This is a genomic window from Aeromonas sp. FDAARGOS 1415 (assembly GCF_019048365.1).
GTDB lineage: Bacteria > Pseudomonadota > Gammaproteobacteria > Enterobacterales > Aeromonadaceae > Aeromonas > Aeromonas taiwanensis.
This window is the reverse complement of the sequence record NZ_CP077363.1, coordinates 1197501-1242500: the sequence shown is the minus strand read 5'-3', so window position 1 is coordinate 1242500 and position 45000 is coordinate 1197501. Positions and strand designations below refer to the sequence as shown.

Below are 45000 nucleotides of genomic sequence, written 5' to 3'. Positions count from 1 at the left end.
AGCGACTTACATTTTGTAGCGAGGTTAACCGTATAGGGGAGCCGTAGGGAAACCGAGTCTTAACTGGGCGTCTAGTTGCAAGGTGTAGACCCGAAACCGGGTGATCTAGCCATGGGCAGGTTGAAGGTTGAGTAACATCAACTGGAGGACCGAACCCACTAACGTTGCAAAGTTAGGGGATGACCTGTGGCTGGGGGTGAAAGGCCAATCAAACTCGGAGATAGCTGGTTCTCCCCGAAAGCTATTTAGGTAGCGCCTCGGACGAATACTACTGGGGGTAGAGCACTGTTTGGGCTAGGGGGTCATCCCGACTTACCAACCCCATGCAAACTCCGAATACCAGTAAGTAATATCCGGGAGACACACGGCGGGTGCTAACGTCCGTCGTGAAGAGGGAAACAACCCAGACCGCCGGCTAAGGTCCCAAAGTTCTGGTTAAGTGGGAAACGATGTGGGAAGGCTCAGACAGCTAGGATGTTGGCTTAGAAGCAGCCATCATTTAAAGAAAGCGTAATAGCTCACTAGTCGAGTCGGCCTGCGCGGAAGATGTAACGGGGCTCAAACCAGGCACCGAAGCCGCGGATTTGCACTCAGTGCAAGTGGTAGGGGAGCGTTCTGTAAGTCTGCGAAGGTGTGTCGAGAGGCATGCTGGAGATATCAGAAGTGCGAATGCTGACGTAAGTAACGATAAAGGGGGTGAAAAGCCTCCTCGCCGGAAGACCAAGGGTTCCTGTCCAACGTTAATCGGGGCAGGGTGAGTCGACCCCTAAGGTGAGGCCGAAAGGCGTAATCGATGGGAAGCAGGTTAATATTCCTGCACGACTTGTAATTGCGATGGGGGGACGGAGAAGGCTAGGTGGGCCAGGCGACGGTTGTCCTGGTGAAAGTGCGTAGGTGGTGTTTCTAGGCAAATCCGGAGACACAACACTGAGACACGAGACGAACGCACTACGGTGCGGAAGCCATTGATGCCCTGCTTCCAGGAAAAGCCTCTAAGCTTCAGATTACAAGTCATCGTACCCCAAACCGACACAGGTGGTCGGGTAGAGAATACCAAGGCGCTTGAGAGAACTCGGGTGAAGGAACTAGGCAAAATAGTACCGTAACTTCGGGAGAAGGTACGCTCTTGTTGGTGAAGTCCCTTGCGGATGGAGCTGACGGGAGTCGCAGTGACCAGATGGCTGGGACTGTTTATCAAAAACACAGCACTCTGCAAACACGAAAGTGGACGTATAGGGTGTGACACCTGCCCGGTGCCGGAAGGTTAATTGATGGGGTTAGCGCAAGCGAAGCTCTTGATCGAAGCCCCGGTAAACGGCGGCCGTAACTATAACGGTCCTAAGGTAGCGAAATTCCTTGTCGGGTAAGTTCCGACCTGCACGAATGGTGTAACCATGGCCATGCTGTCTCCACCCGAGACTCAGTGAAATCGAATTCGCCGTGAAGATGCGGTGTACCCGCGGCTAGACGGAAAGACCCCGTGAACCTTTACTACAGCTTGGCACTGAACATTGAACCTACATGTGTAGGATAGGTGGGAGGCTTTGAAGGCGTGACGCCAGTTGCGCTGGAGCCGTCCTTGAAATACCACCCTTGTATGTTTGATGTTCTAACGCAGGGCCCTGAATCGGGCTCGCGGACAGTGCCTGGTGGGTAGTTTGACTGGGGCGGTCTCCTCCCAAAGAGTAACGGAGGAGCACGAAGGTTGGCTAATCCTGGTCGGACATCAGGAGGTTAGTGCAATGGCATAAGCCAGCTTAACTGCGAGACGGACAGGTCGAGCAGGTACGAAAGTAGGTCATAGTGATCCGGTGGTTCTGAATGGAAGGGCCATCGCTCAACGGATAAAAGGTACTCCGGGGATAACAGGCTGATACCGCCCAAGAGTTCATATCGACGGCGGTGTTTGGCACCTCGATGTCGGCTCATCACATCCTGGGGCTGAAGTCGGTCCCAAGGGTATGGCTGTTCGCCATTTAAAGTGGTACGCGAGCTGGGTTCAGAACGTCGTGAGACAGTTCGGTCCCTATCTGCCGTGGGCGTTGGATGATTGAAGGGAGTTGCTCCTAGTACGAGAGGACCGGAGTGAACGAACCTCTGGTGTTCGGGTTGTCACGCCAGTGGCACTGCCCGGTAGCTAAGTTCGGAATCGATAACCGCTGAAAGCATCTAAGCGGGAAGCGAGCCCTGAGATGAGTCATCCCTGACCCCTTGAGGGTCCTAAAGGGCCGTTGGAGACCACAACGTTGATAGGTGGGGTGTGTAAGCGCGGCGACGTGTTGAGCTAACCCATACTAATTACCCGTGAGGCTTAACCATACAACACCCAAGAAGTGTTCAGAGACTTGTAGCAGATACCGAGAACGAATAACTAAATCAGCTTTTTCAGATTGAAGATTTTGCCTGGCGGCAATAGCGCAGTGGAACCACCTGACCCCATGCCGAACTCAGAAGTGAAACGCTGTAGCGCCGATGGTAGTGTGGCATTCGCCATGCGAGAGTAGGACACTGCCAGGCACCCAATTAAACAGTGATGTGCAAAATCACGTTACTGGCTGCGAGGATGACACCTCAGAAGAAGCGGCAAAAGATTTAGCGCAAGCTAACCGAATGCGGAGCGGTAGTTCAGTCGGTTAGAATACCGGCCTGTCACGCCGGGGGTCGCGGGTTCGAGTCCCGTCCGCTCCGCCACTACTTAAGAAGCCCAGTCGAAAGACTGGGCTTTTTTTTTGTCTCTGCGATCTCTTTATCTCATCTCAGTTAGCCTGATTTCGTTGCCCCATCCCGTTTCATATTTATCTGAAATTCGCCGCCGCCCATGGTTGTCGCTATAATGGCCGCCCTCAAGCAAGGTGGTGGTATGAAAGCAGAGTATCTACAGCGATTCGGGGGCATAGCCCGTCTTTATGGTCAGGGTGCACTTGGTTCCTTCAGCCAGGCGAGAGTCTGCGTGGTCGGGATCGGCGGCGTCGGCTCCTGGGCGGCAGAGGCGCTGGCCCGTGCCGGCATCAACCAGATCACCCTGATCGACATGGACGACATCTGCATCACCAACACCAACCGCCAGATCCACGCCATGCAGGGCACGGTCGGTCGCCTCAAGACGGAGGTGATGGCCGAGCGCATCCGTACCATCAACCCGGATTGCGAGGTGATCGAGGTGGATGACTTCGTTACCGCCGACAACCTGGCCGAACATATCAAGCGGGAGTTTGACTATGTGGTGGATGCCATCGACTCGGTCAAGGCCAAGGTGGCGCTGATTGCCTTCTGCAAGCGCAACAAGATCCCGGTGATTGTGGCGGGCGGCGCCGGTGGGCAGATGGACCCGACGCAGATCACCGTGGCCGATCTGGCCAAGACCATTCAGGATCCGCTGGCCGCCAAGGTGCGCTCCGACCTGCGCCGGCTGCACAACTTCAGCAAGAATCCGGCGCGCAAGTTCGGGGTGGAGTGTGTCTTCTCTACTGAGCAGTTGAGCTACCCGGACGGGAATGGCGGTACCTGTCAGGCCAAGGCGGCCAGCGATGGCAACATGAAGATGGATTGTGCCTCCGGCTTTGGTGCCGTGACGCCGGTGACGGCCACTTTTGGCTTGGTTGCAGCGTCCCGGGTATTGAAGAAGATTGCCGAACGGGGGGCCCGCGCCGAGAAAGAGGCCGGGAATGAAGGCGCAGGGTCGATTGGTGAGGCCTGATCGGCCACTGAACAAGGCGGGTTAGACGGCCTGCTCCCGGATTGCCAACACGATTGCCCTGAGCCCGTTGCCCCGCGACGGGCTCAGGTGTTTCTCGAGCCCGATCTCGCTGAAATAGGCATCCATATCAAAAGCCTGGATAGCATCGGCAGTCTGATGATTGAGCGCCGCCAGTACGATGACGATGAGGCCACGCACGATGCGGGCATCTGAATCACAGGCAAAGTGCCAGTTGCCGTCCTCACCCACCTCTCCCTTTAGCCAGGCCTGGCTTTCACATCCCTTGAGGCGGAATTCCTCCTGCTGCCATTCGCCGGGTAGCGCGGGCAACAGCTTGCCGAGCTGGATGATGAGCCGGTACTGGTTCTCCCAGCCATTTGCCGCAGCAAACTGTCGGCGGATGCTATCTGCGTCGGGATCAAGGCCGATCCGGGTATAGGTTGCGAGGCTGTTCATCGGGTTGTCTGCCTTAGAAAAAGTCACTGAGTTTGTGCAGGGCGGCCAGCAGGGCGTCCACATCGTCACGGTTGTTGTAACAGGCGAGTGAGGCTCGCATTGTGCCGCCAATGCCAAGGCTCTCCATCAACGGCATGGCGCAGTGATGACCGACTCGCAGCGCTATGCCCTGCATGTCGAGCAGGGTGGCGGCATCCTGCGGGTGGATATCGTCGAGCAGGAAGGAGACGGCGCCTGCGCGCTGACCGGGTTCGCCGATGAGACGCAGGCCGGGGACCTGTTGTAGTCCCGCCACCAGATAATCGGTGAGCTCTTCCTCATGACAAGCCAGTGACGCTCTGTCTTGCTGCTCGATAAAGTCGATGGCGGCAGCCAGGCCGATGGCGCCAGCGATATGGGGGGTGCCTGCCTCGAACTTGAAGGGCAGGCTATTGAAGGTGGTGCCGCTGAAGCTGACTCTGTCGATCATCTCGCCGCCGGCCTGCCAGGGCGGCATCCGCTCCAGCAGTGCGGTGCGGCCCCACAGTACGCCGATGCCGGTCGGGCCGTAGAGCTTGTGGCCGGAGAAGGCGTAGAAGTCGCAGCCGATGGCCTGCACATCTACCTCCAGGTGAGCCACTGCCTGGGCACCGTCGATCAGGGTCAGGGCACCGACCGCCTTGGCGGCCGCCACTATCTGCTCAACTGGATTGACGGTACCGAGGGCATTGGAGACGTGAGCCACGCTCACCAGTCGGGTACGTGGTCCCAGCATGGCCAGATAGGCGGCCATGTCGAGATCGCCCCGTTCATCGAGGGGGACGACCCGGATGACGGCGCCGGTGCGCTGGGCAACCAGCTGCCAGGGGACGATGTTGGCGTGGTGTTCCAGGGTGCTGAGCACGACTTCATCCCCCGCCCTCAGCTCGCTCATCCCCCAGCTCTGGGCCACCAGGTTGATCGCCTCCGTGGTACCGCGGGTCCAGATCACCTCGTGGCTGCGAGGGGCATTGATAAAGCGGGCCACCGTCTCGCGGGCGGCCTCGAAGGCTCGGGTGGCCCGGCCGCTCAGTGCGTGGGCGGCACGGTGCACGTTGGCGTTGTCGGCTCGATAGTAGTGATTGATCGCATCCAGCACCGCCTGCGGTTTCTGGGTGGTGGCGGCGTTGTCCAGATAGATCAGAGGGTGGCCGTTGACCTCCTGTGCCAAGGCCGGAAACTGGCCACGCAGCAGGGCGTGCTGTTGCTGATTCATGCTCCCCTCATCTCATCTGGAAAAGTCGGTCATGATCCGGAAAATGGCGGGCAAACACAAGACGAAGTGACGGGCTCCCGTGTCCGGTTTCGGCTGCCCGCGGGATCTCTGCTACAATGCTGCCCCTCATCATAAGCCAAGAGATCCGGCCCATGAAGCTCAACCCCAATCAGAACGAAGCGGTCAAGTATGTCTCCGGCCCTTGCCTGGTGCTGGCGGGAGCCGGATCGGGCAAGACCCGCGTCATCACCAACAAGATTGCCTACCTGGTGCAGCAGTGTGGCTACAACGCGCGCAACATAGCGGCGGTCACCTTTACCAACAAGGCGGCGCGGGAGATGAAAGAGCGGGTCGGCCAGACCCTGGGTCGCAAGGAGGCGCGGGGGTTGATGGTCTCCACCTTCCATACCCTGGGGCTCGAGATCATCCGTCGTGAGCACAAGAGCCTGAACCTCAAGGCGAACTTCTCCCTGTTCGACGATACCGACCAGCTGGCCCTGCTGAAAGAATTGACCGAGGCCGAGCTCGACAACGACAAGGACAAGCTCTCCGCCCTCATCAGCCAGATCTCCAACTGGAAGAACGACCTCATCCTGCCTGCCCGCGCCATGCGCATCGCCCGCGGGCCGGAAGAGGTGCTGATGGCTCAGCTCTACGAGCGCTATCACCGGCAAATGGTGGCCTACAATGCGCTGGATTTCGACGATCTCATCGTGATGCCGACCCTGCTGCTCAAGAGCAACCAGGAGGTGCGCGAGCGCTGGCAGAACAAGATCCGCTACCTGCTGGTCGACGAATACCAGGACACCAACACCAGCCAGTACGAGCTGGTGAAGCAGATAGTCGGCGAGCGTGCCCGCTTCACCGTGGTGGGGGACGACGACCAGTCCATCTACTCCTGGCGCGGGGCCAAACCGCAGAACCTGGTGCTGCTGAACGAGGATTTCCCCAATCTGCGGCTCATCAAGCTGGAGCAGAACTACCGCTCGAAGCGGCGCATTCTCAAGTGCGCCAACATCCTGATCGCCAACAACCCCCACGTCTACGACAAGGCGCTCTTCTCCGAGCTGGACGAGGGGGTCAAGCTCAAGGTGCTGTTTGCCAAGAACGAGGAGCACGAGGCGGAGCGCATCGCCGCCGAGCTGATGGGCCACAAGTTCATGAACCGCACCCGCTTCAAGGATTACGCCATTCTCTACCGGGGCAACCATCAGTCGCGCATCTTCGAGAAGGCGCTGATGACCAACCGTATTCCTTACCGCATTTCGGGGGGCACCTCCTTCTTCTCCCGCACCGAGATCAAGGACATCATGGCCTACCTCAAGCTGCTGGTGAATCCGGACGAGGACACCGCCTTCCTGCGGGTGGTGAACCTGCCACGGCGCGAGATCGGTCCCACCACGCTCGAGAAACTGGGCCAGTACGCCAACCAGCGCGGCAAGAGTCTGTTTGCCGCCAGCTTCGAGCTGGGGCTGGAGCAGCACCTCTCCGGACGTGGCCTCACCGCCCTGCAGGCTTTCACCAACTGGCTGGTACGGCTCGGTGATCAGGCCCTGCGCGGCAACCCGGTGGAAGCGGTGCGGGACATGATCAAGGAGATCCACTACGAGGAGTGGCTCTACGAGACGTCTCCCAGCCCCAAGGCGGCGGAGATGCGGATGCAGAACGTCTCCACTCTCTATCGCTGGATCAGCGAGATGCTGGAGGGAGATGAGCTCGAGGAGTCGATGACGCTCGCCCAGGTGGTCACACGCCTCACTCTGCGGGACATGATGGAACGCAACGAGGGGGAGGACGAGGCGGATCAGGTGCAGCTGATGACATTGCACGCCTCCAAGGGTCTGGAGTTTCCCTATGTCTACATGGTGGGCATGGAGGAGGGGTTGCTGCCCCACCAGACCAGCATCGACGAGGACAACGTGGAGGAGGAGCGTCGCCTCGCCTACGTGGGGATTACCCGGGCCCAGGCCGAGCTGACCTTCACCCTCTGCAAGGAGCGGCGCCAGTATGGCGAGTCGGTGCGGCCGGAGCCGAGTCGCTTCCTGCTGGAGTTACCCCAGGATGACCTGGAGTGGGAAAACCAGAAGCAGGTGAGCGCCGAGGAGCGCCAGCAGAAGGGGCAGATGGCGGTGGCCAACCTGCGCGCCATGTTCAAGAAGGATTGATGTCGGAAGGTATCATTTCCCGACCCGTCTGACTCAGCAGGGGCAGGATGTCCGCTCCCGGCAGCGGGGGGGAGATGTGGCGCCCCTGCCCGAGGGCACAGCCGAGTTCGATCAGCTTCATCAGCTGCTGCTGGTTTTCGATGCCCTCGACCACCAGAGTGAAATCGAGATCCTGACAGATGTCGCGCATGGCGCGGATCAGCGCGAGATCCCTGGGGGAGTTCATCATGCGGTGGGTGAAGCTGTCATCCACCTTGATGTAGTCCACCGGGAAGTGGAACAGGGCGTTGAGGGAGGAGAAGCCGGTGCCGAAGTCATCCAGGCTGATCTGGATCCCCTTGGCCCTGAGCTCATGCAGCGCGGTGAGCGAGTCGGCACTCTGCCTGGAGATCTCGCGCTCGTTGAACTCGAAGATGAAATAACCTGGAATGACTCCCTCCTCCTCCATGATGCCGACCAGTCGCATGATCTGATCGCGGCTGGCCAAATGCTTGCCGGAGAGATTGAGGGCTATCTTGAAGCGACTGTTCCCCGAAACCGGCAACCATAGCTTCAGCTGCTGGCAGGTGCGCCTCAGGATCTGGCGATCCAGATCCTGGATGAGGCCGCACTGCTCGGCCAGGGGAATGAAGTCGAAGGCATCCTTGAGTTCCCCCTCCTCGGTGATCCAGCGCGCCATCACCTCCAGGCCGACCAGACGGCTGTCGCACAGCCGGATCACCGGCTGGAAGTAGGGGACGACCCTGCCTTCCCGCAAGGCCCTGAACAGCCGCTCCTCCGGTGAGCCGGCATGCTCGGTGCAGGCCTCGGAATACATGACGATGCGGCTGCGGCCGTTGCGTTTGGCCTGATACATGGCGAGATCGGCCTGGTGCAGCAGTTCGCTGATGTCGGCGGTCTGCTCCGACACACTGGCCACCCCCAGGCTGATAGTAATGGTCAGCTCATTGCCCTGCAGCCGGAACGGGTGGGCAATGCGGGCAAGGATGCGGTTGAGCACGGGGCTGATGTCCGCTTCCCGCTGGCTGTTGTCGAGATAGATGACAAATTCGTCCCCCCCGAGCCGTGCCACCATGTCATTTTGCCTGATGCAGCTCTGCAGGCGGTTGCCCAGCTCCTGCAGCAGCTGATCCCCTGTGCTGTGTCCCAATGCGTCATTGACCTGCTTGAAGTGATCCACATCGGCGAAGATCAGGGTGAAACCGGCGCTCTGGTAACGGCGGTAGCGTGTCATGGCATGGTGAAGGTGATTCATCAGCAGGGCCCGGTTTGGCAGCTGGGTCAGGGGGTCGTGCAGGGCGTTGAACTGGAGCCGCCGCTCCAGCTCCTGGTAGTGCTTGAGTCGTTTCTGCAGCCTGAGGTTGGTTTGGCGAAGCTGCTGGAGCCGCTGGTTGATGGACTCTTCCGAGTTGAGAGCATCCAGTTGTTGCCGGACTCTTTTCAGCTCCAGCAGCAGGGTCAGCTGATGGCGCAGGAAGTCGAGAAACAGCCTGTCATCGGCTGCCAAAGGTTGGGCCGTGTTGATGATGAGGTGAGCAAAATACTGTTGTTGCTGGCGCAGGGGCAGACTGTACCAGTAGAGGCCGGCGTCGTGGCGCTCGATGCTGTTGGTGCTGTGGCACAGGGCCTGGAGAATATCGTCATCGTACGAGAGGTGCGTCGGGTAGAGCCGATCCAGGCGCTGGTTCTCCAGCCGGATCAACAACATGTCGCTGACGGCCAGCATCTGGCGCAGCACCGCCTCCAGCTGGGCAAACAGGGCATGCTGCGGCAGGTTGTGAGCGAGCCGCATGATGCGGCCGATCTTCTCTATTTTTTCCTGCCAGTGGGGATCCCGCTGCATGAGGGGGGAGGCCTGCCCAGCCAGCTGGGCGCCGGCCTGGGTCTCGTGCAGGCGCTTGGCCAGGCACTCCAGCAGCAGCCGCAGGCTGGGTGTCTGCTCCGGGGTCGTGCGGGCCAGCAGCCACTGTACCTCGAGGTGCTCCACGATCTGCACGCACCAGCCCTGGTGCTCATCGAGCCGGGTGAGCTGTTCCGTGAGGCGGGGTTCTTCCCGTCCCAGCTGCTGCTTGAATGCCTCGGGCAGCTGATGTTCGTGCAACCAGCGCAGGCCACCGTTGACCAGCCCCAGCATGGCAAAGTGTTGCAAGGGGCAGAGTCTGTCCAGCTGGGCAACGAGTCTGGCGTAATCTTGGGGGGCGGCGATGCCGGGAGCGGGAAAATCCATGATGGATGAGATGACCGCCAGCAAAGAGGAGGAGTCTGGCGGCGTGGTGGACTGGACTGACATGCAATGCTCCCGAATCAACTTACCTTCAAGCGTAGTCGGAAGTGCTTGGATTGAAAGGGCTGCAATGGGAGCCCTTTCAGATACTTAGAGCTTGTCGATCATGTAGTGAATGGCGTTCTCGATCTCTTCGTCACTACAGGCTGCGCAGGTGCCCCGTGGTGGCATCATGCCGGCCTTGCCGGTGAAGCCTTCGATGGCATGCTTGCGCAAGGTATCGAAGCCCTGGGCGATGCGCGGTTCCCAGGCCGCCTTGTCTCCCCGTTTCGGGGCGCCGGCGGCACCGGTGTCGTGGCAGGCAAAACAGGCTGCCTTGAACACGGTCTCGCCATCCCGTGGACCGGACGATGCGGCGGCAGGGGCTGCGGCGGCCGTCGCGATCCCCTCCAGATCCTTGGCGGTATAGACCTGGCCGACCGGGGCGATGCGCTCGGCGATGGCTTCCGGTGACATCTCATCGGCGGCAAACACGGTGCCGGACAGGGTGGCGGCCGCCATCCCGGCAGCCAGCAAATAGCTCAGTTTTTTCAACACGCTCATGTACTCCCAGCAGGCTCTTATTATCCCTAGAAAACGACGGGATTATAACCGAATAGTTACAGGCATTTAAACGCTTGTGTGTGAAGTGTTAAGCAATCTGCGAACAAAGTTTCGGCGACGGGAGAGAGGAAGATCTGGTGGCCCCAAAAAGAAACCCGGTATGCACCGAGTTTCATGAGTCAGTCAAGGCGGGGGCCTATGTGCCCGGAACTTGTCAGTCCCAGCTCAGGATCACCTTGCCGGACTGGCCGGAGCGCATGGCGTCGAAGCCCTGCTGGAAGTCGTCGACCTTGAAGCGGTGGGTGATGATGGGGGAGAGGTCCAGCCCGGACTGGATGAGGCTTGCCATCTTGTACCAGGTCTCGAACATCTCGCGGCCGTAGATCCCCTTGATGAACAGTCCCTTGAAGATCACCTTGCCCCAGTCGATGGCCATGGTGGAGGGGGGAATGCCGAGCATGGCAATTTTGCCGCCGTGGTTCATCTTGTCGATCATGTCCTGGAAGGCGCTGGGTACGCCGGACATCTCCAGCCCCACGTCGAAGCCCTCGGTCATGCCGAGCTCGGCCATGACGTCGGAGAGCTTCTCCTTGCTCACGTTGACGGCGCGGGTGGCACCCATCTTGCGGGCCAGCTCGAGACGGTACTCGTTAACGTCGGTGATCACCACGTGGCGGGCGCCCACATGACGGCAGACCGCGGCGGCCATGATGCCGATGGGGCCGGCGCCGGTGATGAGCACGTCCTCACCCACCAGATCGAAGGAGAGGGCGGTGTGCACGGCGTTGCCGAACGGATCGAAGATGGCGGCCAGCTCGTCGGGGATGTTGTCCGGCAGCTTGAAGGCGTTGAAGGCCGGGATCACCAGGTACTCGGCAAACGACCCCGGGCGGTTGACGCCCACGCCAATGGTGTTGCGGCACAGGTGGGTGCGGCCGGCGCGGCAGTTGCGGCAGTGGCCGCAGGTGATATGGCCTTCACCCGACACGCGATCCCCCACGGCGAAGCCGCGCACTTCCTGACCGACGGCTACCACTTCCCCCACATATTCGTGGCCGACGACCATGGGTACCGGGATGGTCTTCTGGGACCATTCGTCCCAGTTGTAGATGTGGATGTCGGTGCCGCAGATGGCGGTCTTGCGGATCTTGATCAGCAGATCGTTGTGGCCGAGCTCGGGAGCCGGCACGTCTGTCATCCAGATGCCGACTTCGGATTTGAGTTTGGAGAGTGCTTTCATGACAGAGTCCTCACGGCGCTGTGCCGGGTACAGAGGGTAATAAAAGGGGCCCAACCTTGGCCCCTGTTTCAATCAATCATCCGGGTTCAGATCACGCCCAGTTCGCGGCCGATGCGGATGAAGGCATCGATCGCCTTGTCCAGCTGCTCCCGGGTGTGGGCGGCGGACATCTGGGTGCGGATGCGTGCCTGGCCCTTGGGCACCACGGGGAAGGAGAAGCCCACCACGTAGATGCCGGCGTCCAGCATGCGGCTCGCCATCTCGGCGGCCAGCTTGGCATCCCCCAGCATGACCGGGATGATGGCGTGATCGGCACCGGCCAGGGTGAAGCCCGCAGCGCTCATCCGCTCGCGGAAATAGGCGCTGTTCTCTTTCAGGCGGGCGCGCAGGTCGTGGCCGTCGGCCAGCATGTCGATCACCTTGATGGTGGCCGCGACGATGGAGGGGGCCAGGGAGTTGGAGAAGAGGTAGGGACGGGAGCGCTGACGCAGCCAGTCGATCACCTCTTTCTTGCCGGAGGTGTAGCCGCCAGAGGCGCCGCCCAGGGCCTTGCCCAGGGTGCCGGTGATGATGTCGACCCGATCCATGACGCCACAGTATTCGTGGGTGCCTCGACCGTTCTCGCCGATGAAGCCGACGGCGTGGGAGTCATCCACCATGACCAGGGCGTCGTATTTGTCCGCCAGATCGCAGATGGATTTGAGGTCGGCGATGACGCCGTCCATGGAGAAGACGCCGTCGGTGGCGATCAGCTTGAAGCGGGCGCCATCGGCATCGGCCTGCTTGAGCTGGGCTTCCAGCTCGGCCATGTCGTTGTTGGCGTAGCGGTAGCGTTTGGCTTTGCACAACCGCACGCCATCGATGATGGAGGCGTGGTTGAGCGCGTCGGAGATGATGGCGTCTTCCGCACCGAACAGGGTCTCGAACAGACCGCCGTTGGCATCGAAGCAGGAAGAGTAGAGGATGCTGTCCTCGGTGCCGAGGAAGGCAGACAGCTTCTGCTCCAGCGCCTTGTGCTGATCCTGGGTGCCGCAGATGAAACGCACCGAGGCCATACCGAAGCCGTGGCTGTCGAGGCCCTGATGGGCGGCGGCAATGAGATCGGGGTGGTTGGCCAGCCCCAGATAGTTGTTGGCACAGAAGTTCAGTACCTGCTCGCCGCCCACCGCAATCTGGGCCTGCTGGGCCGAGGTGATGATGCGTTCCTGCTTGTATAGCCCTTCCGCCTTGACCTGTTCGAGCTGCTCGGTCAGGTGACGATAGAATCCGTTAGACATCCTCGGTCCTCATTGCTGTATCGACTGGGTAATCAGGATCTCGGGCCGTGCAACCGCACGGGCCGGCGTCGTCACGGTCGCGACGAAACGCCGACAGACCCTAGAATGGGCAACATTTTACTGTAATCCCTGCGCATAAATTCAAATTTTTATGCTGGTATTAAACAATTGTGAAACAGATCTCACCCGGCTGGTTGGGCCAGTTGGTGGTAATGCTGCTCCAGCTGGTGGATCTGCGTGGCCACCTGAGGCTGCACATAGGGGCGCAGCAGGAACAGCACCCGCAAGACTCCCTGATAAAGCAATGGCTTGGTGATGCGGGTGTGGGGAGCCTGGGCGATCTGGAAGGGGATCCAGCAGGTGACGACCATCTTGATGGTCTGGCCCAGATCCGGCAGGTCTTCGTCACTGACAGCGAGTATGCCCCCCTCGCGCAGGCTCCTGAGCAGCGCCTCCACGGTGGCACGCAGCTGCTCCTGGGCTTTGAGGTATTTCTGTTGCAACGGTTCGTCGCGACTCAAAATGTCCGGCAGATTCGCGTAAAAGAAGCGGAATTGCCACATCAGGTAGAAGATGGCATCCAGATAACCCATCAGGTCTTCCAGATTGATCTCCTGTCTGCGCGCGGGGGCAAAGCTCTCGCTCAGGTGGCGGGCATATTGATCGAAGATGGAGTGGATGATGTCTTCTTTGTTGCGAAAGTGATAGTAGAGGTTGCCCGGGCTGATGCCGAGGTGCGCGGCAATGTGGTTGGTGGTGATGTTGCGTTCACCCTGGTCGTTGAACAGCTCGATGGCGCTGTGGATGATCCTGTCTCTGGTCTTCATCGCTGATCCCTCTGCCGGGCCCCGGGGGGAAAGTCATCGAGGTCGAATCCCTCTGCGGCCCGTGATAAACTTTTCGGCAATTTCAAATTGGCCCACTATACACAGCTTTAACAGGCAGTCACACGGGGCCACAACGTACGCGAGGCAAACTCCATGATCGTAGTAACTGGCGGTGCTGGCTTTATCGGCAGCAATCTGGTCAAGCAGCTGAACGCTCAAGGACGGACCGATATCGTGGTCATCGATGACCTGACCGACGGCACCAAGTTCGTCAACCTGGTCGATCTCACCATCGCCGATTACATGGACAAGGATGAGTTCCAGGCGCGCATCGTCTCCGGTGACGAATTCGAGGAGTGGGATGGCGGTATCGAGGTTATCTTCCACGAGGGTGCCTGCTCCGCGACCACGGAGTGGAACGGCAAGTTCATCATGGAGGTCAACTACGAGTACTCCAAGGATCTGTTCCACTACTGCATCGAACGCGAGATCCCGTTCATCTACGCCTCCTCCGCCGCGACTTATGGCGGTCGCAACGACAACTTCATCGAAGATCCCAAGTTCGAGCAGCCCCTCAACGTCTACGGCTACTCCAAGCAGTTGTTCGATCAGTACGTGCGCCGCTGGATGCCGGAGATCAACTCCCAGGTCGTGGGCCTGAAGTATTTCAACGTCTACGGTCCGCGCGAGCAGCACAAGGGCTCCATGGCGTCCGTGGCCTTCCACCTCAACACCCAGGTGAAGCAGGGGGACAACCCCAAGCTGTTCGAGGGCTGTGACGGCTTCCCGGACGGCGGCCAGATGCGCGATTTCATCTATGTGGACGACGTCTGCAAGGTGAACCTCTGGTTCTGGCAGAACCCGCAGCACTCCGGCATCTTCAACTGCGGTACCGGCCGTGCCGAGCCGTTCCAGAACGTGGCGGAAGCCGTGATCAGGCATCACCAGAAAGGCGCCATCGAATACATCCCCTTCCCGGATCACCTCAAGGGCCGCTACCAGAGCTTCACCCAGGCTGACCTCACCAAGTTGCGCGGCGTCGGTTATGACGGCGAGTTCAAGACAGTGGCCGAAGGCGTGGCCGATTACATGGCTTGGTTGAATCGGGTCTGATCTGATTTCTTCAGTGACAAGGGCTACTCCAATATCGGGTAGCCCTTGTATTCTTTCTTACGCCTTAAATAATGTGATTTCTAGTATGAAGAAAAAAGTGCTGTTCTTAATGGAAACATTGGAGGGCGGGGGAGCCGAAAAAGTACTGGTCAACATACTCAATCATCTCGATGAAGCGAAATATGAAATAACATTATTGCTGCTGCGATATGAAGGGGTGTATCTATCGACATTGCCTCATTATATTCATGTGAAATATTTGTTAGGACCTGAGCCGACAGGTTTTCTGCGCCGCGGTATCATCTATTCTCTGAAAAAGAGATGGTATTCCCTGGTCTTGGCCAAGCCCTGGTTGGCGAATAGTCTGCTTGCCGATCATTACGATGTCGGCGTTGCTTTCCTGGAGGGCGATGCAAGCCTGTTGTTGTCCTATCTCAATGGCCCCCGGAAGAAAATAGCCTGGGTGCATATCGATCTCGAGCGACACCAGACCTTGCCCAGGGATATGGAGAAGGTGATGTATGGGAAGATAGATGCAGTTGTCTGCGTGTCGGAAGGTGTCAAACAATCTGTGTTGAATCTCCATCCTTCTCTCGAGAGTAAGGTCTCGGTTATTTACAATCCTGTTGATACAAAATACGTCGCCACCCAAGGGCATGAATGTATCAAAGTTGGCCATGGATTGAATGTACTGGCAATTGGCAGATTGCTGAACTCGCAGAAGGCGTTTGATCTTTTGCTGGCGGCTCATCACCAGAATATTACTTCCGGGATGAACTACCATCTGACCATCCTTGGCGAAGGTTCGGATCGTGCAGTATTGGAGAAATATATCCACGAACACCAACTGGGTGACTACACCAGTTTGTTGGGCTTTCAGGACAATCCTTACCCCTATATAGCGGGTTGCGATATATTCGTGATGTCTTCCCGTTATGAGGGATATCCGGTCGTACTGGTAGAGGCCATGACCCTTGGCAAGGCCATTGTCTCGACGGCTTGTACCGGCCCCAAAGAGGCACTGAATGACGGAGAGTTTGGCTGTCTGGTGCCCGTTGACGATGCTCCTGCGCTGGCGGAGGCAATCAAGACACTTCTGGAAGATGAGGAGTGCCGCGCACGCTATGCCAGCCTGTCCAAACATCGCGCCGACATTTTCCGCTTTGAACGCAGCATCATGGACATCGAGCATCTGCTGGATAGCTAAACCCCTGAGTTGCTCCATCCTGAGCAGGCACAGCTACCGGGGAAGGATATGGTACAGTGGCAGCGTGGATGAGCAACCTTGGTCGTGACTTGGATACCTATGAATATACTGATGGCTCTCTCCCAGCTCGAAGTGACGGGCGCTGAGGTCTATGCCACGACGGTTGGCAATGAGCTGACCCGACGTGGTCACAACGTCTTCTATGTCTCGGATACCCTGACCAAGCCCACCCAAGGGCCTGTGTTCAAGCTGCGTTTCAACAAGCGCAGCATCCTGCGCCGTTTCTGGCACGTGTTTTACCTCGTCTACCTGATCAAGAAGCATCATATCCAGTTGGTGCATGCCCACTCGCGTGCCTCCGGCTGGAGCAGCTATGTGGCCTGCAAGCTGACCGGCACCCCCATGATCACCACGGTGCACGGTCGTCAGCCGGTGCATGCCTCCCGCAAGGCATTTCATGCGCTGGGCTACCGGGCGGTGGCGGTGTGCGAGGACATTGCCAGCCAGATCATCGACAACCTGGGGGTGGATCCCGCCATCGTCCAGGTGCTGCGCAACGGCATCGAGACCGACAAGTTCCAGCCCGTGCCGGCCCCGGACAACGACAAGCCGGTGATTGCCATCATCGGTCGGCTGAGCGGCCCCAAGGGGGAGCTCTGCTACCGGTTGCTGGATGAGGTGCTGGATCTGGATGCCTGCCGGGTGCGGGTCGTCAGCGGTACCCGGGTGCCGGAGCGGTTCGCCCGGTTCCAGGACAAGGTCGACTTTGTGGGCTATGTGGACGATGTGCCCGCCCTGCTGGCAGGTTGCGATCTGGTTGTGGGCGCCGGTCGGGTGGCGATGGAGGCTCTGCTGTGTGGTCGTCCGGCGTTTGCCATCGGTGAGGCCAAGGCGATCGGGCTGGTGGACGAATCGAATCTGGATGAGGCGCTCGCCAGCAACTTCGGTGACATCGGCCCCTGGGATCTGGCCATCGATTTTGCCGAGCTGAAGGTGCAGATTCCTTCGGCACTGGCCAGCAAGGTGGTGCCAGACCCTGTGCGCCAGCGTGTTTTGCAGGAGTATGACCTGCAAGGTGTGGTCACCGGGCTGGAGTCCATCTATCAGGATGCCGTGGTCGAGACTCTGCGCCGGGAGATGCCGGTCATCATGTACCACCGCTTCATCGAGCATGACAGCGAGAAGGGGGTGCATGGCACCTGGTTGCCCATCACCATGTTCGAAAAGCACCTGCGCTTAATGAAGTGGCTCGGCTATGAGACGCTGACATTCGCAGATATAGCGGGCAAGGGGTTTATCCATCGGCTGCAATACGGCAAGAAGTACCTGATGATCACCGTGGACGACGGCTATCGGGACAACCTGACCCGCATGTTGCCGCTGCTGGAAAAATATGGTTACAAGGCGGTGGTCTACGTGGTGACCGGCGAGGATCACAACCGCTGGGACGTGGAGCATCCGACCCACCCTGACACACCGGTGACCCTGATGAAACCGGAGGAAATCAAGGCGATCGTGGCCTCCGGGCACGTGGAAATCGGGGGACATACCCTGACCCACCCCCGTCTGAGCCAGCTGACGCCTGAGCAACAGGATCACGAGATCCGGGCAAACAAGGCGTGGCTGGAGCAGTTGCTGGGCCACCCGCTGCTCTCCTTTGCCTACCCTTACGGGGATCTGAACGACAGCGCAAAAGCCCAGGCCTGCGACGCCGGTTATCGCTATGCTGTGGCCACCAACAGCGGCCCCAGAGCCATGCATCAGGACCCGCTTCAGATCCGCCGGATCGCCATCTTCCCCCGTACCGACGTGTTCGGCCTGTGGCGCAAGATCCGTGGCAACTATGTCTTCAGGAAATAAGAGTTGATGTTTATTAAGCCTCTTGAGTTACTCGATAGAACAACGACGACAGTTTACGCACTGACTATCATGTTCGCCTTCTGCGGGCTATTCCTGGTTCCTTTTGGTCAAAGTATTTTTTCCAACCTGCTCGTCGTCACTGGTGTTTTTGGTCTGCTGAATTATTTCGTCGGGGGAAAGAGAGAAGTATTCTTTACTGATCGTCGCCTGATCTGGGTTTTCCTATTTTACGCTGCAGTTATTTTTATAAATAGAGTTATCCATGGTGACCAGTATGGTGTCATGCGAAACCTGCTATATGTGGCTGTTTTTTCTCTGGTGATGCCACGCAAGAAAATACTTTTAATACTAGGTTGTCTTGCCATTCTGGCGGGGGGGGCTGGACTGGGTGTATTGAGTGCCTGGCAACATGAGAACGGTATCGCCAGAGTAGAGGGGTTCACCAATGCCATTTTGTTCTCACAGGCTGCACTGACATTAGCCATTCTGAACTGGTGTCTGTTTACCAAGGCGAAGCAATATCCGTGGGTGAGAATCTGCGCCTTGATCGCCGTGGCATCTTCCCTGCTTGCACTCTATCTCTCACAAAGCCGAGGGGTGTGGCTGGCACTGGGTGTCATCATTATTTATGTGGTGCTTTATAAAGCGATTTTCAAACCATGGAAGTATAGTGCTATTGCCCTGTTGTTCGTGATAGGTATTGGGTGTATTTATCATACAAATACTATTGTACAAAACAGGATTACTTCCGCAGTATCGGATATCAATGAAATTGAGAGTGGTTCATACTACTCTTCGTGGGGACTGAGGGTGGTTGCCTGGAAGAGTGCCTGGCTGGGGTTTTTAGATTCACCCCTTATTGGAGTGGGCTCAGATGGGTTTAGAGCTGTCAAGGAGCAGCAAGTATCGCAAGGCTTGGTCTCACCATTAGTGCTGGATACTGCCTTGGCCCATGCCCATAACCAGTATATGCAGAGCCTGATTATCCGGGGAATGATGGGGCTGTTGGCCCTCATGGCCTTCATTTTCTATCCCATGAAAATTTTCATCGAAAAAAAGGGATGGGGATCGCCATATTCGATTATTCCACTTTCCTTTGCCATCAGCGCATTGAGCGATGTGCCTTTTGAACAGCAGAATACTCTATATCTTTATGTGTTGAGTCTGGTTTTTTGCTGGTGTGCGATAGAAATTAAATGTAAGAATGACGAGAAAATATCATGACCCCAGTATTCGTGATTAGTCTGGCAAGAAGCCATGATCGGCGAGACTTTATTGAAAAACATATGCGTAGTCGTTCCATTGACTTTTCATTTTTCGATGCCGTCGATGGGAGAAACCTCTCAGAGAAAGAGTTGGAACGAGTGAATTTTCCTGCGGCCAAGCAATTTTGTGGTCATGACCTGAGCCTGGGCGAAGTCGGCTGTGCCATGAGCCACATTAGAATATATGAGATGATGGTCGCCAAAAATATTGAGCGCTGCATAGTTCTAGAGGACGATATTTACCTGCATGGGAGTTTTCAAGCCATAGCAAAAAGGGCAATTGCTACCTGCCAGTCGGATATCATTTTCCTGCATCATGGCAAGGTGAAGTCTTGGCCATGGATGAAAAAAATGCCGGAAGGTTATCGTCTTGCCAAATACATTTACCCTAGTCGACATTCCAAGCGCGGAATTATATCGACAGCCGGGTATATCTTGACCCTGTCTGGGGCCAAAAAGTTGCTGAGCAAGGCATATCCTGTCCGGATGCCCTCAGATTATCTGACGGGACGCTTGCAATTCAATGGTCTGACGGCATCCGGGATCGAGCCATGCTGCATGGATGTCGGCCTGTTTGATACCACGATTGACGATCGTAATTATGGTCATCATACCGACAGCAAAGGGGTGTGATGGTGATCGGCTATCTGCAACTGTTGCGTGATCGGGTGCGCAGAGCGCTGGGTATACTCTTGTTTGACAAGAAGATTCCCCTCGGCATGCAAGGGGATGTCAACCACGTGCTGGTCGTCCGCTGGGATGCCAAATTGGGAGACTCGTTTATCTCTTCATTTTTCTTCAGGGAGATAAAAAAGCTGCCGGGGAGCAAGAGGGTGACCGTGATCACGACCCCTGCGTTGGCCAGCCTGTATCGGGATTGTTTCGGCGTTGATGAAGTCATCGAGATCAACAAGAGGCCCAGCTACCGTGCCATCGGCGAGATGGCGTCAACCATTGATCATGTCGATCTGGTGATACATCTCACCGAGGGGATGAAGATGAAAGATCTTTATCTCCTGCACAAGCTCTCGCCGACCAATGTTGCCTCCCTTGATGACAGTATCGGACGCGTCAATGTGAAACTCTCCAGGGCGACGGCGGGCATGCTGTTCCAGGATAAATATCGCCATCTGTTGTCTCTGCTGGGGGCTGGCGATATAGATCCCCAGTACATCATCCCTGTAGCAAGGAGGGGGAATGTGACCTCTGCCTGCGAGGATCTTGTTCTCCTCAATCCCTTCGGCAGCACCCAGTACAAGTCGTTCTCCCACGCCAAGGTGGTTGCGTTATTGAACACGCTGGGGAATGAATTCTCGGATTGCCGCTTCGGGCTTCTGTCCTCACCCGCCACTTATGACGCGGCAGCGTCCATGGTCGGCGCCTGTACAGCCAGCAATGTCATGCTGCTGGAGGGTGTGAAAACCATTGATGATGCGATCTATTGTGTTCAGCAGTCCAGGGCCGTACTGTCGGTGGACACCGCCATAGTGCATATCGCCGTCGGATTGGAGAAGCCGCTGGTGGCGGTCTACCCACGTCATGGTGAGGTGTTCAATCAGTGGCTACCGACCAGCACGCCGAAGGTCCGGATCCTCTTCAGCGATTCCCCGGGCCTGAATGCCGACATGAACAACGTCGATAATCGGACCGTCTGTGAGGCGCTATCTAGTCTGTTGGCTGCGACTGAGCAAGCAGAGTCTCCAGCCGCTGAATAACCAGCTCCGGCGTAATTGCGCGGAACAGGGCTTCATCGAAGGCGTCTTTCTCCTGGGGCGGGAGTCGATAGTCTGTCCCCTTGGCATCGAAGATATCGATGGCCTGATAACGGGGGTGGTTTACCGGGTTGGCGATGATCTTGTCGCCACCCGGTGCCACTATGGTCAGCAGCGGCAGATCGATGGCCTGTGCCATGTGCCGCGGGCCGGTGTCGTTGCCGACGAAGAGCTGGCAATGGGCGAAGAGCCCCACCAGCTCGCGCACCGAGCGGGTCTTGATCTGGTCAAACACGCTGGCGTGCAGCGCCTCAGGCAGTAACGGTCTGAGGCCCCGATTGTATTCCTCTTCCCCCGGCCCGCAGTAGATCAGGATCTGGGCGTTGTGCTGTTCGATCAGCCACTGGGCGACCTCGGCGAAGCAGTCAATGGGCCAGCGCTTGTAGTGGCCCAGCGAGTTGACCCCCATGGCGATGAGCGGGCGGCTCAGGTCGACGCCGGCGGCCAGCAGGGTCTCGCGCCCCCGCTGTCTCTCCTCGTCGCTGAGCCAGAGATAGTAGTTGCGATCCTCCCTGGCGAGGCCGAGGGGCTTGAGCAGGGAGAATCTGTCGTCCACCAGGGTGCTGTTGCCCCGATGCTCGGTGTCGTGTCGGAAGCGCACGATGCGATTGTGGCCGAGTCGCCAGGGGAAGGAGTCGAATCCGAGCCGCAGACCGGCCCCGGAGAGCAGGCAGGTCAGCAGGCCTATCATCTGGCCCTGGCTGTTGATCACCACGTCGTAGTGCTCGCGGCGGATCCCCAACAGCAAATCCTTCATATAGCGCCACTCGTTGCGGCGCGCCTTCTCGATGATGATCAGCTTGTCGATGTTGGGGTTACCCTCCGCCATCCCCGCACAGTAATCCATGACCAGATAATGAACCTCCCCGGCAGGATCGTGCTGCTTGAGGTTGTTGCACAGGGCGGTGGAGATCAGCACGTCCCCTATCTGTTTGGTTTGTACTACCAGGTATTTCATGGAGAAGGCCTCATGTGAGGTCATGGTTGAACGACAGCGAAACAGCATATCGCACTCGACCGTCAGATGCTGCCGCGACGGCGTGAAAATCCGATCCTTGGCACTGTGCTGACCCGATTTTTTTATCGCTGCTGGATTATTCGCCGCTCAAGGCGGGTCAGCGCGGTGAAATGCAGAAGGCACGACCCAGGGTCGTGCCTTTGCTTGGCAAGATGTCGGTGTGATCAGCGCACGATGAGGCCGAGCAGGATCCCCACAACGCCGAAGTCGGCATCGCTGAAGGTAGTGTTGGCAAAGCCGAGATCCCCCAGCACTGGTAACAGGAACACCGGCAGGAAGGTGATCAGCAGGCCGTTGGCGAAGGCCCCCAGCATGGCACCGCGACGGCCGCCGGTGGCGTTGCCGAATACTCCGGCCGCCGCGCCGACGAAGAAGTGCGGCACGACGCCCGGAATGATGACGGTGAGCCCCAGCAGATAGAGCAGCACCATGCCCACCAGACCGGCGGCAAAGCTCGACAGGAAGCCGATCAGCACCGCATTGGGGGCGTAGGGGAAGACGATGGGGCAGTCCAGCGCCGGTTTGGCGTTGGGCACCAGCTTGTCGGAGATCCCCTTGAAGGCCGGCACGATTTCGGCGATGACCATCCGTACCCCCTGCAGGATCACATAGACCCCGGCGGCGAAGGTGATGGACTGCATCAGAGAGAACATGAACCAGTGCTTGCCCTTGGCGACACTGGCGACAAATTCGGGGCCAGCGAAAGCTGAGGTGATAAGGAAGATGATGCCCATGGTGAAGGAGATGGCCACCGGGGTGTCACGCAGGAACAGCAGGCTCTTGGGCACCTGCACCTCCTCGCTGCTGTGGGCCTTGTTGCCGAACCTGGCGCCGATCCAGCCGGCCAGCACGTAGGAGCAGGTGGAGAAGTGGCCGAGCGCCACGTCATCCGAGCCGGTGATCTGCTTCATGTAGGGGTGGGCGAGGGCCGGGAACAGCACCATGGTCACGCCGACCACCAGGCTACCCACCGCGATCAATGGGATGCCGCTCATGCCGCCGGCGGAGAGGATGGCCGCCACCATCATCGACATGAACAGGGTGTGGTGACCGGTCAGGAAGATGAACTTCCACGGGGTGAGCCGGGCGATCAGGATGTTCACCAGCATGGCGAAGAACATGATCATCGCCATCTCCTTGCCGAACGACTGCTGGGCGATGGAGACGATGGCCTCGTTGTTGGGCACCACCCCCTTGATGCCGAAGGCGTGCTGGAAGATGGTGGCGAAGTCGCCCAGCGAGTTCACCACCAGGGTGGCGCCGGCCCCCAGAATGACGAAGCCCATGATGGTCTTGACCGTGCCCTTGATGCACTCGGTCACCGGTTTCTTCTGGGCGATCAGGCCGATGAGGGCGATCAGGCCGACCAGCACGGCCGGCTCCGACAGCACGTCAAACATCAGAAAATTGAAAAATTCCATGGTCAGCTCCAAGCAGATGGAAGCGGCGGCTCACCGGCCGCCCAGACAGTTGCAAAGGGGTTAGAGTGCGCCCAGCTCGCGCAGGGCGATGGCGAGTTTTTCTTTCATGGCGGCCTTGTCGACCATGTTGTCCAGCGAGACCAGCCGGCCGTCGACCCCCATGCTGACCAGCTGTTCGGCGATGTCGCGGGTGGCGACAAAGATCTCGGCGCTCTCGCTGCCGGCGGAGGCGAGATCCCGGTGATCCACCTCGGCCGTCACGGCCAGCTCCTTGAGAATGCTCTTGATGCTCATCTCCATCATCAGGCTGGTGCCCAGGCCGTGTCCGCATACAACCAGAATCTTCATTTTCTCTTCCTCTGTCGGGCGCAGGGCGCCACTCAATAACGCGCCAGGATGCGCAGGATGTCGTCTTTGCTGGTGGCCGCGATGATGGCCGCCACGTCTTCTTCATTCATGAACAGCTCGGCCAGCTGGGCGATGGTCTCCACGTGGGAGTCACTGTCGCTGGCAGCCAAGGTGATCAGCAGCCGGACCGGGTCGTTGCCCTCGGAGCCGAAGTTGACCCCCTCCTTCAGCACTGTCAGCGCCAGTCCCAGCCGGTTGACGCCGTCTTCCGGGCGGGCGTGGGGCATGGCCAGGCCCGGGCCCAGTACGTAGTAGGGGCCGAGCTCCTCGTGGGAGCGATAGAGCGCCGCCACATAGGAGGGCTCTATGGTGCCGTTGGCCAGAAGGGGGGCGGTGGCCAGCTCGATGGCGTGACGCCAGTCGCGGGCGCCCGCTTCGATGGAAATGACCTCCTCGGTCAGCAATTGGGTCAGCATGGCAGTGTCCGGGCTGGATAGGATGGCGCCAATCTAGCGATCTCCCTCGCCCGGAACCGTGATCATGATCTCGAAAGTTAGCGCTACCAGATAGCGCTAACATCGTTCTGTGATAGCGCTAACAATTGTGCCGCGCACGGGGTCCGTTTTGCCCCTTCTCGCTGCCGAAGGAGGTAAAATGCGGTTGGAGCAAATAGTCAGTATCCCGCTTTTGCCTTAAAGTGAATGCCCGTATGCCGAGGAAGGGAAAGGATGTCAGAAGCGAAGAAGCGCCGTAGCACGGGTCGGGTGACCCTTAACGATGTGGCCCAGCTGGCGGGCGTGGGGGCCATGACGGTGTCGCGTGCCCTGCGCACCCCGGAGCTGGTGTCGGACAAGATGCGCGAGCGCATCGAGGCGGCGGTGGATGAACTCGGCTACATCCCGAACCGGGCGGCGGGGGCGCTGGCGTCCGCCACCTCCCAGACCATAGTGGTCATCGTCCCCAGCCTGGCGGAGCGTGCCTGTGGCGACATGATCGCCGGCCTGCAGCAGACCCTGCTCGCCGAGGGCTACCAGATTATGCTGGGGGATGCCCAGCACCTGAAACAGCAGGAAGAGAGCTTGCTCAGCAACTTCCTGCAGCACAACCCGGCCGCCGTGGTGCTGTTTGGCGGCGATCCCGGGGAGGTCATCCGGCAACGCCTGCAGGCGGCCCGACTGCCGGTGGTGGAGGTGGGGGCCATGGCGCGCAATCCCATCGACATGAATGTCGGGGTCTCCAACTTCGATGCCGGTTATCAGCTGACCCGCCACCTCATCGAGCGTGGCTATCGCAATATCGGTTTCCTCTGCGCCCGCCAGGAGCAGTGGATGCTGCAACAGCGCATGCAGGGCTGGCAGAAGGCACTGCTCGACAACTACCTCTCCCCCGACGCCATCATCAACACGTCCGAGCTGCCGAGTTTCAGCACGGGGGCGGCCATGCTGGGGGAGTTCCTGCTGCGCTGGCCCGAGCTGGATGCCCTGGTCTGCGTCAACGACGAGCTGGCCGCTGGCGTGTTGTTCGAGTGCCAGCGCCGCCACCTGAGTGTACCGGGCAAACTCGCCATCGCCGGTTTCGACGATCTGGATGTGGCGCGTGCCTGCTACCCGGCGCTCACTTCGGTCAGGATCCCCTATCACCAGATGGGCCGGGAGGCGGCGGAGCTGATCCTGCGTCAGCTGGCGGGGGAGGCGGTGGCGGGCATGACCCTGGCCCTGGATTTTCAACTGCAACGGCGTCAAAGCACCTGACGGGCGATGGCACAACTGCGAGAGGCCGGCAGGTTCAAGGCACTCTTACTGGAAAGCCAAGATGGCAAGACAGTACTGACCCTGACCCTGACCCTGGCCCGGCTGGCGCGGGATCTGCCGGCTGGCTTCTTCACCCTGGCGGCGACCGGGATCGGGCTGAGACAGGTGGCTGGCCGGACCTTAATTAATCGCCGACTAGCGCCACTGGCGGGCCCCATTTTTCTGGATAGACTTTGAAGGCCGGTGCACTATCCAAGGAGAATGAGCATGGGTAAGCAGACACCGGATTTCGAGCTCGACGACGAGTGGGAGCCGGAATCCTGGGAAGACGAGCTGGAGGAGTTCGACGACGAGAGCTGGCTGGACGATGACCCTCTCGACGATCAATGACTCCCTGTAACGCCTGCGGGCGGGCCTTGTGCCCGCCCGATTTATTTGGCGGCCGGGGACGTCGCCCTTGGTGGGAAGGCGTCGGGCTGGTTAGAATGAATCTCTCAAATGGCGCTGTGCTTGGCGGTGACCCGTCGGGCCGGCGGCTGGATACACACGCAAACGACGATCAAGGATGATTATGCGCTCACTCGTCATCATGTTCTGTGTCGCCCTGCTCGGGGGCTGCGTTTCCAACTCGGACGATCCCTGCGAGAAGGTGTGGAGTGACGTCGGCGAGGCCGACGGCAAGCTCGGTTTTGCCGGCGACAGGGTGGCATTCCATCAGACCCAGTGCGCAGACAAGGTGGACGTCGCCCTGTGGGAGCAGGGACGACAGAAGGGACTGGCCTGGTATTGCCGGCCCGAGCACCTCTATCTGGCCGGGCGGTCGGGAGAGGAGTATCGCGGCGTCTGCCCCAACGACGTCCAGGCCCGTCGCCTGGTCGAACAGGGCCGCCACGGCTGGACCGATCAATAGGGCTCGGCCCGCCCTGCCTTTCCCCTCAGCTCCTGCAGAAACGGGGGCCTACTCCTCCTTGTTTTTCAGCCGCAGCGGCTGACACAGGTAGTCCTTGTCGTTGGCGCTGCGGGCACACTTGCCGCACACAAACTTGGGCTTGCGCAAGATTTTGCGCAGCGCCTTGAGATCGGCCGGGATCTCGTGGCGGCGCCATTCACACAGCGTCTTGTGACCCATGGCGTTATGTCCTCGACTGTGAATGTAAGGGGAGTGAGTTACTGGTACAGGTACTTGGTGAAAATGAGCTCGCGCACCGCCTTCTTGCCGGTCTCCTTGACCAGCAGTTCGTTGACTCTGGCCTCACACTCCTTGCGCAGCTCTTCCCGGCTCACCAGGGACTTGATCTGGGCGCCTGTCTTGCTGCCAATCAGGCGGATGATGGCGTCGCGGATCAGGGGGTCGTGCTGTTCCAACAGCGCGAGATCGGCGGCGTTTTCGGCCATCAGCTCCACCGTCACCCGCACGTAGCCCAGGGTTTTGCCATCGCCAAGGTAGTTGGTGATGATGTCCGGATCCAGCGCATGATAAGCAAAGCCCGGCTGGACGGCGGAGGAGGCAGCGTCGGTGGCTGCCTCTTCGTTGGCGAAGGCCTGCGTTTGCAGCAGGGTACAACCCAGGGATAACACCAGCAGAATTCTGAAGATCTTCATCTAGATGGCTCGGCAGCGATGGATGCCCCATTTTTGATGCTGTCATCGGGGCCGTCAAGCACGGATGTTCTTACAATTCGCCATTGATTTACGGATAATAAACCGGATTTTAACCTGACAACGGAAATCTCCGGATGGTGAAGCTGTGAAGTCCGAGTTGACTGTTCCCCTCATCCAGCTCGTCCCATGGCGGGCTCCCGCAGAGTGCGAACTCCCCGAGGCCTTGCGCCCCTGGTTGCTGGAGACCGATTCCATGACCCGGCGCCTGCGCCGTTACAATCGCCACCTCTCGGTGCAACTGCTCGGCAATCGCAGCGTGTCGCTGGCAGAGGACGAGCAGGCGCTGGTGGCGGTGCAAGATCCCGTTGGGATGTGCCGCGAGGTCATACTGCACGGGGACGGCGGGCCCGCCATCCTGGGCTGGACCCTGTTTGCCGAGGCGGCACTGCAGGGCGGCGGTCTGCAAGATCTGGGGGAGCAACCGCTGGGAGAGCGCATCTTCGGTGATCTGCCCGCGCGGCGCGATCACCTGCAACTGGCCTGTTTCGAGATCGCGAGCAATCCCTGGTGCCCGGCCGGCACCGTCTGGGGGCGCCGTTCCCGCCTCTATCTGGGGCAGTGGCCCTTGCTGGTCCACGAACTCTTCCTGCCCTCGCTATCGTCCAACGGGTTGCCATCGAATAAGGAGCTGGTGTGAAGCTGTTAACCAAGGAGCGGGGACTGGCCTATGCGCAGTTGGCCCGCATCGACAAGCCCATCGGCACGCTGCTGCTGCTGTGGCCGACCCTCTGGGCACTCTGTCTGGCCGCCGGCGGCCTGCCTGACCCCTGGATCCTGACCGTGTTCGTGATCGGCGTCTTCCTGATGCGCTCGGCGGGCTGCGTCATCAATGACTATGCGGATCGCAACTTTGACGGTCATGTGAAACGCACCGCCGGGCGGCCGCTGCCCATGGGCCGGGTCGCGGAGCGCGAGGTACTGATCCTGTTCGCCGTGCTGGCGCTCGTCTCGTTCGCCCTGGTGCTGACCCTGAACCCGCTCACCATCGGCCTGTCGTTTGCCGGTCTGCTGCTGGCGGTCTGCTACCCCTTCATGAAGCGCTTCATCCCCATTCCGCAGCTGGTGCTCGGGATGGCGTTCTCCTGGTCCATTCCCATGGCCTATGCGGCCCAGGCCAATGCCCTGCCGCCTGTGGCCTGGCTGCTGTTTCTCGCGAACCTGCTGTGGACCATCGCCTACGACACCGAGTACGCCATGGTGGACAGGGACGACGACCTCAAGCTCGGCCTCAAGTCGAGCGCCATCCTGTTCGGCCGCCACGACAAGCGGATCATCGGGGGGCTGCAGCTCGCGACCCTGCTGATCCTGCTGGGAGTGGGCCAGCTGATGGGGTTGGGCTCCGGTTACTACTGGGGTCTACTGGGGGCGGCGGCGCTGTTCGTCTATCAGCAGCGGCTCATTCGGGAGCGGCAGCGGGAGGCCTGCTTCCAGGCCTTCCTCAACAACAACTACGTGGGGGCCCTGGTGCTGCTCGGGGTGATCGTTCACTACCTGCAGGGCTAGCCCCACGAGATAAAAAAAGGCCGCATGATGCGGCCTTTTTCTTTTCCGGTTGCTCCTCAGAGCCGGTTCCCCGCCTGTATGGTGCGGCGGATCTTGGTGCTGAGCAGCGGCACTATGTTGTCCGCCAGCGCCTGGAAGCGGCCCAGATCCGGCTTGCAGCCCGGGTCCAGATAGCCTTCGCTGCGCAGGGTGTGGATCAGGGTGCTGAACAGCTTGGGGTCGAAGAACTCGGGGGCATTGATGCCGTGCAGGGTACCGAGGCGCTCCGCCATCATCAGACCGTCCGCCTCCAGCTGCTCCGCCTCGATGTGGGGCTGGGCCAGCATGCGGGTCAGCACGATGGCGTAGCGCTGCAGGGTCTCCTGGATGCTCTCGGCCAGCAGCAGCAGGCGTGTCTGATTGACCGGGTTGACCCAGAAGCCGCCGTCGCGCGCCTCGATGAGTTGCTGGCGCTGCAGTTCGGCCAGCAGGGCGTCGACCAGTTCCGGCAGCTCGTCTTCCTGGTAGCGCAGGAACAGCTCGGTCTTGAGCAGGGGGTAGATGTCGACACAGCGGGCGACGATTTCGTTGCGGGAGATCCCCTCGCACCGCTCGATCAGCGCCGCCACCAGGGAGGGCATGGCGAACAGGTGGAGGATGTTGTTGCGGTAGTAGGTCAGCAGGATTGCCTGGTAGCGGTCCAGGCTGATGATCTGGCCCAGCTTGTCCTCGCTCACCTCGAACTTGTTGAGCTCCATCGCCTGATCCAGCAGGGTCTTGGCATCCTCGGCCGGCATGGTGCTGTGCGGGCTGTAGGGCACCTGCTTGAGCAGGTCCAGATAGGTGTTGAGCTGGGCCTGCAGTTCGTCGCGGGTCAGAGCGTGGCGCTCGGCGGCCAGCAGCGCCAGGGCGCTCAGGGTCAGGCCGTTGACGGCGGCGGCATCGTTGATGCGGGTCATCATCAGCTCGGCCAGCTGGTTGACGGTGGGCGCCATCCACTCGGGGCGCTCCTCCTTGCCGATGTGGGCCTTCCACTCCGGCACCCGCTCGTTGAGGTAGCCGTTGATGGTCAGCGGCTCGCCGAAGTTGACGAAGCCGCGGCCGTAGTTGCGCAGCTTGCGCAGGATGCCGAGCACCTGCAGGAAGCTCTCTTTTTCCTTGCGGCTGCCCTTGAGCTCGTTGTGGTAGGTGTTCACCTCCATCACGTGCTCGTAGCCGAGGTAGACGGGGACCAGGGTCACCGGGCGGTCTAGCCCGCGCATCATGGCCTGCAGCGTCATGGCCAGCATGCCGGTCTTGGGGGGCAGCAGGCGGCCGGTGCGCGAGCGGCCGCCCTCGGTGAAGAACTCCACCGAGTAGCCCTTGGCAAACAGCAGGTTGAGGTATTCACGGAACACCGTGCTGTAGAGCGGGTTGCCCTTGAAGGTGCGGCGGATGAAGAAGGCACCGCCGTGGCGGAAGATGGGACCCGCCGGCCAGAAGTTGAGGTTGATACCTGCCGCGATGTGGGGTGGCACCATGCCCTGGTGGTAGATGACGTAGGAGAGCAGCAGGTAATCCATGTGGCTGCGATGGCAGGGCACGTAGACGATCTCGTGCCCCTCCTGGGCCAGCTGGCGCACCTGCTCGGCACCGTTGACCGACAGGCCGCGGTAGAGCTTGTTCCACAGCCAGCCGAGGAAGCTTTCGCCGAGACGGATCAGCCGGTAGGAGAAGTTGGAGGCGATCTCGTCCATGTAGCCGTGGGCGCGCTTCTGCGCCTTCTCCAGGCTGATCCCCTCGCGTCTGGCCTCTTCCTCGATGGCCTGCTGGATCACGCCGGAGTCCAGCAACTGCTTGAACAGCAGGTTGCGGTTCGGCAGTTTCGGTCCGGTGGCGGCCAGCTGCTGGCGGCTGAAGTGGGTGCGGGCGACCCGGGCCAGCTTGTGGGCGATGGCCTCGTCGGTGCCGTGCTTGTCCGCCATGTAGCGCAGGGAGAGGGGCGGGGAGAAGCGCACCAGGTTTTCACGCCCCTTGAGGATCACGATCAGCGCCTTCTTCAGGCGGTTCGGCGCCAGGCTGCTGATGATGTTCCAGCCGGAGGCCTCTTCGCCCTCCCGGCCCGGGGCGCGGCCCCAGAACAGGGTGACGGGGACCACCTGGATATCCAGCGCCGGATCCTGCTTGTGCAGATCCAGCAGCTGGTGGAACTCCTGCAGGAAGGGCAGGGGCTTGTTGCGCGTACCGAACAGGGGAGGCGGACGATCCAGACAGACGTAGCGCGGCAGCAGCTGACCGTTCAGCTCCAGCGGCGTGAAGGGGCCGGGCAGGCCGAGATCCTCGCAGCACTGCTGCAGGGTCATCAGGTCGGTGATCGAGCTGGTCTTCAGGGCATAGACGATGGGTCTGGCCGGATCCAGCTTGAGCTCGGTGATGGGGTTTTCCGGCAGGCTCTTGTGATTGACCAAGCCGCTGACCGGCCATTGCAGTATGGCTCTGGAAATCTTCTGTCCAAGGGACATGTGCGTCTGCTCTCCAAAAAAATGCGGCGTGAGCATAGCAAATCACCGGCGGCTTGTCGCCGAGAGGTACGATGAGTCCCGAGACGGGATCGAGGACACCCTTTTGGCTGCAATGGGGGACAAATGTCAGCAACGCCTTGCCTTGGCCACAGCACTGTATATACTGCCAGTGTGCTGTATAAAAAGACAGGTGCCCATGCTATGAAACCCCTTACCCCTCGCCAGGCCGAAGTCCTGGAGCTGATCAAGGCGAACATGAACGAGACCGGCATGCCGCCGACTCGCGCCGAGATCGCCCAGAAGCTTGGCTTCAAGTCGGCCAACGCGGCCGAGGAACATCTGAAGGCCCTGGCCAAAAAGGGGGTCATCGAGATCATGCCGGGAACCTCTCGCGGCATCCGCCTGCTGCTCGAAGAGGAGGAGGCGCAGCCGGAAGAGAGCGGCCTGCCGCTCATCGGCAAGGTGGCGGCCGGTGAGCCCATCCTGGCGCAGGAGCACATCGAGAGCCACTACCAGGTGGATCCTGCCCTGTTCCATCCGCGGGCAGACTTCCTGCTGCGGGTGCAGGGCATGAGCATGAAGAACATCGGCATCATGGACGGGGATCTGCTGGCGGTTCACAAGACCCAGGAGGTGCGCAACGGCCAGGTGGTGGTGGCGCGGCTCGACGAGGACGTCACCGTCAAGCGCTTCCAGCGCAAGGGCAGCCAGGTATGGCTGCTGCCGGAGAACGAGGAGCTCTCCCCCATCGAGGTGGATCTCGCCAGCCAGCACCTCACCATCGAAGGGTTGGCGGTCGGCGTCATCCGCAACGCCGACTGGATGTAAGCATCCGGCACGGTGAGGGGCCTCCTGCGGGAGGCCCCGTCATTTGGACACTCCTCCCCGGGCGCCAGTCTGTTCCCCCTTTCGTCGCTCCCACCGCCCTCCCCGCTGCAAACAGTCCCGCCACAGACAGTGCATTTCGGATATATCCTTTGATAAGGCTCGCACTGTCATGGCCGGGTTTCCCCCATGACGACGCGTGTGCCGCACCGGCCGGTTGGGCGGATGTGCAGGGATGCATCACCGTCGGGACGGTGCGGGAAGAAGGGAGAGTCGTCTGCAATGGCACGACTCGTACAGTCAGTACGCGACGGTGGTTGGCTTGCCTCCCGATGGCAGTAACACTGGTCGGCGTGACCTGTTGAGCAAGGAGGACAGGTATGGCTTCAAGCTCGCCGTGGGATCCGGTGCCGGTCGCGGCCCCCGCATCCTCCATCACCCGATTCATCAAGGGCAGTCGGATGACGTGGTTCTATGCACTCTGGGTCTACCACAAGGGAGATGGCTGGACCGTCTGGCTTGGGTGTCCCAAAGACAAAATCGTCCGTCTGGTGCGTCTGTTTCGCCGCCACCATGACATAGGCTTGCCGGATGCCCCCTGGACGGCGCCCGTGATCCCGCTGCGTGCGCCGATCAGACGTTCCCAGCCGTTGCGCAGGCTGAAACCCTGACCCTTTCTGTTTGCTGCGAGCCCCGCCCGGTGCGGGGCTCTTGTTTTCCTGCCGCCAGGGCCACCGAGTGTCCCTGAATGGCGCCATCCGGACGAAGGGCTAGCCATAAGCGGGGCCTGGCGGGTTACAATGGCCCCTCTTCTGGTTCTGCCCTTTGGGCAGCTGATACAGGCAACACATTGTTTCATATGGTTAAACCCCGCTTCTACCTGCTGCTGTTGCTCTTCATCGGCAGCCTCATGGTCGCCTATTACTGGAGCCAGCCCTCCCTGCCGGAGCAGGCCGACTACTATCCGACGGGGCGGGACATCAATCCCTTCGCCCTGACGGACGGGGATGGCCAGCCCTTTACGCCAGCGGAGCTCGCGGGTCACTGGACCTTCCTGTTCATCGGCTACACCTATTGCCCGGACGTCTGTCCGACTACGCTGGCGGATCTGCGGGCCGTCTATCCGAGCCTGAAGACGATCGCGTCCAACAGCCAGGTGGTGTTCATCTCGGCGGATCCCCAGCGGGACGACAGCGCCCGCCTCAAGAGCTATACCGCCTTCTTCGAGCCGGAGTTCAAGGCGGCGACCGGGCCCCACAGCGCCCTCTTCCCCCTGGTGCGCAATCTGGGCCTCGTCTATTCCATCGTGGAGAGCGATCGCAAGGATTATCTGATAGACCACTCTGCCTCGATCGTGTTGATCAACCCGGCGGGCAAGCTGGCGGCCATGTTCCGTCCCAGGGTGGCGCCGGGCGAAGTGCCTCACGTGGACATGCAGACCATGGTCTCCGACTTTGCGCGCATCGTGCGGCTGACCGGCGAGTGATCCCGCTCTCTTTGTATCGCCCATGCTGATGGCGCCCTGGTTGAGAGATGCCGGCCGCCACCGGGCCGTCTTTGCCCTGGCCCTGCCCATGGTGTTCTCCAATATCACCACCCCCTTGCTGGGGCTGGTGGACACCTGGGTGATCGGTCATCTCGGCGAGGCCTGGTTCCTCGGCGGCGTCTCGGTCGGTGCGACCCTCATCAACCTGCTGTTCTGGCTACTCGGTTTCCTGCGCATGTCCACCACAGGGTTGACGGCTCAGGCCCAGGGGGCGGCCAGCGCAGAAGGCCAGCTCGACACCCTGGCGCGAGCGCTGGGGCTGGCGATCGCCCTCGGGGTGGTGATCCTGCTGCTGGTGCTGCCTTTCCTCCCCGCCATCATCGCCCTCGGCGGCGGCTCCGCCGAGGTGCAAGCCTATGCCGGCCAGTATGTGTCGGTGCGGATCTGGAGCGCGCCGGCGGCGCTGTGCAACCTGGTGATCATGGGATGGCTGCTGGGCATGCAGGATGCACGCAGCCCCATGTGGCTGCTGATCCTGAGCAACCTCGTCAACATGGTGCTGGATGCCGGTTTTGTGCTGGGGTTGGGGTGGCAGGTGAAGGGGGTCGCGGCCGCCTCCGTGCTGGCCGACTACAGTGCGCTGGCGGTGGGGCTCTGGCTGGTGAGCCGCCACCTGCGGCGCCTCTCGCCGGCGGTATGGCAGAACGCCTGGTCGCGCTGGCGGCAATGGCCCGCACTGGTGTGCCTGCTCGCCCTTAATCGGGACATCTTCATCCGTTCCCTCTGCCTGCAGCTCTGCTTCGCCTTCATGACCCTGCAGGGGGCCAGGCTGGGGGATGTGGCCGTGGCGGCCAATGCGGTGCTGCTCAACTTCCTGATGCTGATCTCCTACGGGCTGGACGGCTTCGCCTATGCGGTGGAGGCCATGGTAGGGCGTGCCATCGGGGGGCGTGACCGGCAGGGGTTGCGGGAGGCCATCGTCCTTAACCTGGGCTGGGCCCTGCTGATCGCCCTGGCGTTCACCCTGGCGTTTGCCCTGGGGGGAGGCGTGCTTATCGCCCATATCACCGACATTCCGGCGGTGATCGTTGAGGCCAACCGTCAGCTGCCCTGGCTGGTGGCCATGCCGCTGCTGGCCGTCTGGTGTTTCCTGCTGGACGGGGTCTTCATCGGGGCAACCCGGGCCCGTGAGATGCGCAACAGCATGCTGGTGGCGGTGTTTGCCGGTTTCTTCCCGATCTGGTGGCTCTGTCAGAGCTGGGGTGTCGCCGCCTTGTGGGCCGCCATGAGCGCCCTGATGGCCGGACGGGGCCTGACGCTCGGCTGGCTCTGCTGGCGGCTGGAGCGTGACGGCCGACTGCTGACGGGGCAGAGGGCCAGGGGGGCGGCCTGACTCGTGATTCTGCCCGGCCGGGTCAGGCAGATCCTGCGTAGTCGAACTGTCGCCAGCTCTCGTAGACAAACACGGCGACCGCGTTGGCCAGGTTCATGCTGCGGCTCTGGGGCAGCATGGGGATGCGCAGCCGCTGCTCGAACGGCAGGCTCTCGAGGATCTCCGCCGGCAGACCGCGACTCTCCGGTCCGAACAGCAGGGCGTCGCCTTGGGCGAAGCGGACAGCCGAATGGGCGGTGCGTCCCTTGGTGGTGCAGGCAAAGACCCGTTGGGGGGCGACGGCCGCCAGAAATGCCTCGTAGCTCGGCCAGCGTTTCACCTCGGCGAACTCGTGATAGTCGAGCCCCGCCCGTTTCACCCGTTTGTCATCCCACGCGAATCCCAGAGGCTCGATCAGGTGCAGCCGATAGCCGGTGTTGGCACAGAGACGGATGATGTTGCCGGTATTGGGCGGGATTTCCGGTTGGTAGAGCACGATGTCGAGCATGACGGGATCCTGGGGTGGTGCGAAATGGGCGCCAGCATACCCAGCGCCCGTGTCGATGAAAAGGGGGCGACTCAGGCCATGGGCAGGCGGATGGTGATGACCAGGCCGGTCGGCTGGTTGCTGCTGGCCCGGATGGTGCCGCCATGGCGCTGGATGGCCTCGGCGGCGATGGCGAGCCCCAGGCCGGTGCCGCCGGTCTTGGCATTGCGGGCATCATCGACCCGGAAAAAGGGCAGGAACAGCCTGGGTTGCTGTTCCACCGGCACACCGGGGCCGTCATCCCGTATGGTCATCACCCACTCCCGACCCTCCCGGTACCACTCCACCTTGATGAACTCGCGGGCATATTTGAGCGCGTTGCGCAGCGGGTTTTCCAGGGCGCGCGCCAGCAGCTCAGGCCACATGGTGAGGGACTCCTCCGGCAGGGGGGGCAGCCTGAGCTGCTTGCCGTTCTGGTTTGCCTCGAACATGGCGTCATCCAGGATGGGCTCCAGCAGCTCCGCCAGCGGCAGGGACACCGGGGCCTCCACATGCTGCTGTACTCGCGACAGATCCAGCAGGTCCCCGATCAGCTTGTCGAGCCGGGCGATCTCCCCTTCAATGCGTGCCAGCTCGGCGCTGTCCCCCTGCTTGCGGCGGATCAGCGCCTGGGCCAGCTGGATGCGGGTGAGGGGGCTGCGCAGCTCGTGGGAGATGTCGGAGAGCAGCTGTTTCTGCTTCTGGATCATGTCCTTGAGGGTATCGACCATGTGGCTGACATGCTCCGCCAGCTGGCCGATCTCGTCCTTGCGACCGAGGTTGGGGATCTGCATCTCCAGGTTGCCCTGAGCCAGCCGGGAGACAGACCGTTGCAGCTCCAGGATGGGGCGGGTCAGGCGCCAGGCCAGCAGCAGGCAGAGCGGAGTGCTGACCAGCATGGCGATGCCGAGGATCTGGATGGGGTGATCCAGGATCTGGATGAACAGGAACAGGTAGGAATTCTCGACGTTGAGGCCGAAGTAGACGTGATAGACCTGGCCGTGGTGGGTCATCTGGAAGGGGCCGGCGATGGCGCGCTGGTGCTCGCTGCCGAGCATGGGCTTGGCCGGGTTGTCCGAGTCGAGCATGAAGCGGATCACGAACTTGCTGAGCCGGGTGCTGGCCTGCATCTGCCCCTTGGCGTCACGCAGATAGATGTTGTCCACCGGCAGGAGGCCGGCCGCATCGATGGCCTTGGCGAGATCGAAATCCTGGTCGGGATCCGCCCCCCGCTGCAGCGCCGCCAGGTTGTTGTTGAGGCGGGTGACCTCGTGGGCCGGTAGCGGAATGATGTTGCGGGGATCCAGGGTGGGCAGTATCACCACGGCCGCCACTACCAGCAGCAGCATGAACCAGAACCAGAGAAAGATCTGGGTCGAGATGCCGTTGAAGGGGCGGGCCATCTTCATGCCTGCTCCAGCCACAGGTAACCCCGGCCGCGTACTGTCTTGAAGCGGGGCTGGCCGTCGGTGCGTTCCGGCAGTTTCTTGCGCAGGTTGCTCAGGTGCATGTCGATGGATCGATCGAAGGGCTCCAGCTTCTTGCCCAGCACCTGTTCGGAGAGCAGGTTCTTGCTGACGATCTGACCCGGATTGCGCAGCAGGCACTCCAGCAGGCCGAACTCGGTGGCGGTCAGCTCCAACAACTGACCATCGCAGCGGGCCTGCTGCAGGCCGGGTTGCAGCACCAGATCCATGAATCTCAGTTCATCCGGGGTGCCGCGCTGGGGCTGGCTGCCCTGGGTGCGGCGCAGGATGGCACGCACCCGGGCCAGCAGCTCCCTGTCGTCAAACGGCTTGGCCAGGTAGTCGTCGGCACCCGCTTCCAGGCCGTTGACCCGATCCTGGCTGTCGCCACGGGCGGTCAGCATCAGCACCGGGGTGTCGTGGGTCTTGCGCAGCCGGGTCAACATGGCGAAGCCGTTGAGTCTGGGCATCATCACATCCAGCAACACCAGATCGAAAGGCTGCTCGCCCAGTCGCTGCAGCCCCTCTTCCCCGTCCTCTGCCACGGTCACCTGGAAGCCTTCCAGGGTCAGGATTTCGGTCAGCAACTGGGTCAGTTCGAGATCGTCATCGACCAGGAGTATTTTGTTCATCTGGGAGTCACTCTGTTGATTTCACACGCCAAACAGACGGTCGGGTCAGGGTATAATAAGTTTTTACGCGTCGGAGGAAAGCCGGTTTTGAGCCACCAACAATATTCCCGCTGGGTCACCCTGGCCAGCATGGCGGCGGTCGTCACCGCGACCCTGCTCATCCTGGGCAAGCTGATCGCCTGGCTGATGACGGACTCCTCCAGCCTGCTGGCCTCCCTGACGGACTCCTTCATGGACGTCAGCGCCTCCATCATCAATCTGGTGGCCATCCGCTACGCCATGGCGCCGGCCGACGCGGAGCACAGATTCGGCCACGGCAAGGCGGAATCCCTGGCGGGGCTGGTCCAGTCGGCCTTCATCTCGGGTTCTGCCCTGCTGCTGATGATGCACGGCATCTCGTCGATGCTGAATCATGTGCCCGTGGTGCGCCTGGAGGCGGGGATCTGGGTCAGCGTCGGCTCCATCGTGCTGACCCTGCTGCTGGTCAGCTTCCAGAGCCTGGTCATCCGCAAGACCAACAGCGTGGCCATCAAGGCGGACATGCTGCACTACCGCTCCGACCTGCTGCTCAACGGCGGCGTGCTGCTGGCACTGGTGCTGGCGGGGCAGGGGTGGTACTGGGCAGATGGCCTCTTTGCCATCCTGATCGGCCTGTTCCTGGTGTGGGGCGCCGTGCATATTGGCTACGAATCGGTGCAGGCCCTGCTCGATCGTCAGTTGCCAGAGGAGGAACAAGCGAGAATAATGGCCCTCTGCTGTGCCGTAGAAGGGGTGCATGGCGTACATGATCTGCGTACCCGCCAATCCGGTCCGACCCGATTCGTGCAGTTGCATCTGGAACTGGATGACCAACTGCCCCTGGTCAGGGCCCATCAGATAGCCGACGAGGCTGAACTGGCCGTCCGCCAGGCCTTCGAGCGGATGGATGTGATCATTCACATGGACCCCATCTCGGTGCTGACAAAAGAACGACAAAGCACTCACCCTGAACAACAGTAGGCTGCAACATGGATGATCTGGTTGCCAGAACCTGGCAAAAAATTCAGCAGGAAGCGCAGAGCATGGCGACCCAGGAGCCCATGCTGGCCAGCTTCTTCCACTCCACCATTCTCAATCACCGGGATTTGCGCTCGGCGCTGAGCTTCCAGCTCGCCAACAAGCTCGACAGCACCACCATGCCGGCCATCGCCCTGCGCGAAGTGATCGAGCTGGCCCTGCGCAGCGAACCCGAGCTGCTGGCGGCGGTGGCCGCCGACATCTGCGCCGTGCAGGAGCGCGATCCGGCGGTCGACCTCTTCTCCACGCCCCTGCTCTATCTCAAGGGATTCCATGCCCTGCAAGGTTACCGGGTCGCCAACTGGCTGTGGCGTCAGGGGCGTCGCGCCCTGGCCCTCTATCTGCAAAACCAGATCTCCGTGGTGTTCGGGGTTGACGTGCACCCGGCCGCGCGTATTGGCAAGGGCATCATGTTTGACCACGCCACCGGCATCGTCGTCGGGGAAACCGCGGTCATCGAGAACGACGTTTCCATCCTGCAGAGCGTGACTCTGGGGGGGACCGGCAAGGAGAGCGGTGATCGCCATCCCAAGATCCGGGAAGGGGTGATGATAGGGGCGGGGGCCAAGGTGCTCGGCAACATCGAAGTGGGCGTCGGCGCCAAGATCGGTGCCGGCAGCGTGGTGATCAATCCGGTGCCGGCCCACACGACCGTGGCTGGCGTGCCTGCCAAGATCGTGGGCCGTCCCGAGTGCGACAAACCCTCCCTGGACATGGATCAGTGTCTCTGATCCCCTGACCGAGGCCGTTGTATGGTCAAGCGCTGGTCAGGCTTTCTGATCCTGGGGATGTGGCTGCTCAACCTGCTCCATCTCTATCTGGGTTTTTCCCCCTGGCCGGCGGCTATCGCCGCCTGGGCCGCCTCCCTGCTCACCTGGCCCTGGCTGGTGGGGGCCGCGAGGCGCCAGGCCCTGGCCCTCTACGGTGCGGCGCTGCTGCTGCTGATCTTCTCCTGGTGGCGGGGGGCCGACCTCAGGCCAGGGGACTGGCTGCTGCCGAACATCAACATGCTCACCATGTTCGCGGCCGTCAGCACCCTCAACCTTGCCACCTCCGGACTGCTGACGGGGACCACCTCCTGGCAAGGTCGCAAGGGGCTGTGGAGCACCATGGCCAGCCTCAATCTGCTCGGTGCCGTCATCAACCTCTCGGTGCTCTTCATCATCGGTGATCGGCTGGAACGGGGCGGCACTCTGGAGCGGCGCCAGGTCATGGTGCTGAGCCGGATCTTCTGCGCAGCGGCCTTCTGGTCCCCCTTCTTCGTCGCCATGGCGGTGGCGCTCACCTACTCTCCCGGCCTGCAACTGGGCAGCATACTGCCCTTTGGCATCCTGGCCGCCCTGCTTGCCATGGGGCTGACGGCCTGGCAGGTGGAGCGGCTCGGGGTGGCGGATTTCGAGGGTTATCCGCTGCGACCCCAGACCCTGGGTTTGCCCGTGACCCTGGCGCTGCTGGTCCTGCTGATCCACCAGTTCTGGCCCGGGCTCAGCATCCTGGCGGTGATCGCGCTGGTGGCCCCCCTGCTGGCGCTGCTGTTCATGCCGCGGGCCGGACGCGGTGCCGCGCTCAAGCGGCAGGTGGTGGAGCGCTTCCCGGCCATCGGCGGTCAGCTGGTGCTGTTCCTTGGGGCTGGCCTGCTGGCGGCGGGCATCAACAGCGCGTTGTCGGTGCTCGACTTTGGCGGCGGGCACGGCCTGCCGCTGTTCATTCACTTCGGCTGGCTGGAGGCCAGCCTGACCCTGCTGCTGATTTTCCTGGTGGCCATCGTCGGCGTGCACCCCCTCATCAGCATCTCGGGGGTGGCGCCTCTGTTGTGGCCCCTGTCACCGGATCCCAGCCTGCTCGGCATGTGCTTCCTGCTGGGGTGGGGGCTGGCCACCGGCACCAGCCCGCTCTCCGGCTCCAACCTGGCCCTGGCATCCCGCTACAACCTGAGCGCCGCGCTCCTGCTGCGCTGGAACCTGCTCTATGGCCTGCTGATGTACGGGGTTGCCTGCCTGCTGATGGGAGGCTTCATCGCCCTGCACGGAGTCTGATCCGCAGGGCTGTGAATATTGCGGGACGTGCCATGGAAAGGGGGGCCTGCCACCTGCGAGAAAAACCGACGCATATTTAGGCAATACCGAGCTGGAAGGCGCATTTTGCAACGCGCTGGCTTGTTTGTGCCGCGCGCATCGGGGTATGCTGGCTTCACGCGCTTGAATCGCTCCCTGTGGGGCATCGCAATTGAACATACAGGTATGCATATGTCACTAGAAGTCCTTGAGCAACTCGAATCCAAAGTACAATCCGCCGTCGACAACATCTCCCTGCTGAAGATGGAACTGGACGAGCTGAAAGAGCAGAACAGCAAGCTGCAAGACGAGAACCATCAGCTGCGCAACGAGCACGTTGCCTGGCAAGAGCGTCTGCGTGCCCTGCTGGGCAAGATGGACCAGATGGGCGATGCCATCTGATCCTGTCGCTGCTGACCGGAATAAAAGCGGGCCGCTCCTTGAGCGGCCCGCTTGTTTTGGACGGACGGAGTATCAGAGCGCGAGCAGCTGCTTGACCGTCTTCTCGATGCCGTCGGCCGCCTCGACGATGTTCTGCGCCAGCATGTAGGCGGGGGTGGAGATCACCTTGCGCTCCTGATCCACCACGAACTCGCTCACCGGACAGTTGAGGTGGCTGCCGCCCATTGCCTCGATGGCGTTGGCGGCGCCTTCGTCATTGCCTATGGTGGCCAGGGTACCAGCGCCGTAGATGAGCGGGATCATGGCCGGCGCGATGCAGATATAGGCCGCCGGTTTCCTGGCCTTGGCAAAGCTCTGGCAGGCCTTCAGCACATCCGGCTGGATCTGGCAATCGGCCCCCTTGACGGCGAAGTCGCACAGGTTCTTGGCGGCGCCGAAGCCGCCGGGCAGCAGCAGGGCGTCGAAGTCGGCCGCATCCAGCTCGGCCACGTCCTTTATCTGGCCGCGGCAGATGCGGGCGGCCTCGACCAGCACGTTGCGGCTCTCCCCCGCACTGACCTCGCCGGTCAGGTGATTGATGACATGAAGCTGAGGGACATTGGGGGCGAAGCATTGAACGGATGCCCCCTGACGGGCCAGTGCCAGCAGGCTGATGACGGCCTCATGGATTTCGGCGCCATCGAACACGCCACAGCCACTCAAGATCACGGCCACTTTTTTCATGGCGGACTCCTCGTTGTTGAAAATGTGAGCCAGGGTCAATTGTTGTACTTTTGTATGGTTATCGTTCGACCTCGGCTGGTCAAGTCATCTTGCTGTGCTAGGATTGTTTCGTTTTGGATCCTGCCTCAGCTACCCCTCTCAATTTTTTTCCACATTGATCGAGATCATGGACTGCCTTTCAAGGTGTGTTTTGTTGATCTTAATGCTTTGTTTTAAATGTATTTTTATATTTTAATCCACAGCTTTGTCAGGGTGGTGTCGTCACGCGGCTATTTTTGAGCACAGAGTTATCCACAAGGTGGTCTGCTTGCGATGGCGTGCAGAGGGGAGGGGCTGCCCCTTGGTGTGGTGCGGGCCCTGTGGCATCCTAGCGGCTGTTTATCTCTGGCAGGACGATTTCATGGCCCCTAGCAACCCCCTTATTCTGGTCGACGGCTCTTCATACCTTTACCGCGCCTTCTTTGCCTCCCAGCAGGCCGATCTGCGCACCTCGACCGGTTTGCCTAGCGGCGCCGTCCGTGTCATGGCCAACATGATGCGCAGCCTGCGCAAACAGTACCCCGACTGCCACGTGGCCGTGGTATTCGACGCCAAGGGCAAGACCTTCCGCGACGACATCTATCCCGAGTACAAAGCGACCCGTGCCAGCATGCCGGACGATCTGCGCAGCCAGGTCGCCCCCATCCACCAGATGATCAAGGCGATGGGCTTCCCCTTCCTGATGGTTGAAGGGGTGGAGGCGGACGACGTGATCGGCACCCTGGCCCGTCAGGCGACTGAGAAACAGTTGCCGGTGCTGATCAGCACGGGGGACAAGGACATGGCGCAGCTGGTCTCCGACCATGTCACCCTGATCGACACCATGAAGGACGTGAAGACCGACAGGGAAGGGGTGATCGAGAAGTTCGGGGTGCCGCCCGAGCTCATCATCGACTACCTGGCCCTGATGGGGGACAAGGTGGACAACATCCCCGGCATGACCGGCGTCGGGGAGAAGACGGCGCTGGCCTTGCTGCAGGGGATCGGCAGCATCGACGAGATCGCCGCCAACCTGGACAAGGTGGCTGCGCTCGGCTTCCGTGGTTCCAAGGCGTTTGCCGACAAGTTCCGCGAGCAGGAGGAGCAGGTGCGCCTCTCCTATGTGCTCGCCACCATCAAGACTGACGTCGAGCTGGAGCAGAGCCTGGAAGAGCTGGAGCTTGGCCCCATCGACAAGGAGGCGCTGCTGGCGGTCTATCGCGAGTACGAGCTGCGCAACCTGATAAAAGAGCTGGAGTCCGGTGGTGAGGAAGGGTCCGTTTCTACTGAGGAGGAGGCAGACGCCGCTCCACAGGAAGCGGCCATCGAAACCGACTACTGCTGCATTCTGGACGAGGCCGAGTTCGACGACTGGCTGGCACGCCTGAAGGCGGCGCCGCTGTTTGCCTTCGACACCGAGACCACCAGTCTCGACTATATGGAGGCGCGGGTCGTTGGCGTCTCCTTCGCCATCGAACCGGGCAAGGCGGCCTATGTGCCCTTCGGCCACGACTATCTGGGTGCGCCGGTGCAGCTGACCGAGGCCGTGGTGCTCGGCAAGCTCAAACCGCTGCTGGAAGACGCATCTCATCTCAAGGTGGGACAGAACCTCAAGTACGATCGCAACGTGTTGCTCAACCACGGCATCGAGCTGCAGGGTATCGCCTACGACACCATGCTGGAGTCCTATGTGCTCAACTCCACCGCCAGCCGTCACGACATGGACTCGCTGGCCCGCAGGTATCTGAACGTCGAGACCATCTCGTTCGAAGAGATTGCCGGCAAGGGGGTCAAGCAGCTCACCTTCAACCAGATCGAACTGGAGCAGGCGGCCCCCTACGCGGCGGAAGATGCCGACATCACCCTGCGCCTGCATCAGGCGCTGTGGGGCAAGCTCGCAGCCGAGCCTGGCCTCGCCAAGGTATTCAGCGAGATCGAACTGCCGCTGCTGCCGGTATTGGCCCGGATGGAGCGGCTCGGCACCACCATCGAACCCAGGCTGCTGCATCAGCAGAGCCAGGAGATCGAAGTGCGTCTGGCAGAGCTGGAGAAGCAGGCCCACGAGCTGGCCGGGCAGGAGTTCAACCTCTCCTCGCCCAAGCAGCTGGGGGAGATCCTCTTTACCAAGCTGGGGCTGCCGATCATCAAGAAGACTCCGAAAGGAGCCCCTTCCACTGCGGAAGAGGTGCTGGCCGAGCTGGCGGAAACCTATGAGCTGCCGCGTCTTTTGATGGAACATCGTGGCCTGGCCAAGCTCAAGTCCACCTACACCGACAAGCTGCCGCTGATGATCAAGCCGCAGACCGGGCGGGTGCATACCTCCTATCATCAGGCGGTGGCGGCGACCGGGCGGCTTTCGTCTACCGATCCCAACCTGCAGAACATCCCGGTGCGCAACGAGCAGGGGCGCCGGATTCGGCAAGCCTTCATCCCGAGCGCCGGTTACAAGCTGGTGGCGGCGGACTACTCCCAGATCGAGCTGCGCATCATGGCCCACCTCTCCGGTGACAAGGGGCTGCTGACCGCTTTCGCCGAGGGCAAGGACATCCACAAGGCGACCGCCGCCGAGGTATTCGGGGTTGAACTTGATGCGGTGACCAGCGACATGCGTCGCAGCGCCAAGGCGATCAACTTCGGCCTCATCTACGGCATGAGCGCCTTCGGTCTTGCCAAACAGCTGGGCATCGGCCGTGCCGAGGCGCAGAAGTACATGGATCTCTACTTCGAACGCTACCCGGGCGTGCTGGAGTACATGGAGCGTACCCGCCAGCAGGCGGAAGCCCAGGGCTATGTCGAAACCCTGTTTGGCCGTCGCCTCTATCTGCCGGACATCAAGTCCCGCAACGCCGGTCTGCGCAAGGCAGCGGAACGGGCCGCCATCAACGCCCCCATGCAGGGTACGGCCGCCGATATCATCAAGCGCGCCATGATCAACGTGGACGGCTGGATCCGGGGGATTGAAGACGAGTCGATCCGCATGCTGATGCAGGTGCACGATGAACTGGTGTTCGAGATCCGCGAAGAGAAGCTGGAGGAGTACATCGCGCTCATCAAGGAGAAGATGTCAGCCGCTGCCGAATTGCATGTGCCGCTGGTGGTTGAGGCGGGCACCGGTGACAACTGGGAGCAGGCCCACTGATCTCTGGCAGTCGCCATCGACACCTATATAGCTATATAAGACGCGAAGCCCGGCATCATGCCGGGCTTCCTGTTTGTGGCTGAGTGTACTCAGGCCTCTTGCAGATATTCGTCCTTGAGCAGGACATAGTTGTCGGCCGAGGTCTTGAGGAAGGCGATCTCGGCGGGCTTCAAGGGGC

The 45000-nt window shown here is 60.8% G+C and carries 42 protein-coding genes, 1 tRNA gene and 2 rRNA genes (2 of these 45 running past the window's edge); 26 read left to right on the top strand and 19 right to left on the bottom strand.

All coding sequences use genetic code 11. The annotated features are described in order from the left end of the window. The 4 genes from I6L45_RS05980 to tcdA all read left to right on the top strand — a co-directional run. Nucleotides 1-2319 (top strand): 23S ribosomal RNA (locus I6L45_RS05980); it begins 570 nt to the left of the window's first position. Nucleotides 2320-2402: 83 nt separating this feature from the next. Beyond that, nucleotides 2403-2517: ribosomal RNA gene (rrf, locus tag I6L45_RS05975) — 5S ribosomal RNA — on the top strand. Between the two features lie 97 nt (nt 2518-2614). After that, nucleotides 2615-2691 (top strand) — tRNA-Asp (locus I6L45_RS05970). 169 nt (nt 2692-2860) lie between these two features. Next, on the top strand, nt 2861-3697 hold the full coding sequence (tcdA, locus tag I6L45_RS05965) for a tRNA cyclic N6-threonylcarbamoyladenosine(37) synthase TcdA (RefSeq protein ID WP_216983694.1): 837 nt from the start codon (nt 2861-2863) through the stop codon (nt 3695-3697). Between the two features lie 21 nt (nt 3698-3718). Here tcdA and I6L45_RS05960 read toward each other — a convergent pair whose 3' ends face one another. Both I6L45_RS05960 and I6L45_RS05955 read right to left on the bottom strand, forming a co-directional pair. Further along, entirely contained in the window at nt 3719-4153 is a 435-nt protein-coding gene (locus I6L45_RS05960) for a SufE family protein (RefSeq protein ID WP_216983693.1), read from the bottom strand. A 13-nt stretch (nt 4154-4166) separates the two neighbouring features. After that, nucleotides 4167-5387 carry an aminotransferase class V-fold PLP-dependent enzyme gene (locus I6L45_RS05955; RefSeq protein ID WP_216983692.1) on the bottom strand — a complete coding sequence of 407 codons (1221 nt, stop codon included), beginning with the start codon at nt 5385-5387 and terminating at the stop codon, nt 4167-4169. Between the two features lie 152 nt (nt 5388-5539). Between I6L45_RS05955 and rep the strand changes: the two genes are divergently transcribed. Beyond that, nucleotides 5540-7552 (top strand): DNA helicase Rep, encoded by a 2013-nt coding sequence (rep, locus tag I6L45_RS05950; RefSeq protein ID WP_216983691.1) that lies wholly within the window; start codon nt 5540-5542, stop codon nt 7550-7552. Here rep and I6L45_RS05945 read toward each other — a convergent pair. From I6L45_RS05945 to I6L45_RS05925, 5 genes are all read right to left on the bottom strand, one after another. Next, nucleotides 7539-9842: a bifunctional diguanylate cyclase/phosphodiesterase gene (locus I6L45_RS05945; protein ID WP_216983690.1), complete on the bottom strand. Its 2304-nt coding sequence runs from the start codon at nt 9840-9842 to the stop codon at nt 7539-7541. The two genes, rep and I6L45_RS05945, sit on opposite strands and share 14 nt — an antisense overlap. Nucleotides 9843-9926: 84 nt before the next feature. Continuing rightward, entirely contained in the window at nt 9927-10379 is a 453-nt protein-coding gene (locus I6L45_RS05940) for a cytochrome c5 family protein (RefSeq protein WP_043763622.1), read from the bottom strand. 214 nt (nt 10380-10593) lie between these two features. Beyond that, entirely contained in the window at nt 10594-11619 is a 1026-nt protein-coding gene (gene tdh, locus I6L45_RS05935; protein WP_043763620.1) for an L-threonine 3-dehydrogenase, read from the bottom strand. Between the two features lie 86 nt (nt 11620-11705). Beyond that, nucleotides 11706-12896, bottom strand: coding sequence for a glycine C-acetyltransferase (locus tag I6L45_RS05930; protein WP_216983689.1), 1191 nt, complete (start codon nt 12894-12896; stop codon nt 11706-11708). A 182-nt stretch (nt 12897-13078) separates the two neighbouring features. Beyond that, nucleotides 13079-13723 (bottom strand): TetR/AcrR family transcriptional regulator, encoded by a 645-nt coding sequence (locus tag I6L45_RS05925; protein ID WP_210549821.1) that lies wholly within the window; start codon nt 13721-13723, stop codon nt 13079-13081. A gap of 153 nt (nt 13724-13876) precedes the next feature. On the opposite strand from I6L45_RS05925, the gene rfaD reads away from it, so the two are divergent. The 6 genes from rfaD to I6L45_RS05895 all read left to right on the top strand — a co-directional run bounded on the left by rfaD (nt 13877) and on the right by I6L45_RS05895 (nt 20883). Then, nucleotides 13877-14836 carry an ADP-glyceromanno-heptose 6-epimerase gene (gene rfaD, locus I6L45_RS05920; RefSeq protein ID WP_216983688.1) on the top strand — a complete coding sequence of 320 codons (960 nt, stop codon included), beginning with the start codon at nt 13877-13879 and terminating at the stop codon, nt 14834-14836. Between the two features lie 85 nt (nt 14837-14921). Further along, nucleotides 14922-16043, top strand: coding sequence for a glycosyltransferase (locus tag I6L45_RS05915; RefSeq protein WP_216983687.1), 1122 nt, complete (start codon nt 14922-14924; stop codon nt 16041-16043). 99 nt (nt 16044-16142) lie between these two features. Continuing rightward, nucleotides 16143-17903 (top strand): polysaccharide deacetylase family protein, encoded by a 1761-nt coding sequence (locus I6L45_RS05910; RefSeq protein ID WP_216983686.1) that lies wholly within the window; start codon nt 16143-16145, stop codon nt 17901-17903. Nucleotides 17904-17906: 3 nt separating this feature from the next. Continuing rightward, on the top strand, nt 17907-19127 hold the full coding sequence (locus tag I6L45_RS05905) for an O-antigen ligase (protein WP_216983685.1): 1221 nt from the start codon (nt 17907-17909) through the stop codon (nt 19125-19127). Beyond that, nucleotides 19124-19801: a glycosyltransferase family 25 protein gene (locus I6L45_RS05900; RefSeq protein ID WP_216983684.1), complete on the top strand. Its 678-nt coding sequence runs from the start codon at nt 19124-19126 to the stop codon at nt 19799-19801. The genes I6L45_RS05905 and I6L45_RS05900 overlap by 4 nt, the downstream gene beginning before the upstream one ends. After that, nucleotides 19801-20883, top strand: coding sequence for a glycosyltransferase family 9 protein (locus I6L45_RS05895; RefSeq protein ID WP_254204374.1), 1083 nt, complete (start codon nt 19801-19803; stop codon nt 20881-20883). The genes I6L45_RS05900 and I6L45_RS05895 overlap by 1 nt, the downstream gene beginning before the upstream one ends. Here I6L45_RS05895 and I6L45_RS05890 read toward each other — a convergent pair. The 4 genes from I6L45_RS05890 to I6L45_RS05875 form a co-directional block, all read right to left on the bottom strand. Beyond that, nucleotides 20834-21898 (bottom strand): glycosyltransferase family 9 protein, encoded by a 1065-nt coding sequence (locus I6L45_RS05890; RefSeq protein ID WP_216983683.1) that lies wholly within the window; start codon nt 21896-21898, stop codon nt 20834-20836. The genes I6L45_RS05895 and I6L45_RS05890 overlap by 50 nt on opposite strands. Nucleotides 21899-22122: 224 nt before the next feature. Then, nucleotides 22123-23379, bottom strand: a complete 1257-nt coding sequence (locus I6L45_RS05885; RefSeq protein WP_216983682.1) for a PTS ascorbate transporter subunit IIC — start codon at nt 23377-23379, stop codon at nt 22123-22125. Between the two features lie 60 nt (nt 23380-23439). Continuing rightward, nucleotides 23440-23727: a PTS sugar transporter subunit IIB gene (locus I6L45_RS05880; protein ID WP_016349013.1), complete on the bottom strand. Its 288-nt coding sequence runs from the start codon at nt 23725-23727 to the stop codon at nt 23440-23442. 32 nt (nt 23728-23759) lie between these two features. Next, a complete protein-coding gene (locus I6L45_RS05875) occupies nt 23760-24203 on the bottom strand; it encodes a PTS sugar transporter subunit IIA (RefSeq protein WP_216983681.1) in 444 nt (147 codons plus the stop codon). A 252-nt stretch (nt 24204-24455) separates the two neighbouring features. Here I6L45_RS05875 and I6L45_RS05870 point away from each other — a divergent pair, with 252 nt between their 5' ends. The 4 genes from I6L45_RS05870 (at nt 24456) to I6L45_RS05860 (ending at nt 26388) form a co-directional block, all read left to right on the top strand. Next, nucleotides 24456-25478, top strand: coding sequence for a LacI family DNA-binding transcriptional regulator (locus tag I6L45_RS05870; RefSeq protein WP_216983680.1), 1023 nt, complete (start codon nt 24456-24458; stop codon nt 25476-25478). A gap of 6 nt (nt 25479-25484) precedes the next feature. Further along, nucleotides 25485-25715 carry a hypothetical protein gene (locus I6L45_RS05865; protein WP_216983679.1) on the top strand — a complete coding sequence of 77 codons (231 nt, stop codon included), beginning with the start codon at nt 25485-25487 and terminating at the stop codon, nt 25713-25715. Between the two features lie 30 nt (nt 25716-25745). After that, complete coding sequence (locus tag I6L45_RS20125) at nt 25746-25868, top strand: hypothetical protein (RefSeq protein ID WP_081843877.1); 123 nt, start codon at nt 25746-25748, stop codon at nt 25866-25868. 181 nt (nt 25869-26049) lie between these two features. Then, complete coding sequence (locus I6L45_RS05860) at nt 26050-26388, top strand: DUF2799 domain-containing protein (RefSeq protein WP_167576870.1); 339 nt, start codon at nt 26050-26052, stop codon at nt 26386-26388. Between the two features lie 48 nt (nt 26389-26436). On the opposite strand, the gene I6L45_RS05855 is transcribed toward I6L45_RS05860, so the two are convergent. Beyond that, nucleotides 26437-26607 carry a hypothetical protein gene (locus tag I6L45_RS05855; RefSeq protein ID WP_081843875.1) on the bottom strand — a complete coding sequence of 57 codons (171 nt, stop codon included), beginning with the start codon at nt 26605-26607 and terminating at the stop codon, nt 26437-26439. 38 nt (nt 26608-26645) lie between these two features. Further along, on the bottom strand, nt 26646-27080 hold the full coding sequence (locus tag I6L45_RS05850; protein ID WP_043763586.1) for a flagellar basal body-associated protein FliL: 435 nt from the start codon (nt 27078-27080) through the stop codon (nt 26646-26648). A 145-nt stretch (nt 27081-27225) separates the two neighbouring features. Between I6L45_RS05850 and I6L45_RS05845 the strand changes: the two genes are divergently transcribed. Both I6L45_RS05845 and ubiA read left to right on the top strand, forming a co-directional pair. Beyond that, entirely contained in the window at nt 27226-27777 is a 552-nt protein-coding gene (locus tag I6L45_RS05845) for a chorismate lyase (protein WP_216983678.1), read from the top strand. Beyond that, nucleotides 27774-28643: a 4-hydroxybenzoate octaprenyltransferase gene (gene ubiA / locus I6L45_RS05840; protein ID WP_216983677.1), complete on the top strand. Its 870-nt coding sequence runs from the start codon at nt 27774-27776 to the stop codon at nt 28641-28643. Before I6L45_RS05845 ends, ubiA begins: the two co-directional genes overlap by 4 nt. A 56-nt stretch (nt 28644-28699) precedes the next feature. On the opposite strand, the gene plsB is transcribed toward ubiA, so the two are convergent. Continuing rightward, the gene (gene plsB, locus I6L45_RS05835) at nt 28700-31123 is read right to left on the bottom strand and encodes a glycerol-3-phosphate 1-O-acyltransferase PlsB (RefSeq protein ID WP_216983676.1); all 2424 of its coding nucleotides are present in this window, start codon (nt 31121-31123) and stop codon (nt 28700-28702) included. 201 nt (nt 31124-31324) lie between these two features. On the opposite strand from plsB, the gene lexA reads away from it, so the two are divergent. The 4 genes from lexA to I6L45_RS05815 all read left to right on the top strand — a co-directional run bounded on the left by lexA (nt 31325) and on the right by I6L45_RS05815 (nt 34827). Beyond that, nucleotides 31325-31951 (top strand): transcriptional repressor LexA, encoded by a 627-nt coding sequence (lexA, locus tag I6L45_RS05830; protein WP_043763572.1) that lies wholly within the window; start codon nt 31325-31327, stop codon nt 31949-31951. Nucleotides 31952-32328: 377 nt separating this feature from the next. Beyond that, nucleotides 32329-32619 carry a hypothetical protein gene (locus I6L45_RS05825; RefSeq protein WP_043763570.1) on the top strand — a complete coding sequence of 97 codons (291 nt, stop codon included), beginning with the start codon at nt 32329-32331 and terminating at the stop codon, nt 32617-32619. Nucleotides 32620-32807: 188 nt separating this feature from the next. Then, complete coding sequence (locus I6L45_RS05820) at nt 32808-33434, top strand: SCO family protein (RefSeq protein ID WP_210549833.1); 627 nt, start codon at nt 32808-32810, stop codon at nt 33432-33434. 22 nt (nt 33435-33456) lie between these two features. Continuing rightward, the gene (locus I6L45_RS05815) at nt 33457-34827 is read left to right on the top strand and encodes an MATE family efflux transporter (RefSeq protein ID WP_216983675.1); all 1371 of its coding nucleotides are present in this window, start codon (nt 33457-33459) and stop codon (nt 34825-34827) included. Nucleotides 34828-34849: 22 nt separating this feature from the next. On the opposite strand, the gene trmL is transcribed toward I6L45_RS05815, so the two are convergent. The 3 genes from trmL to I6L45_RS05800 form a co-directional block, all read right to left on the bottom strand. Beyond that, entirely contained in the window at nt 34850-35314 is a 465-nt protein-coding gene (gene trmL, locus I6L45_RS05810) for a tRNA (uridine(34)/cytosine(34)/5-carboxymethylaminomethyluridine(34)-2'-O)-methyltransferase TrmL (RefSeq protein WP_216983674.1), read from the bottom strand. A gap of 71 nt (nt 35315-35385) precedes the next feature. Further along, a complete protein-coding gene (locus I6L45_RS05805) occupies nt 35386-36741 on the bottom strand; it encodes an ATP-binding protein (RefSeq protein WP_216983673.1) in 1356 nt (451 codons plus the stop codon). Further along, the gene (locus tag I6L45_RS05800) at nt 36738-37430 is read right to left on the bottom strand and encodes a response regulator (RefSeq protein WP_043763561.1); all 693 of its coding nucleotides are present in this window, start codon (nt 37428-37430) and stop codon (nt 36738-36740) included. Before I6L45_RS05800 ends, I6L45_RS05805 begins: the two co-directional genes overlap by 4 nt. 87 nt (nt 37431-37517) lie before the next feature. Here I6L45_RS05800 and I6L45_RS05795 point away from each other — a divergent pair, with 87 nt between their 5' ends. The 4 genes from I6L45_RS05795 to I6L45_RS05780 all read left to right on the top strand — a co-directional run bounded on the left by I6L45_RS05795 (nt 37518) and on the right by I6L45_RS05780 (nt 40942). Continuing rightward, nucleotides 37518-38429, top strand: coding sequence for a cation diffusion facilitator family transporter (locus I6L45_RS05795; RefSeq protein ID WP_216983672.1), 912 nt, complete (start codon nt 37518-37520; stop codon nt 38427-38429). Nucleotides 38430-38437: 8 nt separating this feature from the next. Continuing rightward, complete coding sequence (cysE, locus tag I6L45_RS05790; protein WP_216983671.1) at nt 38438-39217, top strand: serine O-acetyltransferase; 780 nt, start codon at nt 38438-38440, stop codon at nt 39215-39217. Between the two features lie 21 nt (nt 39218-39238). Then, the gene (locus tag I6L45_RS05785) at nt 39239-40522 is read left to right on the top strand and encodes a hypothetical protein (protein ID WP_216983670.1); all 1284 of its coding nucleotides are present in this window, start codon (nt 39239-39241) and stop codon (nt 40520-40522) included. 210 nt (nt 40523-40732) lie between these two features. Beyond that, entirely contained in the window at nt 40733-40942 is a 210-nt protein-coding gene (locus I6L45_RS05780; protein WP_010672454.1) for a cell division protein ZapB, read from the top strand. 72 nt (nt 40943-41014) lie between these two features. On the opposite strand, the gene elbB is transcribed toward I6L45_RS05780, so the two are convergent. Then, on the bottom strand, nt 41015-41665 hold the full coding sequence (gene elbB, locus I6L45_RS05775; RefSeq protein ID WP_210549837.1) for an isoprenoid biosynthesis glyoxalase ElbB: 651 nt from the start codon (nt 41663-41665) through the stop codon (nt 41015-41017). A gap of 400 nt (nt 41666-42065) precedes the next feature. Between elbB and polA the strand changes: the two genes are divergently transcribed. Beyond that, nucleotides 42066-44822, top strand: a complete 2757-nt coding sequence (gene polA, locus I6L45_RS05770) for a DNA polymerase I (RefSeq protein ID WP_216983669.1) — start codon at nt 42066-42068, stop codon at nt 44820-44822. An 89-nt stretch (nt 44823-44911) separates the two neighbouring features. Here polA and I6L45_RS05765 read toward each other — a convergent pair whose 3' ends face one another. Beyond that, nucleotides 44912-45000: the final stretch of a gamma carbonic anhydrase family protein gene (locus I6L45_RS05765; protein WP_216983668.1), read on the bottom strand. 451 nt of this gene lie beyond the right edge of the window; only the last 89 of its 540 coding nucleotides appear in the window; the start codon falls outside the window, past its right edge — the gene reads right to left on this strand; its stop codon occupies nt 44912-44914.

Excerpts from the sequence above, each read along its gene's own strand:
- I6L45_RS05785 (WP_216983670.1), top strand. The coding sequence starts at position 39,239 with ATGGTCAAGCGCTGGTCAGGCTTTCTGATCCTGGGGATGTGGCTGCTC.
- I6L45_RS05800 (WP_043763561.1), bottom strand. The coding sequence starts at position 37,430 with ATGAACAAAATACTCCTGGTCGATGACGATCTCGAACTGACCCAGTTG.
- I6L45_RS05910 (WP_216983686.1), top strand. The coding sequence starts at position 16,143 with ATGAATATACTGATGGCTCTCTCCCAGCTCGAAGTGACGGGCGCTGAG.
- I6L45_RS05815 (WP_216983675.1), top strand. The coding sequence starts at position 33,457 with ATGCTGATGGCGCCCTGGTTGAGAGATGCCGGCCGCCACCGGGCCGTC.
- I6L45_RS05945 (WP_216983690.1), bottom strand. The coding sequence starts at position 9,842 with ATGTCAGTCCAGTCCACCACGCCGCCAGACTCCTCCTCTTTGCTGGCG.
- I6L45_RS05780 (WP_010672454.1), top strand. The coding sequence starts at position 40,733 with ATGTCACTAGAAGTCCTTGAGCAACTCGAATCCAAAGTACAATCCGCC.
- I6L45_RS05805 (WP_216983673.1), bottom strand. The coding sequence starts at position 36,741 with ATGAAGATGGCCCGCCCCTTCAACGGCATCTCGACCCAGATCTTTCTC.
- tcdA (WP_216983694.1), top strand. The coding sequence starts at position 2,861 with ATGAAAGCAGAGTATCTACAGCGATTCGGGGGCATAGCCCGTCTTTAT.
- rfaD (WP_216983688.1), top strand. The coding sequence starts at position 13,877 with ATGATCGTAGTAACTGGCGGTGCTGGCTTTATCGGCAGCAATCTGGTC.
- lexA (WP_043763572.1), top strand. The coding sequence starts at position 31,325 with ATGAAACCCCTTACCCCTCGCCAGGCCGAAGTCCTGGAGCTGATCAAG.
- I6L45_RS05855 (WP_081843875.1), bottom strand. The coding sequence starts at position 26,607 with ATGGGTCACAAGACGCTGTGTGAATGGCGCCGCCACGAGATCCCGGCC.
- I6L45_RS05870 (WP_216983680.1), top strand. The coding sequence starts at position 24,456 with ATGTCAGAAGCGAAGAAGCGCCGTAGCACGGGTCGGGTGACCCTTAAC.
- I6L45_RS05930 (WP_216983689.1), bottom strand. The coding sequence starts at position 12,896 with ATGTCTAACGGATTCTATCGTCACCTGACCGAGCAGCTCGAACAGGTC.
- I6L45_RS05955 (WP_216983692.1), bottom strand. The coding sequence starts at position 5,387 with ATGAATCAGCAACAGCACGCCCTGCTGCGTGGCCAGTTTCCGGCCTTG.
- rep (WP_216983691.1), top strand. The coding sequence starts at position 5,540 with ATGAAGCTCAACCCCAATCAGAACGAAGCGGTCAAGTATGTCTCCGGC.
- I6L45_RS05885 (WP_216983682.1), bottom strand. The coding sequence starts at position 23,379 with ATGGAATTTTTCAATTTTCTGATGTTTGACGTGCTGTCGGAGCCGGCC.
- I6L45_RS05865 (WP_216983679.1), top strand. The coding sequence starts at position 25,485 with ATGGCACAACTGCGAGAGGCCGGCAGGTTCAAGGCACTCTTACTGGAA.
- cysE (WP_216983671.1), top strand. The coding sequence starts at position 38,438 with ATGGATGATCTGGTTGCCAGAACCTGGCAAAAAATTCAGCAGGAAGCG.
- I6L45_RS05880 (WP_016349013.1), bottom strand. The coding sequence starts at position 23,727 with ATGAAGATTCTGGTTGTATGCGGACACGGCCTGGGCACCAGCCTGATG.
- trmL (WP_216983674.1), bottom strand. The coding sequence starts at position 35,314 with ATGCTCGACATCGTGCTCTACCAACCGGAAATCCCGCCCAATACCGGC.
- I6L45_RS05895 (WP_254204374.1), top strand. The coding sequence starts at position 19,801 with ATGGTGATCGGCTATCTGCAACTGTTGCGTGATCGGGTGCGCAGAGCG.
- polA (WP_216983669.1), top strand. The coding sequence starts at position 42,066 with ATGGCCCCTAGCAACCCCCTTATTCTGGTCGACGGCTCTTCATACCTT.
- I6L45_RS05820 (WP_210549833.1), top strand. The coding sequence starts at position 32,808 with ATGGTTAAACCCCGCTTCTACCTGCTGCTGTTGCTCTTCATCGGCAGC.
- tdh (WP_043763620.1), bottom strand. The coding sequence starts at position 11,619 with ATGAAAGCACTCTCCAAACTCAAATCCGAAGTCGGCATCTGGATGACA.
- I6L45_RS05850 (WP_043763586.1), bottom strand. The coding sequence starts at position 27,080 with ATGAAGATCTTCAGAATTCTGCTGGTGTTATCCCTGGGTTGTACCCTG.
- I6L45_RS05960 (WP_216983693.1), bottom strand. The coding sequence starts at position 4,153 with ATGAACAGCCTCGCAACCTATACCCGGATCGGCCTTGATCCCGACGCA.
- I6L45_RS05860 (WP_167576870.1), top strand. The coding sequence starts at position 26,050 with ATGCGCTCACTCGTCATCATGTTCTGTGTCGCCCTGCTCGGGGGCTGC.
- plsB (WP_216983676.1), bottom strand. The coding sequence starts at position 31,123 with ATGTCCCTTGGACAGAAGATTTCCAGAGCCATACTGCAATGGCCGGTC.
- I6L45_RS20125 (WP_081843877.1), top strand. The coding sequence starts at position 25,746 with ATGGGTAAGCAGACACCGGATTTCGAGCTCGACGACGAGTGGGAGCCG.
- I6L45_RS05925 (WP_210549821.1), bottom strand. The coding sequence starts at position 13,723 with ATGAAGACCAGAGACAGGATCATCCACAGCGCCATCGAGCTGTTCAAC.
- elbB (WP_210549837.1), bottom strand. The coding sequence starts at position 41,665 with ATGAAAAAAGTGGCCGTGATCTTGAGTGGCTGTGGCGTGTTCGATGGC.
- I6L45_RS05875 (WP_216983681.1), bottom strand. The coding sequence starts at position 24,203 with ATGCTGACCCAATTGCTGACCGAGGAGGTCATTTCCATCGAAGCGGGC.
- I6L45_RS05900 (WP_216983684.1), top strand. The coding sequence starts at position 19,124 with ATGACCCCAGTATTCGTGATTAGTCTGGCAAGAAGCCATGATCGGCGA.
- I6L45_RS05940 (WP_043763622.1), bottom strand. The coding sequence starts at position 10,379 with ATGAGCGTGTTGAAAAAACTGAGCTATTTGCTGGCTGCCGGGATGGCG.
- I6L45_RS05825 (WP_043763570.1), top strand. The coding sequence starts at position 32,329 with ATGGCTTCAAGCTCGCCGTGGGATCCGGTGCCGGTCGCGGCCCCCGCA.
- I6L45_RS05915 (WP_216983687.1), top strand. The coding sequence starts at position 14,922 with ATGAAGAAAAAAGTGCTGTTCTTAATGGAAACATTGGAGGGCGGGGGA.
- I6L45_RS05890 (WP_216983683.1), bottom strand. The coding sequence starts at position 21,898 with ATGAAATACCTGGTAGTACAAACCAAACAGATAGGGGACGTGCTGATC.